Origin of the sequence: Vandammella animalimorsus, from assembly GCF_002285265.1 — a bacterium.
In the GTDB taxonomy this organism is placed as follows: Bacteria; Pseudomonadota; Gammaproteobacteria; order Burkholderiales; family Burkholderiaceae_C; genus Lampropedia.
This window is the reverse complement of the sequence record NZ_NSJB01000007.1, coordinates 56,066-110,586: the sequence shown is the minus strand read 5'-3', so window position 1 is coordinate 110,586 and position 54,521 is coordinate 56,066. Positions and strand designations below refer to the sequence as shown.

General features: G+C 68.5%; 53 protein-coding genes (2 of these 53 running past the window's edge). 23 read left to right on the top strand and 30 right to left on the bottom strand.

Annotated elements, in window-relative coordinates; translation table 11 throughout:
* Positions 1 to 613: the end of a ribonuclease R gene (rnr, locus tag CK625_RS09890; RefSeq protein WP_238945617.1), read on the top strand. 1,703 nt of this gene lie to the left of the window's left edge; 613 of the gene's 2,316 nt are visible here — the last part of the coding sequence; the start codon falls outside the window, past its left edge; its stop codon occupies positions 611 to 613.
* Between the two features lie 228 nt (positions 614 to 841).
* On the opposite strand, the gene CK625_RS09885 is transcribed toward rnr, so the two are convergent.
* The 3 genes from CK625_RS09885 to CK625_RS09875 all read right to left on the bottom strand — a co-directional run bounded on the left by CK625_RS09885 (position 842) and on the right by CK625_RS09875 (position 3,554).
* Complete coding sequence (locus CK625_RS09885) at positions 842 to 2,146, bottom strand: multifunctional CCA tRNA nucleotidyl transferase/2'3'-cyclic phosphodiesterase/2'nucleotidase/phosphatase (protein WP_095540152.1); 1,305 nt, start codon at positions 2,144 to 2,146, stop codon at positions 842 to 844.
* A gap of 23 nt (positions 2,147 to 2,169) precedes the next feature.
* The gene (locus CK625_RS09880; protein WP_095540151.1) at positions 2,170 to 2,892 is read right to left on the bottom strand and encodes a glutathione S-transferase family protein; all 723 of its coding nucleotides are present in this window, start codon (positions 2,890 to 2,892) and stop codon (positions 2,170 to 2,172) included.
* Between the two features lie 89 nt (positions 2,893 to 2,981).
* The gene (locus CK625_RS09875; protein WP_095540150.1) at positions 2,982 to 3,554 is read right to left on the bottom strand and encodes a 5-formyltetrahydrofolate cyclo-ligase; all 573 of its coding nucleotides are present in this window, start codon (positions 3,552 to 3,554) and stop codon (positions 2,982 to 2,984) included.
* A 15-nt stretch (positions 3,555 to 3,569) separates the two neighbouring features.
* On the opposite strand from CK625_RS09875, the gene CK625_RS09870 reads away from it, so the two are divergent.
* Positions 3,570 to 5,621, top strand: a complete 2,052-nt coding sequence (locus CK625_RS09870) for a lytic transglycosylase domain-containing protein (RefSeq protein WP_095540149.1) — start codon at positions 3,570 to 3,572, stop codon at positions 5,619 to 5,621.
* Positions 5,622 to 5,772: 151 nt separating this feature from the next.
* Here CK625_RS09870 and CK625_RS09865 read toward each other — a convergent pair whose 3' ends face one another.
* The 4 genes from CK625_RS09865 to CK625_RS09850 all read right to left on the bottom strand — a co-directional run bounded on the left by CK625_RS09865 (position 5,773) and on the right by CK625_RS09850 (position 8,851).
* On the bottom strand, positions 5,773 to 6,144 hold the full coding sequence (locus CK625_RS09865; protein WP_095540148.1) for a DsrE family protein: 372 nt from the start codon (positions 6,142 to 6,144) through the stop codon (positions 5,773 to 5,775).
* A 194-nt stretch (positions 6,145 to 6,338) separates the two neighbouring features.
* Entirely contained in the window at positions 6,339 to 6,692 is a 354-nt protein-coding gene (locus CK625_RS09860) for a DUF5368 family protein (RefSeq protein WP_095540147.1), read from the bottom strand.
* 29 nt (positions 6,693 to 6,721) lie between these two features.
* The gene (locus CK625_RS09855) at positions 6,722 to 8,050 is read right to left on the bottom strand and encodes an NAD(P)/FAD-dependent oxidoreductase (RefSeq protein WP_095540146.1); all 1,329 of its coding nucleotides are present in this window, start codon (positions 8,048 to 8,050) and stop codon (positions 6,722 to 6,724) included.
* Positions 8,051 to 8,422: 372 nt separating this feature from the next.
* Positions 8,423 to 8,851, bottom strand: a complete 429-nt coding sequence (locus CK625_RS09850; protein WP_172424650.1) for a DUF4395 family protein — start codon at positions 8,849 to 8,851, stop codon at positions 8,423 to 8,425.
* A 252-nt stretch (positions 8,852 to 9,103) separates the two neighbouring features.
* On the opposite strand from CK625_RS09850, the gene CK625_RS09845 reads away from it, so the two are divergent.
* The 4 genes from CK625_RS09845 to rfbD all read left to right on the top strand — a co-directional run bounded on the left by CK625_RS09845 (position 9,104) and on the right by rfbD (position 13,783).
* Entirely contained in the window at positions 9,104 to 10,108 is a 1,005-nt protein-coding gene (locus CK625_RS09845; RefSeq protein WP_095540144.1) for a Bug family tripartite tricarboxylate transporter substrate binding protein, read from the top strand.
* 305 nt (positions 10,109 to 10,413) lie between these two features.
* Positions 10,414 to 11,703 (top strand): glutamate--cysteine ligase, encoded by a 1,290-nt coding sequence (gshA, locus tag CK625_RS09840; RefSeq protein ID WP_095540143.1) that lies wholly within the window; start codon positions 10,414 to 10,416, stop codon positions 11,701 to 11,703.
* 1 nt (position 11,704) lies between these two features.
* The gene (rfbB, locus tag CK625_RS09835; RefSeq protein ID WP_095540142.1) at positions 11,705 to 12,766 is read left to right on the top strand and encodes a dTDP-glucose 4,6-dehydratase; all 1,062 of its coding nucleotides are present in this window, start codon (positions 11,705 to 11,707) and stop codon (positions 12,764 to 12,766) included.
* A gap of 108 nt (positions 12,767 to 12,874) precedes the next feature.
* On the top strand, positions 12,875 to 13,783 hold the full coding sequence (gene rfbD, locus CK625_RS09830; protein ID WP_095540141.1) for a dTDP-4-dehydrorhamnose reductase: 909 nt from the start codon (positions 12,875 to 12,877) through the stop codon (positions 13,781 to 13,783).
* A gap of 138 nt (positions 13,784 to 13,921) precedes the next feature.
* Here the strand turns inward: rfbD and yidC are convergent, their stop codons facing one another.
* From yidC to rpmH, 4 genes are all read right to left on the bottom strand, one after another.
* Entirely contained in the window at positions 13,922 to 15,625 is a 1,704-nt protein-coding gene (gene yidC / locus CK625_RS09825; RefSeq protein ID WP_095540140.1) for a membrane protein insertase YidC, read from the bottom strand.
* Positions 15,622 to 15,900, bottom strand: coding sequence for a membrane protein insertion efficiency factor YidD (gene yidD / locus CK625_RS09820; protein ID WP_095540139.1), 279 nt, complete (start codon positions 15,898 to 15,900; stop codon positions 15,622 to 15,624). The genes yidC and yidD overlap by 4 nt, the downstream gene beginning before the upstream one ends.
* Positions 15,897 to 16,469, bottom strand: coding sequence for a ribonuclease P protein component (locus tag CK625_RS09815; RefSeq protein WP_238945613.1), 573 nt, complete (start codon positions 16,467 to 16,469; stop codon positions 15,897 to 15,899). The genes yidD and CK625_RS09815 overlap by 4 nt, the downstream gene beginning before the upstream one ends.
* A 316-nt stretch (positions 16,470 to 16,785) precedes the next feature.
* Positions 16,786 to 16,923, bottom strand: a complete 138-nt coding sequence (gene rpmH, locus CK625_RS09810) for a 50S ribosomal protein L34 (protein ID WP_046740565.1) — start codon at positions 16,921 to 16,923, stop codon at positions 16,786 to 16,788.
* 452 nt (positions 16,924 to 17,375) lie between these two features.
* Here rpmH and dnaA point away from each other — a divergent pair, with 452 nt between their 5' ends.
* Positions 17,376 to 19,034: a chromosomal replication initiator protein DnaA gene (gene dnaA / locus CK625_RS09805; protein ID WP_095540164.1), complete on the top strand. Its 1,659-nt coding sequence runs from the start codon at positions 17,376 to 17,378 to the stop codon at positions 19,032 to 19,034.
* Positions 19,035 to 19,058: 24 nt separating this feature from the next.
* Complete coding sequence (mnmE, locus tag CK625_RS09800; RefSeq protein WP_095540138.1) at positions 19,059 to 20,531, top strand: tRNA uridine-5-carboxymethylaminomethyl(34) synthesis GTPase MnmE; 1,473 nt, start codon at positions 19,059 to 19,061, stop codon at positions 20,529 to 20,531.
* Between the two features lie 135 nt (positions 20,532 to 20,666).
* Here the strand turns inward: mnmE and CK625_RS09795 are convergent, their stop codons facing one another.
* From CK625_RS09795 to CK625_RS09780, 4 genes are all read right to left on the bottom strand, one after another.
* A complete protein-coding gene (locus CK625_RS09795; RefSeq protein WP_095540137.1) occupies positions 20,667 to 21,446 on the bottom strand; it encodes an enoyl-CoA hydratase in 780 nt (259 codons plus the stop codon).
* Positions 21,447 to 21,450: 4 nt separating this feature from the next.
* The gene (locus tag CK625_RS09790) at positions 21,451 to 22,275 is read right to left on the bottom strand and encodes an acyl-CoA thioesterase (protein ID WP_095540136.1); all 825 of its coding nucleotides are present in this window, start codon (positions 22,273 to 22,275) and stop codon (positions 21,451 to 21,453) included.
* Between the two features lie 84 nt (positions 22,276 to 22,359).
* Complete coding sequence (locus CK625_RS09785) at positions 22,360 to 24,159, bottom strand: acyl-CoA dehydrogenase C-terminal domain-containing protein (protein ID WP_095540135.1); 1,800 nt, start codon at positions 24,157 to 24,159, stop codon at positions 22,360 to 22,362.
* Positions 24,160 to 24,246: 87 nt separating this feature from the next.
* Positions 24,247 to 24,888 carry a TetR/AcrR family transcriptional regulator gene (locus CK625_RS09780; RefSeq protein WP_095540134.1) on the bottom strand — a complete coding sequence of 214 codons (642 nt, stop codon included), beginning with the start codon at positions 24,886 to 24,888 and terminating at the stop codon, positions 24,247 to 24,249.
* Between the two features lie 202 nt (positions 24,889 to 25,090).
* On the opposite strand from CK625_RS09780, the gene CK625_RS09775 reads away from it, so the two are divergent.
* A complete protein-coding gene (locus tag CK625_RS09775; RefSeq protein WP_095540133.1) occupies positions 25,091 to 25,399 on the top strand; it encodes a hypothetical protein in 309 nt (102 codons plus the stop codon).
* Positions 25,400 to 25,514: 115 nt separating this feature from the next.
* Here the strand turns inward: CK625_RS09775 and CK625_RS09770 are convergent, their stop codons facing one another.
* From CK625_RS09770 to CK625_RS09755, 4 genes are all read right to left on the bottom strand, one after another.
* A complete protein-coding gene (locus CK625_RS09770) occupies positions 25,515 to 26,522 on the bottom strand; it encodes a Bug family tripartite tricarboxylate transporter substrate binding protein (protein WP_095540132.1) in 1,008 nt (335 codons plus the stop codon).
* Positions 26,523 to 26,672: 150 nt separating this feature from the next.
* A complete protein-coding gene (locus tag CK625_RS09765) occupies positions 26,673 to 28,400 on the bottom strand; it encodes a sensor histidine kinase (protein WP_095540131.1) in 1,728 nt (575 codons plus the stop codon).
* 2 nt (positions 28,401 to 28,402) lie between these two features.
* Complete coding sequence (locus tag CK625_RS09760; protein ID WP_095540130.1) at positions 28,403 to 28,651, bottom strand: hypothetical protein; 249 nt, start codon at positions 28,649 to 28,651, stop codon at positions 28,403 to 28,405.
* A gap of 48 nt (positions 28,652 to 28,699) precedes the next feature.
* Positions 28,700 to 29,512, bottom strand: a complete 813-nt coding sequence (locus tag CK625_RS09755) for a cytochrome C assembly family protein (protein ID WP_095540129.1) — start codon at positions 29,510 to 29,512, stop codon at positions 28,700 to 28,702.
* Positions 29,513 to 29,667: 155 nt separating this feature from the next.
* Between CK625_RS09755 and ffh the strand changes: the two genes are divergently transcribed.
* Both ffh and galU read left to right on the top strand, forming a co-directional pair.
* Complete coding sequence (ffh, locus tag CK625_RS09750) at positions 29,668 to 31,050, top strand: signal recognition particle protein (protein ID WP_095540128.1); 1,383 nt, start codon at positions 29,668 to 29,670, stop codon at positions 31,048 to 31,050.
* 144 nt (positions 31,051 to 31,194) lie between these two features.
* Complete coding sequence (gene galU / locus CK625_RS09745; RefSeq protein ID WP_095540127.1) at positions 31,195 to 32,100, top strand: UTP--glucose-1-phosphate uridylyltransferase GalU; 906 nt, start codon at positions 31,195 to 31,197, stop codon at positions 32,098 to 32,100.
* A gap of 93 nt (positions 32,101 to 32,193) precedes the next feature.
* Here the strand turns inward: galU and CK625_RS09740 are convergent, their stop codons facing one another.
* Positions 32,194 to 32,943 carry a DUF4198 domain-containing protein gene (locus CK625_RS09740; RefSeq protein WP_095540126.1) on the bottom strand — a complete coding sequence of 250 codons (750 nt, stop codon included), beginning with the start codon at positions 32,941 to 32,943 and terminating at the stop codon, positions 32,194 to 32,196.
* A gap of 118 nt (positions 32,944 to 33,061) precedes the next feature.
* Between CK625_RS09740 and CK625_RS09735 the strand changes: the two genes are divergently transcribed.
* The 8 genes from CK625_RS09735 (at position 33,062) to CK625_RS09700 (ending at position 40,443) form a co-directional block, all read left to right on the top strand.
* Positions 33,062 to 33,403, top strand: coding sequence for a hypothetical protein (locus CK625_RS09735; protein ID WP_095540125.1), 342 nt, complete (start codon positions 33,062 to 33,064; stop codon positions 33,401 to 33,403).
* Positions 33,390 to 34,076, top strand: a complete 687-nt coding sequence (locus CK625_RS09730) for a DUF6162 family protein (protein ID WP_095540124.1) — start codon at positions 33,390 to 33,392, stop codon at positions 34,074 to 34,076. The genes CK625_RS09735 and CK625_RS09730 overlap by 14 nt, the downstream gene beginning before the upstream one ends.
* A gap of 64 nt (positions 34,077 to 34,140) precedes the next feature.
* A complete protein-coding gene (locus CK625_RS09725) occupies positions 34,141 to 35,118 on the top strand; it encodes a metal ABC transporter solute-binding protein, Zn/Mn family (RefSeq protein WP_095540123.1) in 978 nt (325 codons plus the stop codon).
* 8 nt (positions 35,119 to 35,126) lie between these two features.
* Positions 35,127 to 35,990 carry a metal ABC transporter ATP-binding protein gene (locus CK625_RS09720; protein WP_095540122.1) on the top strand — a complete coding sequence of 288 codons (864 nt, stop codon included), beginning with the start codon at positions 35,127 to 35,129 and terminating at the stop codon, positions 35,988 to 35,990.
* Entirely contained in the window at positions 35,987 to 36,889 is a 903-nt protein-coding gene (locus tag CK625_RS09715) for a metal ABC transporter permease (RefSeq protein WP_095540121.1), read from the top strand. Before CK625_RS09720 ends, CK625_RS09715 begins: the two co-directional genes overlap by 4 nt.
* Positions 36,890 to 36,950: 61 nt before the next feature.
* The gene (locus CK625_RS09710; RefSeq protein ID WP_143326255.1) at positions 36,951 to 37,967 is read left to right on the top strand and encodes a metal ABC transporter solute-binding protein, Zn/Mn family; all 1,017 of its coding nucleotides are present in this window, start codon (positions 36,951 to 36,953) and stop codon (positions 37,965 to 37,967) included.
* 165 nt (positions 37,968 to 38,132) lie between these two features.
* Positions 38,133 to 39,584 (top strand): FAD-binding oxidoreductase, encoded by a 1,452-nt coding sequence (locus CK625_RS09705; RefSeq protein WP_095540119.1) that lies wholly within the window; start codon positions 38,133 to 38,135, stop codon positions 39,582 to 39,584.
* A gap of 43 nt (positions 39,585 to 39,627) precedes the next feature.
* Positions 39,628 to 40,443: a thymidylate synthase gene (locus CK625_RS09700; protein ID WP_095540118.1), complete on the top strand. Its 816-nt coding sequence runs from the start codon at positions 39,628 to 39,630 to the stop codon at positions 40,441 to 40,443.
* Between the two features lie 342 nt (positions 40,444 to 40,785).
* Here the strand turns inward: CK625_RS09700 and holA are convergent, their stop codons facing one another.
* Positions 40,786 to 41,865, bottom strand: a complete 1,080-nt coding sequence (gene holA, locus CK625_RS09695) for a DNA polymerase III subunit delta (protein WP_095540117.1) — start codon at positions 41,863 to 41,865, stop codon at positions 40,786 to 40,788.
* Positions 41,866 to 42,142: 277 nt separating this feature from the next.
* On the opposite strand from holA, the gene CK625_RS09690 reads away from it, so the two are divergent.
* On the top strand, positions 42,143 to 43,249 hold the full coding sequence (locus tag CK625_RS09690; RefSeq protein ID WP_095540116.1) for an NAD(P)H-dependent flavin oxidoreductase: 1,107 nt from the start codon (positions 42,143 to 42,145) through the stop codon (positions 43,247 to 43,249).
* Positions 43,250 to 43,302: 53 nt separating this feature from the next.
* On the opposite strand, the gene CK625_RS09685 is transcribed toward CK625_RS09690, so the two are convergent.
* From CK625_RS09685 to CK625_RS09645, 9 genes are all read right to left on the bottom strand, one after another.
* Positions 43,303 to 43,758 carry a DUF2214 family protein gene (locus CK625_RS09685; protein WP_095540115.1) on the bottom strand — a complete coding sequence of 152 codons (456 nt, stop codon included), beginning with the start codon at positions 43,756 to 43,758 and terminating at the stop codon, positions 43,303 to 43,305.
* Positions 43,759 to 43,836: 78 nt separating this feature from the next.
* On the bottom strand, positions 43,837 to 45,258 hold the full coding sequence (gene mpl / locus CK625_RS09680; protein WP_095540114.1) for a UDP-N-acetylmuramate:L-alanyl-gamma-D-glutamyl-meso-diaminopimelate ligase: 1,422 nt from the start codon (positions 45,256 to 45,258) through the stop codon (positions 43,837 to 43,839).
* An 8-nt stretch (positions 45,259 to 45,266) separates the two neighbouring features.
* A complete protein-coding gene (locus CK625_RS09675; protein ID WP_095540113.1) occupies positions 45,267 to 46,187 on the bottom strand; it encodes a carbohydrate kinase family protein in 921 nt (306 codons plus the stop codon).
* A 69-nt stretch (positions 46,188 to 46,256) separates the two neighbouring features.
* Positions 46,257 to 48,203, bottom strand: coding sequence for a DUF3426 domain-containing protein (locus tag CK625_RS09670; protein ID WP_095540112.1), 1,947 nt, complete (start codon positions 48,201 to 48,203; stop codon positions 46,257 to 46,259).
* Between the two features lie 153 nt (positions 48,204 to 48,356).
* Positions 48,357 to 49,262: a 50S ribosomal protein L11 methyltransferase gene (prmA, locus tag CK625_RS09665; protein ID WP_095540111.1), complete on the bottom strand. Its 906-nt coding sequence runs from the start codon at positions 49,260 to 49,262 to the stop codon at positions 48,357 to 48,359.
* Positions 49,263 to 49,318: 56 nt separating this feature from the next.
* Positions 49,319 to 50,674, bottom strand: a complete 1,356-nt coding sequence (accC, locus tag CK625_RS09660; RefSeq protein ID WP_095540110.1) for an acetyl-CoA carboxylase biotin carboxylase subunit — start codon at positions 50,672 to 50,674, stop codon at positions 49,319 to 49,321.
* A gap of 218 nt (positions 50,675 to 50,892) precedes the next feature.
* Positions 50,893 to 51,360, bottom strand: a complete 468-nt coding sequence (gene accB / locus CK625_RS09655; protein WP_095540109.1) for an acetyl-CoA carboxylase biotin carboxyl carrier protein — start codon at positions 51,358 to 51,360, stop codon at positions 50,893 to 50,895.
* 274 nt (positions 51,361 to 51,634) lie between these two features.
* A complete protein-coding gene (locus tag CK625_RS09650) occupies positions 51,635 to 52,237 on the bottom strand; it encodes a TlpA family protein disulfide reductase (RefSeq protein ID WP_095540108.1) in 603 nt (200 codons plus the stop codon).
* Positions 52,234 to 52,857 carry a hypothetical protein gene (locus tag CK625_RS09645; protein WP_095540107.1) on the bottom strand — a complete coding sequence of 208 codons (624 nt, stop codon included), beginning with the start codon at positions 52,855 to 52,857 and terminating at the stop codon, positions 52,234 to 52,236. Before CK625_RS09645 ends, CK625_RS09650 begins: the two co-directional genes overlap by 4 nt.
* A gap of 335 nt (positions 52,858 to 53,192) precedes the next feature.
* Here CK625_RS09645 and CK625_RS09640 point away from each other — a divergent pair, with 335 nt between their 5' ends.
* The 3 genes in view from CK625_RS09640 to gshB are tightly spaced (at most 29 nt apart) and all read left to right on the top strand, a layout consistent with a single transcriptional unit that may run on beyond the window.
* Positions 53,193 to 53,606 (top strand): hypothetical protein, encoded by a 414-nt coding sequence (locus CK625_RS09640; RefSeq protein WP_143326254.1) that lies wholly within the window; start codon positions 53,193 to 53,195, stop codon positions 53,604 to 53,606.
* 29 nt (positions 53,607 to 53,635) lie between these two features.
* Positions 53,636 to 53,995: a hypothetical protein gene (locus CK625_RS09635; RefSeq protein ID WP_095540105.1), complete on the top strand. Its 360-nt coding sequence runs from the start codon at positions 53,636 to 53,638 to the stop codon at positions 53,993 to 53,995.
* Between the two features lie 8 nt (positions 53,996 to 54,003).
* A protein-coding gene (gshB, locus tag CK625_RS09630; RefSeq protein ID WP_095540104.1) for a glutathione synthase crosses the window boundary here: on the top strand, positions 54,004 to 54,521 show its 5' portion. It continues 442 nt past the right edge of the window; 518 of the gene's 960 nt are visible here — the first part of the coding sequence; the start codon lies at positions 54,004 to 54,006; its stop codon lies beyond the right edge, outside the window.

The following is a 54,521-nucleotide window of genomic DNA, read 5'->3' as shown; positions in this document are numbered from 1 at the left end:
GGCTCAGCCCGATGCCCAGCGCATGCAGACCTGGGAGGAGGCCGGCCTGCACTGCAGCGCCTGCGAGCGCCGTGCCGACGAGGCCAGCCGCGACGTGCAGGCCTGGCTCAAGTGCCAGTACATGCGCGAGCACCTGGGCCAGGTCTTTGCCGGCACGGTCTCGGCCGTCACCAGCTTCGGCCTGTTCGTCACGCTGGACGCCATGTATGTCGATGGCCTGGTGCACATCACCGAGCTGGGCAGCGACTACTTCCGCTACGACGAGGCGCGCCAGGAGCTGCGCGGCGAGCGCACCGGCCAGCGCTACGGCATCGGTGCGCGGCTGCAGGTGCAGGTCAGCCGCGTCGATCTGGATGCGCGCAAGATCGACTTCGTGCCGGTCATCGACGACCCGAGCGGCAAGGGCGATGCCGGCCCGGGCAACACCGCGGCCCTGCTGCGCCCGCGCCGCGCATCGCGCCGCAATGCGCAGGGCCAAGGCGCCGGCCAGGCCGATGACTGGCGGGCCAGCGCTGGGGGGCAGCGCCGCGCCAGCGGCCATCAGGCGGGCGATGCCGGCGGCCGCAAGAGCAGCCGCCGCAAAGACGCTGCGCGCAAAAGCCGCAAGCGTTGAGCAGCAGGGTGCGCGGCCTTCTGGGAAGGTTTGTACGAATTCCAGCGCCTCGGTGTGCGCTGCGATTCGTTAGCAGAGGATGAGCGCGGCGCGGCGATTTCGGCCAAAACTGCGCACAGCTGCTGCGTTGAAAACGCTTGCAAGGTGTTCAAGCTTGCAAGCGTTTTCGCTGTGCATCTGCGGCTTTTGCCTCGAAAAACCGCTTCGCAAACCAAATCTCAACAACCCCTAGAACAGCGCGGCGACGGCGGCGATGCGGGCGGCTTGGATTTGGGCGCCGATTTGCGGGCCCTGCAGGCCCTGGCGCGCTGCCTGGGCGGCGATGGGGGCGGTGTCGACCGACTGCGCAGCCTGCAGCGCTGCCAGCAGGCGCGGGCGTTGCGGATAGGCTGGGGTGGCGGCTTTTGCAGCCGCGCTTTGTGCAGGCAGGGGCGGGGCCAGGGCGGCATCGGCCTGGGCCATGCACTCGCAGGCCCACAGTGCCTGGGCGAAGCGCTCCGGTCGGCGCAGCGCGTCGCAGTGCTCCAGCAGGGCGAGGGTGTGCGCTGCGTCGGTATGCAGGCTGGCATCGATGGCCTGGCGTTGCCGGGCCAGCAGCAGTGCCAGCTCGCGCAGTTCGGTGGGCACTTTCAGGCGGGCGGCCATGGCCTGGGCTTGGGCGCTGGTGGCGGTGCCATGCGGGGCGGGGCCGTGCAGCAGGCAGGCGTAGCGCACGGCCAGCGGGGCCTGGGCGCGCACGGCGGCGGCCAGTGCCTGCAACGCTGCGGGCGTGGGGCTGGGTGCTGGCTGCGACTGCGACTGCGACTGCGACTGCGACTGCGACTGCGGGGCCGGCTGGCTCCAGCGCTGCGCCAGTTCGGGCAGGACCACGGCCAGTGCGCCGCAGTCGTGCAGCACGGTGAACATGCGCAGCGGCGCGTGCTCCATCAGGCCACGGGCCAGCTCCTGCCAGACGCGCTCGGGCACCAGGTGGGCGGCCTCGCCGGCCTGCACCATGCCGCGCATCAGCGCCATGGTGTCCTCGGCGACGCTGAAGTCGGCAAAGCGCGCGGCAAAGCGCGCCAGGCGCAGGATGCGCAGCGGGTCTTCGGCGAAGGCGGCGCTGACGTGACGCAGCCGCTTGCGCTGCAGGTCGGCGCGGCCGCCGTAGGGGTCGATCCATTCCTGCCGGCCATCGGCCAGCTGGCGCATGGCGATGGCGTTGATGGTCAGGTCGCGCCGGGCCAGGTCTTGCTCCAGCGTGACGCTGGGCTCGGCGTAGACGGTAAAGCCTTTGTAGCCGCGGCCGCTTTTGCGCTCGGTGCGCGCCAGGGCGTATTCCTCATGGGTTTGCGGGTGCAAAAAGACCGGGAAGTCCTTGCCCACCGGGGTGAAGCCCTGCGCGCTCATCCACTGTGGCGTGGCGCCGACCACGACCCAGTCGCGGTCCTGCACGGGGCGCCCCAGCAGCTGGTCGCGCACGGCGCCGCCGACCATGTAGATGCGCGGGGCCGGCGCATCGCTGGCGGCCTGGGGGGGCAGGGCGCTGCTCATCGGTGTTGGCGCGCAGCAGGCGCTCAGTCGCCGTGCGCGCTGCCGGCCTGCAGGCGGTAGGGCTCTTCGGAGACGACGAAGTCGTGCTCGGCCAGGGCGCCTTCGATCCAGGCAGCCACGCCTTGGCTGGCGCAGATGGCCTGCACGTAGCCGCGCACGGTCTCGCTCACCGGCAGGGCGTAGGTCTGCACGCGCATGACCAGCGGGGCGTAGAAGGCGTCGGCGATGGTGAAGTGCTCGCCAAACAGGAAGGGGCCGTGGTGGTTGCGCAGCAGCTCGCCGCACAGCGCCTCGATGCGCTGCATGTCGCGGCGCAGGGCGGGCTTGTCGCGCCAGGCAATGGCGCCGGCTTCGGGCAGGCGGGCCTCGATGTTCATCGGCAGGGCGCTGCGCAGCGCGGTAAAGCCGGTGTGCATTTCGGCGCAGATGCTGCGCGCCCGCGCGCGCTGGGCGACGGGCTGCGGCCACAGGTTTCGCTGGGCAAAGCGCTCGGCCAGGTATTCGACGATGGCCAGCGAATCCCAGATCACCAAGTTGCCATCGACCAGCACCGGCACCTTGCCGGCCGGGCTGATGTGCGAGATGGTTTTCTTGAACTCCGAATCGGGCGCGAAGCTGTCAAAGCGCAGCTTCACTTCGCGAAAGGCGATGCCGTGCTCGCGCATCAGCACCCAGGGGCGCATGGACCAGGACGAGTAGTTCTTGTTGCCGATGTAGAGCGTCAGCGCGGTGGCGGGTGCGGTCATGGGCGTGCCTCTCTTTCTCTCTGGCCTGCCGGCCTGCTGGGTGGATGGTTGCGCGAATGGCGGCGGGGCTGGCGCAAGGCCTTGGGCGCTCACACGGGCCAGACCACGCCGTTGTCGTTGAGGATGGCGTCGAGCGGAATGTCGTGCGGCTCGGGCTCGAAGTCTTCGACGAAGCCCTCGGTATAGCCCAGGCCGACGGTGAACGGGCGCGGCTTGAGCGCCGCCAGCGTGCGGTCGTAAAAGCCGCCGCCATAGCCCAGCCGGTAGCCGCCCGCGCCATAGCCCACGCAGGGGATGAACAGCAGGTCGGGCTCCAGAATGTCCGTGTCCTTGGGCTTGGGGATGCCGTAGGCATCCTCCTCCATCGGGCAGCCCGGGTACCAGGCGTGAAAGCGCAGCGTCTTGTGGGTCTTGTCCACCACGGGCAGGGCGATGCGGCGCATCATCGGGGCGTCCAGCAGCTCGCCATCCTCCTTCCAGCGGTGCAGCGCCGGCAGCGGATCGAACTCGCCCTTGATGGGCCAGTACGCGCCGATGATCAGCTCGGGGCGATCCACCAGCCAGATGCGCATGACCTGTTGCAGCTGCGCATTCTTCTCGATCCGACTGGCCATATTGACCCGCCGCTGCACCAGAGTTCTCCTCAGCGTGGCTTTGTCCATTTCATAATTCCCGGCATGCGATCGACCACCATTCTGACACCACTTTGCGCCGCTCTGGCGCTGCTGGCAGCCACTGCCGCAGGCCCCGCGCAGGCCCAGTTGCAAAGCCAGTCGCAGCACCAGTTGCAGCCCTCGGCCAGCGCTGCCCGGCAGGCGCCCTCGCGCGCCGGTGACCAGGCCATCCTGGAGATGCGCCAGGCCTACACCGCAAAGAATGGCGCGCGCCTGGCCCAGCTCTTGCCCAGCGTGCAAGGCCATGCGCTGGAAGGCTGGGGCGCCTACTGGGAGCTCAGCCACCGTCTGCGCGATGCCGACCGGCGCGAGGTGGACGCCTTCCTGGCGCGCTACCGCGGCAGCTACGTCGAAGACCGCTTGCGCAACGACTGGCTGCTGCTGCTGGGCCAGCGCCGCCAATGGGCCGAGTTCATGCACTACGCCCAGGGCTTTCGCATGCAGGACGACCCGCAGGTCAAGTGCTATGAGCTGCTGATCAGCGACATCCAGGGCCGCGCCGCGCCTGCCGCGCCCCAGCAGGTGCTGTCGCTGTGGTGGGGGCAAAACCGCGCCGACGACGGTTGCACGCACGCCGTGCAGGAGTTCTTCGCCGATGGCCGCATCAAGCCCCAGCAAGTCTGGCAGCGCGCGCGCATTGGCGCGCACCACAACCGCCCGGGCGTTGTGCGCGCGGCCGTGGGCATCGTCGCGCCGGCCTCCCTGGCGCATGTGGACAGCGCCATGGGCAAGGCCGCAGCCTTCCTGGGCCATCGCAGCACCGCCAGCGATCCGGCGCGGCGCGCGCTGGTGCCGCTGGCCCTGGCGCGCCTGGCCAGCAGCGATGCCGCCGCCGCCGCCGCGCAGATGAAAAGCCAATGGGCCGCGCACATGAGCCCGGCCGAGCGCGACTTCGTCTGGGGCGCCATCGGCCGCTGGGCCGGCATCCGTCTGGCGCCGCAGGCGCAGGAGTACTTCGCGCAGGTGAAAGACCCGCGCAACCTGCTCGACGAACAACTGCACTGGAAAGCCCGCGTGGCGCTGCGCTTTGGCCAATGGCCGCAAGTGGCGCGCGCCATCGACGCCATGAGCGTCGATGACCAGCAATCGCCCACCTGGGCCTACTGGCGCGCGCGCGCGCTGCAGGCCACAGGCCGGGCCGAGGACCAGGCCAGCGCGCAGCGCCTGCTGCAAAGCATCGCCGGCACCACCAGCTTCTACGCCCAGCTGGCCTACCAGGCGCTGGGCGGCAAGGTCGGCATCGCGCCCGAGCCCGCCGCCCTCACCGAAGCGGAGAAAGCCCGCGCGCGCACCAACCCCGGCCTGCTGCGCGGCATCTACGCCATCAGCATCGGCCTGCGCAGCGAAGGCGTGCGCGAATGGAACTACACCACCAACCTGCACGAGCGCGGCGGCATGAGCGACCGCGACCTGCTGGCCGCCGCCGACCTGGCCTGCCGCTACGAAGTCTGGGACCGCTGCATCAACACCAGCGAGCGCACGCGCGACTTCATGAGCTTTCGCCAGCGCTACCCCATGCCCTTCAAGGACGACGTGGTGCGCCGCACGCGCGAAATCCAGCTCGACCCGGCCTACGTCTACGGCCTGATCCGCCAGGAAAGCCGCTTCATCATGGACGCGCGCTCCAGCGTCGGCGCCTCGGGGCTGATGCAAGTCATGCCCGCCACCGCCCGCTGGACGGCCAAGCGCATCGGGCTGGATGACTTCAAACCCGGTGACCTCAACCACAAAGACACCAACATCGCCATCGGCACGGCCTACCTGAAACTGGCGCTGGACGAATTCGCCGGCTCCATGCCGCTGGCCGCCGCCGCCTACAACGCCGGCCCGGGGCGGCCGCGCAGCTGGCGCAACGGCCCGGTGCTGGAGACAGCCATCTGGGCCGAGAACATCCCCTTCAACGAAACGCGCGACTACGTGCAAAAAGTACTGGCCAACGCCACCGTCTACGGCGCCATCCTCAGCGGCCAGCCGCAATCGCCCAGCCTGCGCCTGGGCCCCCACATCGGCCCGCGCCAGGAGAGCGACCCGGCGGCGATTGCCGATCTGCCGTGATGTGAGATGCCCGGTTGGCCCCGGGCGCAGCCCGTTTGCCTGGCCGGCGCCTTGGCCAAGCCGGGCGTGACAAAAGAGCAACGGCCCAGCGGTGCATCACCTGCTGGGCCGTTGGCGTTGTGAGCTGGGGATCTAGGGCCTGTTGGCTCGCTCAAGTCACCTGCAGGCTGCCCTTGGCGGCCATCAGCAGGTCGATGACGTCCGGGGCGGTGATGATGTCGTAGCCGGGGGCCATGTCGCTTTCCTGCAGGCCGTTGTGCAGCATGCAGGATTTGCAGATGGCCACGCGGCCGCCCAGTTCGAGAAAGCTGGCCAGCAGAGTGGGCACGGGCTCGAACGGGGCGCCGATGTCCATGCCTTCGGTGGCTTTGGGCTTGCCCAGCGTGACGCCTTCGGCCATCAGGATCAAGGTGGCGCTGTGGCCTTTCTTGAGCGCGTTCACGGCCATGGTGAAGGCCACGGTGACTTTGTCCGGGTTGCCGTGGCCGTCGAACAGGGTGGCGACGAAGTCGGTGGTTTGCATGAGTTTCTCTCCTAGGGAAGGTCGGCACGAATCACCGCGCCGTGTGTATTTGCGGATGCGGGCAGTCTGCTGTGTTGCTCGCGCTTGCAATGGTTGGGGCCATTGCGGTGGCTTGCGCCTGGCATTGCATTGCGATCCGCAGCGCGCACTTTACCGCTGGATTTGGCAGGCCTTCCCTTCGGGGCTGCCTGGGATCAGACCGCGCGCAGTTGCCTGAACCAGCCGGCGATGCTGTAGCAGACGATGGTCGTGCCGATCATGCCCAGCAGGTAGACCAGGCCGATGACCAGCCAGTCGATGGCGCCGCCGGGGCTGGTGGTGCCCGAGGATGCGACCTGGAACATGAGCGCCACGGCCAGCACGCCGCCGAGCAGGCCCAGGAATTGGCAGGCCACCAGGCGTGCGGGCGCCAGGCGGCGCTCGCGCAGCAACAGCAGCAAGAAGGCCAGTGTGCCCAGGATGCTGATGAGGGGCAGGGCAATCAGCAGGGGCGCGCCCAGCATTTCCTGCAGCACGGCCCACACGGAGGAAAAATCCAGTTCTTTCATGTGTTGTTCTCCTTGTCGTTGGCGCGCGCTCAGACTTGGCCGCGCAGCATGCTGATGTAGGTGGGTTTGAGGGCGGTGGTCTTGAGCACCCAGCTGGCCCAGAGCTCTTCCAGCGGGGCGATGACGCCGGGGAAGGAGGGCAGCAGGTTGTTCTGGTAGTCGAACTCCACCAGCATGGCGCGGCCCAGGCGCGTCACCAGCGGGCAGGAGGTGTAGCCGGTGTAGAGGGATTTGCTGGTGGTGCCGGCCATTTCGGCCACGGCGTGGTCAACGGCCACGGGCACTTGCCATTTGACGCTGGCGGCCGTCTTGCCCTTGGGCACGCCGGCGATGTCGCCCACACCAAAGACGTTGGGGTAGCGCACGTGACGCAGCGTGCCCTTGTCCACTTCCATCCAGCCATCCTTGGCCCACTTGCCTTCCTGCCAGGGCAGGGGGCTGTTGCGCACGGCGTCGGGCGCCTTCATCGGCGGGATGACGTTGATGAAGTCGTATTGCAGCTCAGTTGTGCCCTCAGTGGTGTTGAAGGTGGCGATGCGGCGGCCTGGGTCGATGGACTTGAGCGAGCGCTCGTAGTTGACCTGCACGCCGCGCTCCTGGAACAGCATGCGCACTTTTTCGGCCACCACGGGCACGCTGAACAAGGCCTTGCTGTGGGCGTTGTAGATCAGCTGCGAGCGCCCGCGCACGCCGCGGCGGCTGAGGTAGTCCTCCACCAGAAAGGTGTATTTCAGCGGCGCGCCCGCGCATTTCATCTCCGAGGCCGGGCGCAGGAACACGCCCACGCCGCCTTTTTGCGTGAAGCGGTCCATCTCGCGCCAGGTGGCAAATGCGCCTTGCGGGCTGTGGTAGATGCTGCCGATGCCCTCGCGGCCGATCAGGCCCTCGTCCATGCCCTCGATGGCGGCGTAGTCCAGCACCAGGCCGGTGGTGACGAACAGGAAGTCATAGGCAAAGCTCTTGCCCGAGTCGGTCACCACGCGATTGCCCTCGGGGTCGATCTCGGCCACGCGCTCGGCCACCCATTGCACGCCCTTGGGGATGTATTCGGCCGTGGTCGAGACAGGGTAGTTCTCCGGCTTGATGCCGGCGGCCACCAGCGTGTAGCCGGGTTGGTACAGGTGCTGCTTGCGCGGATCGATGATGGTGATCTTGGCGCCATCGAGCGCTGCGGCCAGGCGCGAGGCGCTGGCCAGGCCGGCCGCGCCCGCGCCGGCGATGACGATGCGCGCGCTGGTCTTGACCTTGGCCGGCGCGGCCTGCGCGCCGCTGGCGGGCAGCAAACTCAGGCCCGCACCTGCCAGGCCCAGCGAAATCAGCTCGCGGCGGTTCAATGCGGATTGTTTTTCTTCGGTCATTGACAGAGTTCCTTGTGTTGAACGGAAGGGGTGGCAGGCTAAGGGCCTGTTCAAGGTCTTGGCCGCCCCAGCGGGCAAAAAAGTACGGCCTTGGCCGGTCTGCGGCGTTGTGCGCCTTGCAGTCCGTCCAAAAACCGTACCGGCAGCCTTGGCGGCGAAATCCTGAGCAGGCCCAAGGGCATGGCATGAGGGCCTGTTCATATTCACACCGGGATGTGCAACAGGCCCCAAGGCCAGCCCTTTGGCAGCCAGAGGGGAAAAATTGGCGGGCGCTATTGTGTCTGCTGCCTGGGCAGCCAAACCCCAGTCGCGCCGCTTTCTAGGGTTAGCCCCAGGTATCGAAGCGGGGCAGCGCCCATGCCATTGCCCAGATCACATGGTCTTGGGCGGGAACTTGCTGTACCACAGGCCATAGACCGTGCAGGCGGCGCAAAAGCCCACGGCCCAATCCAGCGTGGTCAGCACCATCACGGCAATGCAGGGCACTTGCCACATCGGGCTGCCCAGGTAGGCCAGCAGCAGCGAAACGGCACTGGCAATGAACAGCAGCTTGTTGGCAAACATCTTGGCGCCGGCGTTCTCCTTCTTGCCGCCCCAGCCGCGCGCCTCGAACAGCTTGGCCCACACGCGGTGCGAGGGGCACTTGTAATGGCCGATGAAGCCGCGCACCAGGCCCTGCACCATCGGCACGGCCATCAGCCAGGGCGACCACAGCAGCGCCGCGCCGCAAAACAGGAAGTTGATGAAGGATTCCCAGCGTGTGACGTGGGACCAGACCGGGGGCAGATCAAAGCGAAGCATGGCAAAACCTTTGCAAAATGGGACACACGAACGCATCGCCCCGCAGCAGGCCAGACGAGCGCGCCGCCGTGGGGCGGCGGGATATTACATGTTTTTTGAATATTTGCGCCCTTGGCGCAGACAAAAAATCAACTCCGCCGCGCCATCACGCACTGCCAGGTGCGCAAGAAGTGCAAGAAAATCGCAGCGCCGCACGCCCTGTGGCCTGCAGCACCGGGCGGATGCCGCCCACTTTTTTTGAGGAAACACACCATGACTTTTCATCCTTTTCCCCAGGCGGCCAGCCGCCGTCAGGCCTTGGCCTTGCTGGCCGCTGGGCTGGCTTCTTCCTGGCTTGCGGGCGCTGCGCTGGCGCAGGAGAAGTACCCGGCCCGCCCGGTGACGCTGGTGGTGCCGCAGGCCGCCGGCGGCGCCAATGATGTGTTGGCGCGCGTGCTGGCGCAGCGCCTGGCCGAGCAATTGGGCCAGAGCGTGATAGTGGACAACCGCCCTGGCGCGGGCGGCACGCGCGCCACCGCCGCCCTGAGCCGCACGCGCGGCGATGGCTACACCCTGCTGGTGACGACCGACAGCGCCCAGGTTATCGCCCCGGCGCTGTACAAGAACCCGGGCTTTGATCCCGAGAAGGACTTCATCCCGGTGGCGCCCATCGCCCGCGCTGGTTACGTGCTGGTGGCCCACCCGGACTTTGGCGCCAACGACGTGGCCGGCCTGATCGCGCTGGCCAAGGCCCAGCCAGGGCATTACGCCATCGCCTCGGCGGGCAATGGCACGCTGAACCATTTGATGGCCGCGCTGTTGCAAAAGGCCGCAGGCATTGAGTTGCTGCACGTGCCGTACAAGGGCTCGGCGGCCGCTGCCACCGATGTGGTGAGCGGGCAGGTGCCGCTGTCGGTGCAAAGCCTGCCTTCGGTGATGGGCTTCGTGCAGTCGGGCAAGCTCAAGGTGCTGGGCGTGGTCAACCCCGAGCGCACGCCGGCGCTGCCCGATGTGCCCACCATCAGCGAAACCCTGCCAGGCTTTGGCGCCGCGCCCTGGTATGCGCTGTTTGCGCCGGCGGGCACGCCCGAGGCCATCGTCGCGCAGCTGCAGGGCGAGGTGCAGCGCGCGCTGGCGCACCCGCAGATGCTGGAGAAGCTGCGTGCCCTGGGCTGTGAGCCGTTTGTGGGCACGGCCGCAGACTTGGGGCAGTTGGTGCGCAGCGACCGCGAGCGCTGGGCCAAGGCCGTGAAAGAGACGGGCGTGACCATCGATTGAGTGGCGCAGGCCTGCGGCCTGGCTGTTTTTTGCGCAGGCGCGGGCAGTTGTTTGTGCGCCCACTTCTTGCAGAAATGACCTCCCATGGCTGCCGCCTGCGCAGGCGTTGAGCGACGGGGCCGGGATGTGCGTGCCCAGCACAGGCAGAAAAAAGGGAGAACCAGCCAGTGGCTGCGCTGGGCCCTTGGCTCGGCGAGGCGTTGCCAGGCATCCGCTGCTCCGTGCGCCAGGGCGTGCGCGGCCCATGGCGCATGGCATGGGCTGACTACAATGGCCGGGTTTTGATGCATGAAGGACATAGACCCATGGTTCCCCACCTCGTCACCGCGTTGACCGGCCCGATCAGCGAGCTGGAGCAGCGCATTCTTGAGTCCATGCCCGCCATTGAGCGTTGGTTCCGCCTGGAGTGGATGGAGCACACGCCGCCGTTTTACTGCTCGGTGGATGTGCGCAATGCGCAGTTCAAGGTCGCGCCGGTGGACACCAACCTGTTCCCTGGCGGCTGGAACAACCTCACGGCAGAGATGCTGCCGCTGGCGGTGCAGGCCACGATGGCGGCGATCGAGAAGATCTGCCCGGAGGCGCGCAATCTGCTGCTGATCCCCGAGAACCACACGCGCAACCCCTACTACCTGGCCAACGTGGCGCAGTTGCAGCGCATCTTCCGCGCTGCGGGCCTGAACGTGCGCATCGGCTCGATCAGCCCGGAGATCACCGAGGACACGACGGTGACGCTGGCCAACGGCGAAGAGCTGCTGCTCGAGCCAGTCAACCGCACCAAGCACCGCCTGCAGGTCAAGCAGTTCGACCCCTGCACGATCTTGCTCAACAACGACTTGTCGGCGGGCACGCCGGGCATTCTGGAAGACCTGCACGAGCAGTTCCTGCTGCCGCCGCTGCATGCCGGCTGGAGCGTGCGCCGCAAGAGCCAGCACTTCAAGGCCTACGACGACGTGGCCAAGAGCTTCGGCAAAATGCTGGGCATCGACCCCTGGCTGATCAACCCGGTGTTTGCCCAGGCCACGGGGGTGGATTTTGCGCAGGGCCAGGGCATCGAGGCCCTGCAAGAAAGCGTCAATGCCGTGCTGGCCAAGATCCGGCGCAAATACAAGGAATACGGCATCACCGAGAAGCCCTACGTGGCCATCAAGGCCGACAACGGCACTTACGGCATGGGCGTGATGATGGTGCAGGACGCAGCGGAGCTCGACAGCATCAACCGCCGCACCAAGAACAAGATGTCGGTCATCAAGGACGGCCAGCAGGTCAGCGACCTGCTGATCCAGGAAGGCGTGGCCACCATCGAGAGCATCGACGGCGCCACGGCCGAGCCGGTGGTGTACATGCTTGACCGCTACGTGGTGGGCGGTTTTTACCGCACCCACGCCAGCAAGGGCGCGGAGGAAAACCTGAACGCGCCGGGCGCGACCTTCCTGCCGCTGAGCTTCGAGCCGGGCCACGTGCTCGATGCCAAGGGCAAGCCCGGCGAGGCCTTGCCCAACCGCTTCTACATGTATGGCGTCATCGGGCGCCTGGCCATGCTGGCGGCCAGTTACGAGTTGGAGCGTACCAACCCCGAGGCGGAGGTGTACTGACATGATCCTCGTCACCGGCGGCGCTGGCTTCATCGGCGCCAATTTTGTGCTCGACTGGATCGAGCACATCGGCGAGCCCGTGGTCACACTGGACAAGCTCACCTACGCAGGCAATCTGCAGAACCTGGCGCCGCTGCAAGGCGATGCGCGGCATCAGTTCGTGCGCGGCGACATCGCCGATGCCGCGCTGGTGGCCAGCCTGCTGGCCGAGCACCGGCCGCGCGCCATCGTGCACTTTGCCGCCGAAAGCCATGTGGATCGCTCCATCCACGGCCCGGAGGACTTTTTGCACACCAATGTGCTGGGCACCTTCCGCCTGCTGGAGGCCGCCCGCGCGCACTGGAACGCGCTGGACGGGGCCGAGAAGGCGGCGTTTCGCTTCCTGCACGTCTCCACCGACGAGGTCTACGGCACGCTCGCGCCCGATGCGCCGGCCTTCACCGAGCAACACCCCTACGAGCCCAACAGCCCCTACAGCGCCACCAAGGCCGCCAGCGACCATCTGGTGCGCGCCTGGTTCCACACCTACGGCCTGCCGGTGCTGACCACCAACTGCAGCAACAACTATGGGCCGCTGCACTTTCCGGAAAAGCTCATCCCGCTGGTCATCACCAACGCCCTGGCCGGCAAGCCGCTGCCCATCTATGGCGATGGCCAGCAAATCCGCGACTGGCTCTACGTCAAGGACCACTGCAGCGGCATCCGCCGCGTGCTCGAAGCGGGCACGCCCGGCCAGACCTACAACATCGGCGGGCACAACGAAATGGCCAACATCGACATCGTGCGCCGCATCTGCGCGCTGCTCGACCGGCTGCGCCCGCGCGCCGATGGCCTGAGCTACGCCGAGCAAATCCGTTTTGTCGCCGACCGCCCCGGCCACGACCGCCGCTACGCCATCGACGCGCGCAAAATGCAACAGGAACTGGGCTGGGCCCCGGCCGAAACCTTCGACAGCGGCATCGAAAAAACCGTCCAGTGGTATCTGGACAATGCCGACTGGGTGCGCAACGTGCAAACCGGCGCTTACCGCGACTGGCTGGCCAAGCAATACGCCGCAGCCTGAACGCGAGCGCCTGTTCAAAATTTCTGCACGGCAGCCAATCCAGCGGATTTGGGCAGTCTGCGGCGCTGGCAAGGCCTCGCCGGGCCACGCACAGGAGGGCATCCAACCATGAAAATCTTGTTATTGGGAAAAAACGGCCAGGTCGGCTGGGAGCTGCAGCGCAGCCTGGCCGTGCTCGGCGAAGTCATCGCGCCCGAGCGCAGCGATGCCCAGCACGGTGGTGACCTGGCTCAGCCCGAGGCGCTGCGCGCGGCCATTCGCCGCATCGCGCCGCAGGCCATCGTCAACGCCGCAGCCTACACCGCCGTCGATCGGGCGCAAAGCGAGGCCGAGCAGGCCCACGCCATCAACACCGTGGCGCCGCAGGTGCTCGCCCAAGAGGCCAGCGCCCTTGACGCCTGGCTGGTGCACTACAGCACGGACTACGTCTTCGACGGCAGCGGCCAGACCCCCTGGCGCGAAAACGACGCCACAGCCCCGCTGTCCGTCTACGGCCAGAGCAAGCTGGCCGGTGAACAGGCCATTGCCCAAAGCGGCGCCAAGCACCTCATCCTGCGCACCAGCTGGGTCTATGGCGCGCACGGCAACAACTTCCTCAAAACCATGCTGCGCCTGGGCGCCCAGCGCCCGGAGCTGCGCATCGTGGCCGACCAGATCGGCGCGCCCACCGGCGCCGAGCTGCTGGCCGACGCCACCGCGCAGGCCCTGCTGCAAGCCATGCAGGGCAGCCCGGCCTTCAGTGGCATCTACCACCTCACGGCCAGCGGCGCCACCAGCTGGTTCGACTACGCGCAATACATCTTCGAGCAGGCGCGCCGCATCGACCCGGCCACTGCCCGCGCCCAGCTCGTGCCCATCCCCAGCAGCGAATACCCCACACCCGCTGCCAGGCCGCTGAACTCGCGCCTGGACACCACGCACTTCGAGCACACCTTCGGCCTGATCATGCCGCCCTGGCAACAGGGCGTGGCACGCGTCGTGGCCGAACTGCTGCAACCTGGCTGGACGCCGCAATAAACGCGCACAACCCAGTGCCACAGCCAGCGAGGCCGCGCCGCCCAGCGCCGCCTCGCTTTTTTGCGTGTGATCGGCCGCCCGCGCGTGGCGCACATGAAAAAGCCGCCCTGTGGTGAGCAGGGCGGCTGATGGGGGCGCTTACTTGAACTTGGGCAGATTGAACTGCGGTGGCACGCCCATGCGGGTGTTGATGATCCACTGCTGGGCGATGGACAGGATGTTGTTGGTCAACCAGTACAGCACCAGGCCGGCGGGGAAGAAGAAGAACATCACGCTGAACACCAGCGGCATGATCCACATCATCTTGGCCTGCATGGCATCGGGCGGCTGCGGGTTGAGGGCCACTTGCAGCAGCGAGGAAAGCATCATCAGCAGCGGCAGGATGAAGTAGGGATCGGGCGCGGAGAGGTCGTGGATCCAGCCAATCCATGGGGCGTGGCGCATTTCCACGCTGGACAGCAGCACCCAGTACAGCGCGATGAAGAAAGGCATCTGGATCAGGATCGGCAGGCAGCCGCCCAGCGGGTTGACTTTTTCCTCGCGGTAGATGCGGATCATCTCCTGCTGCATTTGCTGGGGGTTGTCCTTGTAGCGCTCGCGCATTTGCATGATGCGCGGGTTGATGGCCTTCATCTTGGCCATGCTGGCGTAGGCGCGGGCGTTGAGCCAGTAGAAGGCGATCTTGAGCAGGAACACCAGCGCGACGATGGCCCAGCCCCAGTTGCCCAGCAGGTCGTGCAGCCGATCGAGCAGCCAGTACAGTGGCTTGGCCAGGGCCTTGACCATGCCGTAGTCCTTGACCAGCTCCAGGCCGGGGCTGATCTCCTGCAGCTCGCGCTCGATCTGCGGGCCGGCGTAGAAGGTGCTGTCCAGCGTTTGCGAGGCCCCGGGGGCGATGCTGGGGAAAGGGGCGATGGCGCCCACGGCGTACAGGCCGTTGCCCGGCTTGCGCACGAAGTATTCGCGCTGCAGGCCCGCCGGCGGGATCCAGGCGGCGGCAAAGTAGTGCTGCACCATGGCGGCGTAGCCGCTGGCGCTGGTTTTCTGGAATTTGGCGTTGCCTTTGTCGATGTCCTTGAACTCGACTTTCTGGAATTTTTCCTCGTCGGTGTAGATGGCCGGCCCGGTGTAGGTGCCGGTGAACATCACGCCGCCGTCGATAGTGCCGCCATCGCGCACCAGCTGCTCATACAGCTGCGGCGCCACGGCGGCCTGGCCGTGGTTGAGCACTTCGTGGCGCACGGCAATGGCGTACTGGCCGCGCTGCAGCGTCCAGGTCTTGACCAGCTGCACGCCGCCTTGCACGGGCGACTCGAAGCGCAGCTGCAGGCTGTCCTGGCCGTCGATCAGGCTGCGCGGGCCATCGGCCAGGCGCATGATGGTCTTGTGGTTCGGGAAGTCGCCGCCGATCAGGCCGGTCTGAGCCACGTAGGCGCGGGTGCTGCTTTCATCGAGCAGCACGACCTGGCCGTCGCGGGCGTCGTTCTCGTAGTCCAGCAGCTCGACGCGGTTGAGCGAGCCGCCCTCGGTGCTGAAGCTCAGGCGCAAGACGTCGGTGGTGACCTCGATGCGCTCGGCCGCCGCCGCAGGTGCGGCAGACGGTGCTTCCATGGGCGGCTGCCCCGCCTGGCCCAGCGCCGTGCTGGCCTGCGGGGTTTGCTGCGTGCCAGCGGTGCTGCCGGGCACGCCATCGCTGGCCGAGCCTGGCGCCGTTGCCGTGGTGGCCGCCGGCTGCGGGAAGAAGAAGGCGGAGCGGCCATTGTGCAGCTGCCAGCGATCCCACAGCAGGATCAGCGAGAACGCAAAGATCACCCACAGAATGGAGCGGCGAATATCGTTCATGGGGACTTCTTGGACGAAGAGGAGGAAGAAATCAGGCGGCTGAACAGCCCCTCTCCAGGGGCTTCAGGCACCGGGTCATGGCCGCCTGCGCACCAGGGGTGGCAACGCGCCAGGCGGCAGGCCGTCAGCCAGCTGCCACGCGCAGCGCCATGGCGCTGCAAGGCGGTGATGGCGTATTGCGAGCAGGTGGGCTCGAAACGGCAGGCGCTGCCCAGCCAGGGGCTAAGCAGCAGGCGGTACAGCTTGACCAGCCCGACCAGTGCAGCGCGGATCATGGCTGGGCCTTTGGCTTGGGCCCGACCGGGCCTGCGGCAGCGCCCGGCGCTGCAGCGCGGGCGAACAGCAATTGCAATTGCCCGCGCACCTGCTGGCGCAACTGGGGGGAGGCGGCGCTGCGCAGCATGACCGCTGCCGCATCCGGCTGGGCCGTGGCCGGCTGCCTGGGCGTTGCCCTCTTGCCTTTGCCGCGCCCAGGCGCGGCAGGGGCATGAAAGCCAGCCCGCAGCCGCACCAGCCAGGCAAACCCTGCGAGGCCAGGCGATGCGGGCAGGGCCGCATCCGTGGCGGCGGCTTCGCCGGTGGTGGCGCGCAAATGCTCCAGCGCCACGGCATACACCTGGCGGCGGATCAGATTGCGCGTGACCGCCCGCTTGGCCCAGCGCTTGGGAATCAGCGCGCCCACCCAGGCGCCACCCCCCGCAGGCACGGCCTCAGCCGCCACTGGCGCAGCGCCATCCAGCGGGCCGGGCAGGGCGGCCACCGGCAGGCGGTGCAGGCAAAAATGCGCCGTTCGGGCAATGGGCGCTTGCGCCAGCATGGCCTGAAACTGTTGGCGGGTTTTCAAATGTCGGATACGCATGCGCGGCAGCCACCACGGCCAACAGGCCGCTATACAGCGGCCTTTCGGACGGTGGGCCCTAGGCGTGGAGGCACAGGCGTCGATGCGCAAGGCATGGGCGCGTGTTGGCAAGTCATGCGCAGGCAAGGAGTTGCACGGGCCCAGGCTCTTGCCGCCCTGCGGCCACGTCAGTGGCATGGCGATCCAGGGCCCAAGCCCTTTGCCTTGGGCGCAAGCCGTGAGTTGCCGGGCGCGCCGCTGGGCTGAGTGGCCCCAGCGGCAGCGGCCTCTGGCATGGCTGTGCTGCCCAGCCGGCGGCCGATCAGGACAGGCCCAGGCGCTTGCGGCCCTTGGCGCGGCGTGCGTTGATCACGGCGCGGCCGCCGCGGGTTTTCATGCGCACCAGAAAGCCATGGGTGCGGGCGCGACGGATTTTGGAGGGTTGGTATGTACGTTTCATGAGACTCACCTATAGGGGGAAATCGATGTCCAAAAGGCCATGCGGCAATGCCTGCCGGGCAGGCCAGGGGGCCAGGCGGTGCGTGCCCAAAGCGCGCAGCCCTGGCCACTGCCCGGGCTGGCCGAAAGCCAGTGGCCCCAGCGGGGCTGTCTGTCAGGCGGGCAGCCAAAGAAAGCAAACCGCAGATTATCTCATGGCTTTGCTTTTTGTTCCAAACAGGCGATTGCAAAGCCCTGGGCGGTGCGGTGCGGCGCAATGGATGCGGGCTGCAGGCCTGCACCGCCCCGGCGGTCGGTGTCCGTCATGGCGATGAACACATCCCGGCCTGTGGATAACTGCTTTGGCGCGGGGGCACGCTGCTTATAATCTGGCCCTTTTTCGCCCGGTTGCCGACGGCATCGCGGGCAATGGGATCCATCGGGCAGGGCAGGCAGACGGGCATGGTGCAAGCAATGAAAAAAATCTCTCAGTTCCAGGTGCCGCCCAGCACGCAGCTTGGCGCCCAAGAAGAGGGCGTCCCCGCGCAGCCATCCCAGGCCGATCTGTGGCAACGCTGCCTGGAGCGGCTGGCGCTGGAGATCCCGCCGCAGCAGTTCTCCAGCTGGATCAAGGGCCTGCAGGCCAATTACCAGCCTGAACAGGCGCGCATGCGCCTGCAGGTCTCCAACCGCGTGGCGCTGGAGCACATCCGCAAGAACTATCTCGGCACCATCGGCGCGGTGGCCCAGGAGATCAGCGGCGCGCCGCTGAGCATCCAGATCGGCCTGGCGACGCGGGCCGGGCATGGCGGTGCGGCCAGCGCGGGCACGGCCCTGCCCCACCGCGCGCGCAGCGCGCCAGCGGCGGCGGGCATTGCCGGCCTGGCCCAGCATGTGCAGGCGCAGGCCAGCCAGCAACGGCCGGCCCAGCCGGCGCAGGCCGAGCCGCTGCAGCAGGCCATGCCACAGGCCCAGGCCCTGCCGGAGATGGAACTGCCCCTGATGGAGGAGGAACTGCTGCCGCTGGCCGAGCAGGCGCCGCCGGCAGCCGACGAAGGCGCTGCGCCCCCCGCGGCGGGTGCGGCAAGCGGCCCAGGCGGTGTGGGCGGCGCGCGCGCGGCGCACCTCAAGCCGCAGCTGACCTTTGACAACCTGATCGAAGGCTCGGCCAACCGCATGGCGCGCGCGGCGGCGCTGCACGTGGCCCATGCGCCGGGGCAGATGTACAACCCGCTGTTCATCTACGGCGGCGTGGGCCTGGGCAAGACCCACCTGATCCACGCCGTGGGCAACCAGATGCTGGCCGCGCGGCCCGATGCCAAGGTGCTCTACATCCATGCCGAGCAGTTCGTCACCGACGTGGTGCGCTCGTATCAGCGCAAGACCTTTGACGCCCTCAAGCAGCGCTACCACTCACTCGATCTGCTGCTGATCGACGACGTGCAGTTCATCGCCGGCAAGGAGCGTACCCAGGAGGAGTTCTTCAACGCCTTCGAGGCCCTGCTGTCGAAAAAGTCGCACATCGTCATGACCAGCGATACCTACCCCAAGGGCCTGATGGACATCCACGAGCGCCTGGTCTCGCGCTTCGACCAGGGCCTGACCGTGGCCATCGAGCCGCCCGAGCTGGAAATGCGCGTGGCCATCCTCATCAACAAGGCCCGCGCCGAGGGCATTGCCCTGTCCGAGGACGTGGCCTTCTTCATCGCCAAGAGCGTGCGCTCCAACGTGCGCGAGCTCGAAGGCGCGCTGCACAAGGTGCTGGCCTATGCGCGCTTCAGCGGCAAGGAAATCTCCATCGCCGTGGTGCGCGAGGCGCTGCGCGACCTGCTCTCGATCCAGAACCGGCAGATCAGCGTCGAGAACATCCAGAAAACCGTGGCCGACTTCTACAAGATCAAGGTCACCGACATGCTCAGCAAAAAGCGCCCGGCCAGCATCGCCAAGCCGCGCCAGATCGCCATGTACCTGGCCAAGGAGCTGACGCAGAAAAGCCTGCCGGAAATCGGCGAGATGTTCGGCCGCGACCACACCACCGTGCTGCACGCCGTCAACAAAGTGCGCCTGGAGCGCCAGCAGCAAACCGAGCTCAACCAGCAGCTGCACGTGCTGGAGCAAACCCTCAAGCGCTGAGCGCCAAGCGCCGCGCCCTTTGCCATGCAAGCCAGCGACACTCAGCCCATCGCCGCCATCGCCACCGCCGCCGGGCGCGGCGCCGTGGGCATCGTGCGCCTCTCCGGCCGCGGCCTGCGGCCCTGGGCCGAGCACTGGCTGGGCCGGCCGCTGCAGCCGCGCCACGCCCACTACCTGCCCTTTCCCGCCGAGGACGGCCAGGCCATCGACCACGGCCTGGCGCTGTTCTTCCCCGCGCCGCACTCCTACACCGGCGAGGACGTGCTGGAGCTGCAGGCCCACGGCGGCCCCATCGTGCTGCAACTGCTGCTGGCGCGCTGCCTGCAAAGCGCCGCCGCGCCCAACCCCGCCACCGGCCAGCCCTGGCTGGCGCAGCTGCGCCTGGCTGAGCCGGGCGAATTCACGCGCCGCGCCTTCCTCAACGACAAGATGGACCTGGCCCAGGCCGAGGCCGTGGCCGACCTCATCGACGCCAGCACCGAAAGCGCCGCGCGCAGCGCCAGCCGCTCGCTCAGCGGCGCCTTCTCGCAGGCCATTGCCCAGCTGCGCGAGCGCCTGATCCACCTGCGCATGCTGGTCGAAGCCACGCTGGACTTCCCCGAAGAAGACGTGGACTTCCTCGAAGCCGCCGACGCACGCGGCCAGCTCGCCGGCCTGCAGGCGCAGCTGCGCGCCATCGGCCAGCGCGCGCGCCAGGGCGCGCTGCTGCGCGAGGGCCTGCACGTGGTCATCGCCGGCCAGCCCAATGCCGGCAAAAGCTCGCTGCTCAACACCCTGGCCGGCGCCGAGCTGGCCATCGTCACCCCCATTGCCGGCACCACGCGCGACAAGGTCGAGCAAACCATCCAGATCGATGGCGTGCCCTTGCACATCATCGATACCGCCGGCCTGCGCCAGACCGACGACCTGGTCGAACAAATCGGCGTGCAACGCGCCTGGCAGGCCCTGGAGCAGGCCCAGGTCGTGCTGTTCCTGCACGACGCGCTGCAGGCCCACGACCCGGCCAGCCAAGAGCGCGACGCGGCCATCCTCGCGCAATTGCACGCCAGGCTGCGCAGCGCCGGAGCAGCAGCAGCCAGCGATGCCCCCACGCCCGTGACCGCACCCGATGGCATGGCCGCCGTGCCCATCGTCCACGTCTGGAACAAATGCGACGCCGCCAGCGACTTTCGCGCCGCCCAGCCCGATGCGCTGGTGCTCTCGGCCAAGACCGGCCAGGGCCTGGACGCACTGCGCCAGCGCCTGCTGCAGCTGGCCGGCCATGAAACCGTGGCCGAAGACGTCTTCATGGCCCGCGCCCGCCACGTGCAGGCCCTGGCCGAAGTCGGCGAGCACCTCGCCCAGGCCCAGGCCCAGCTCGACAGCCCAGCCCCGGCGCTGGACCTGCTGGCCGAAGAATTACGCTTGGCCCAACTGGCGCTGAATCGCATCACCGGCGAATTCGGCGCCGACGACCTGCTGGGCGTGATCTTCTCGCGCTTTTGCATCGGCAAGTGATGCCTCAGCATGGGGGCAAGCCTGTGTGGCCCTGCCCGATGCTGCAGCGCAATACTGTTGGCCCACAGCATGCTGACAACACAAAGGCCCGCAGGGCACATGCGCCTGCGGGCCTTGGGGGCGTGAACGGGCTTTTCAGAGCTTGGAAAAATCCGGCTTGCGTTTTTCCATGAAGGCGGCGAAGGCTTCGCGGGCGGCGGGGGCTTGCAGGAGCTGGCCGAAGATGCGCGCTTCTTCGTCGATGCGCGCCAGCACCCGCTCTTGCTGGGCGGCCTTGAGCAGGCGCTTGGTTTCGCGCAGTGAGCGCGAGGGTTTGGCGGCGAGCTTGGCGGCCTGGGCCTGGGCGCAGGCGTTGGCCTCGCCGGGGGGCACGATGCGGTTGACCAGACCGACTTCGAGCGCGGCTTCGGCAAAGAAGGGCTCGCCCAGCAGCAGGGCTTCGCTGGCGCGCTGGTGGCCCATCAGGCGCGGCAGCAGCAGCGAGGAGCCGGCCTCGGGACACAGGCCGAGGTTGACGAAGGGCATGGAGAAGGCGGCGTTGTCGCCGGCGTAGACCAGGTCGCAGTGCAGCAGCAAGGTAGTGCCGATGCCCACGGCAGGGCCGCAGACGGCTGCCAGCAGCGGTTTGGGGAAGGTGGCCAGGGCGCGCAGGAAGCGGAACACGGGGCGCTCGGCGTCGTCGCCGGCTGGCTGCATGGCCGCGCGCTGGAAGTCTTCGATGTCGTTGCCGGCGCTGAAGACGCTCTCATGCCCCTGGATGACGGCCACGCGCACGGCCTCGTCCTGCGCGGCGGCGTGCAGCGCGTCGGCCAGTTCGGCGTACATGGCCTGGGTGAAGGCGTTTTTCTTCTCCAGGCGCGCCAGCGTCAGGGTCAGCACGCCGTTTTCGCTGTGGCGCAGGATGGCTTCGGACATGGGCTTACTCCTTGTAGTAGGCGATTTGGTGGGTGCTGGCCAGCAGCTGGCCGGCGCTGTTCCAGATGTGGCCGCTCTGGTCGGCGAAGTTGTTGCGGAACTCCTGGCCGGTGGCCTGGGCCAGCACGTAGCCCTCGCCGCTGTGCGCCAGGGTCTGGGCATCGGCGTGGAAGTACACGGTCATGGAGACGGTGCCGGCGGGCACCTGCCTGGCGCGGCGGCGCCAGATGCGCGGGTAGAACACGTCGCAGACGGCCACCAGGGCGCAGAAGTCCAGCGCGCGCGGCGTGCTTTTGCGCACCCAGAAGCTGGTCAGACTGTCGCTGTTTTCGCTGCCGTCCCACTCAGTGGGCAGCGGGCCTTGCAGCGGCACCAGGGCGTATTGGCTCAGCCAGGGGGTGAAGCTGGTGACGACGATGGGCTCTTGCGCCGGGTCGGGGCCGCCTTGCACGGGGGCGGGCACATCGGTGGCCGACCAGGTGGGGCGGCGCACGGCGGTGACCAGGCTGGCGGTGGTGGCGATGATGGGCTGGCCCGATTCGGGGTCATCGACCCATTGCTCGATCTGCCAATGCTGGGTGGAGCGGTTGGTGCGCACGGGCCGGGCCTGGATGCGGAATGGGCCGTCGGGCACGGGGCCAGCGAAGTTGATGGTCATGGCCGTGGGCTCGCCCAGGCATTTGGGGTGCTGCAGCGCGGCGTTGAGCAGCACGGCGGCGGTGATGCCGCCGAAAGGGCCGATCATGTTGCGGTAGGCCTCGCTGGTGTGGCCGGTGAAGCTGTCATCGGCGCCGGCTTGCAGCGCGATGGCCTGGTCGAATGGGTGCATGGGCATGTTGTGGTGCGATGGCGGCGCTTGCCGCGGTGGCCGCAGCCAGCGCCATGGTGGCCACTGGCTGCGGGGGCTGGCGCATCAGGCCAGGGCGTGCGTGGTCTGCATCAGGCTTTGCGCGTTGTTTTGCGCGCGGCGCAGTGCGGTTTCGACTTCGGGCATCAGGCGCGCGAAGTAAAAGCGCGCGGTCTCCAGCTTGGCGGCGTAGATGGGGTCGGTCTCGCCGCGCGCCTGGGCGGCCAGCGCGACCTGGGCGGCGCGCGCCCACAGCCAGCCGAAGGCCATGTGGCCGACGATGCGCAGGTAGTCCACGGCCACGGCGCCGATTTCGTCCGGGTTGCGCTGCGCGCGCGCGCCGATGGCCTGGGTCAGCTCGGTCAGGCGCTCGCCCAGCTCATGCAGCGGCAGCAGGAACTGGGCCAGCTTGGCCTCGCTGCGGTGCTCGGCGGCCCAGGCGGCGATTTGCTTGCCCAGCGCGGTCAGCGCGCGGCCCTGGTCGCCCATGACTTTGCGCCCCAGCAGGTCCAGCGCCTGCACGGCGTTGGTGCCTTCGTAGATCAGGTTGATGCGCGCATCGCGCACCAGCTGCTCCATGCCGGTCTCGCGGATGTAGCCGTGGCCGCCGAAGACTTGCTGGCAGCCGATGGTGGCGGCCATGCCGTTGTCGGTGATGAAGGCCTTGACGACCGGGGTCAGCAGCGCCAGCTGGGCGTTGGCCGAGGCGCGCTGCTGCTCGTCCGGGTGGTGGTGGGCCTGGTCGAGCAGCAGGCCGCAGTAGCTGCCCAGCATGCGCGCGCCTTCGGCATAGGCCTTGGCGGTGAGCAGCTGGTGGCGCACGTCCGGGTGCACGATGATGGGGTCGGCGGGCTGCTCGGGCGCCTTGGGGCCGCTGAGGCTGCGCATCTGCAGGCGCTCCTTGGCGTAGGCCAGGGCGTTCTGGTAGGCGATCTCGGTCAGGCCCAGCGACTGGTTGCCCACGCCCAGGCGGGCGGCGTTCATCATCACGAACATGGCGGCCAGGCCCTTGTGGGGCTCGCCCACCAGGTGGCCGACGGCGCCGTCGAGCTGCAGCTGCGCGGTGGCGTTGCCGTGGATGCCCATCTTGTGCTCGATGCCGGTGCAGAAGATGCGGTTGCGCTGGCCGAGCTGGCCATCCTCGCCGACCAGGTATTTGGAGACCACGAACAGGCTGATGCCCTTGCTGCCCTGTGGCGCATCGGGCAGGCGCGCCAGCACCAGGTGCACGATGTTCTCGGCCAGGTCGTGCTCGCCGGCGCTGATGAAGATTTTGTTGCCGGTCAGCAGGTAGCTGCCATCGGCCTGGGGCTCGGCCTTGGTGCGCAGCAGGCCCAGGTCGGTGCCGCAGTGCGGCTCGGTCAGGCACATGGTGCCGGTCCACTGGCCGCTGGTCAGCGGCGGCAGAAAGCGCTGTTTGAGCGTGTCGCTGCCGTGCGCCAGCAGGGCCTCATACGCGCCGTGCGACAGGCCTGGGTACATGGTCCAGGCCTGGTTGGCGCTGTTGAGCATCTCATACACGCACTGGTTGAGCACAAAGGGCAGGCCCTGGCCGCCGTATTCGGGCTCGCAGGCCAGCGAGGGCCAGCCGGCCTCGACGTACTGGCGGTAGGCGCTCTGGAAGCCCTCGGGCGTTTTGACGCTGTGGTTGGCGGCGTCGAACTGGCAGCCCTGCGCATCGCCCGGGGCATTGGTGGGCAGCACGACCTCGGCGGCGAACTTGCCCGCTTCCTCCAGCACGGCGTTGAAGGTGTCCTTGTCCAGCGAGGCATAGCGCGGCAAGGCGTTCAAGGTGTCGATGGCGCCGAACATTTCGTGCAGCACGAAGTGCATGTCACGCAGGGGCGGGGTGTAGCGCAGGCTCATGGGGGGCTCCTTCAGTCAGGGGGGAGATGGGTGAAACGAAAACGAAAGCGAAAACGAAGGTGAGGCGGGCGGCGGCCGGGCGCGCGCTCACGGGGGTTGGTGCAGCGCCGGCGCGTGCGCCGCGATCAGGCGTTCAAAGCCGCGCTGGGCGTACTCCAGCGCAGCTCGGTTGCGCAGAAAGCGCACTTCGTAGTGCAGCGCCAGCACCAGCGCGTGGATCTCGAACACCAGCTGGGCCGGCGGCGTCTGGGGGTGCAGATGCCCGGCGGCCTGGCTTTGCGCCACGGCGCGTTGCAGCGCGTCCATCCAGCGGCGCACCGAGTGCTGCAGGGCCTGGCAGACGGGGCCGGGGCGATCGTCGAAATCGACCGCGCCGCTGATGAACACCCCCGAATCCACGCCGGAGACGGTGTGCTGCATCCACAGCTGCACCATGCGCCGCAGCCGCGGCAGGCCGTGCGGCTGTTCCAGCGCGGGCTGGAACACGGCCTGCGCAAAACACTGGTGGTATTGCTCGATGACGGCAATCTGCAGCTCCTCGCGCGAGCCGAAGTGGGCGAACACGCCGGACTTGCTCATGCCCGCCAGCTCGGCCAGCGCGCCGATCGACAGCCCCTCCAGCCCGACCTGGGCCACCAGGCGCAAGGCCGCGTCCAGAATGCTCTGGCGGGTTTGCTGCCCTTTGTGGGAGATGGCGGCAGAAGCACTGCGGGGGCGCACACTGGTCATGGCAAGGGTGGAAAAAGCACGGTCGTGCTATTTTAGGGATAAAGCACGGCCTGTACAGCCCGGCTGCGCCAAGATCAGTGAAAACCTGGATGCCCAGCGCCTGGCGGGGGCGCAGACAATCGGGCGGCCTGCGCCAGGTTGGCGCCGGCCTGTGGCCTGTAGCGGCGGGCCCGGCAGCCTTTTATAGAGAGAGAGCACCCATATGACTTCTTCCATCGAGCCAGCGCTGCAATGCCTGGGCCAGATGCAGCAGCGCCTGCAGCAATTGCGCCAGCAGCCGCAGCAGGCGGGGGATTTCAGCCAATGGGCGCTGGCGCAGTCCGATTTGCTGGGCGCATTGCCGGCGCAGTTCGGCGCCGTGCTGCGCGATTTGCTCAACCGGCTGGAGGCCAGCGCGATGTTTGCCGAGGACAGCTGCTCCTTCAGCCAGGGCGAGCTGTACCAAAGCCTGCAGCTGTGGCTGGACAAGGCTGGCGAGCGCCTGCAGGCCCACCACAGGGCAGGCCTCTGACTGGCGCGGGCTGACACGCTGACCGTGTTTTGCGCCCAAAGAAGCCCAAAGAAGCCCAAAGAAAAAGGAGCGCCCGTGGCGCTCCTGTTGATGTCGGCCATTGAATGGCAGGCGCTCAATCGAGCTTGACGCCCGAATCCTCGACGATGCCCTTCCAGGTCTCGTAGTCCTGCTTGAGGAAGGCGCCGAACTCGGCGCGGCCCATGATCTTGGGCTCGGCGCCTTGTTTCTGGATGGCCTGGCGCACCTCGTCGCTGCCCAGCAGGGCATTGACGGCCTCGTGCATGGCCTCGGCCACCGGCGCGGGCACGGCCGCAGGGGCCATCACGCCGTACCAGGTGCTGACGTCAAACTGCGCCACGCCTTCGATGCCCGATTCGGCCACGGTGGGCACGTCCGGCAGCGAGGAGCTGCGCGCGGCCGAGGTCACGGCCAGCGGGCGCAGCTTGCCGGCCTTGATCTGCGCCATGGCCGAGGGCACGGAGGACACCAGCAACTGCACATTGCCGGCGATCACGTCTACCAGCGCGGGGTTGGAGCCCTTGTAGGGCACGTGCACCAGATCGATGCCCGCGGCGCCCTCGAACAAGTGGCCGGCCAGGTGGATGGAGGTGCCGTTGCCGGGCGAGCCGTAGGTGACGGTGCCGGGCTTGGCCTTGGCGGCGGCCACCACGTCGGCCAGGCTCTTGAAGGGCGAGTCCACGCTGGTGGAAATCAGCACCGGCGAATAGGCCACGTGGGCCACGGGCGTGAGGTCCTTGACCGGGCTCCAGCCCAGGTTCTTGTACAGCCAGGGGCCGATGACCAGGTTGTCCTTCTGGCCGAGCACGAAGTCATAGCCTTCGGCCGGGGCCTTGACGGCCTCGCCAATGCCCAGCGTGCCGCCCACGCCGGGCTTATTGTCGGCCACGACGCTCCAGCCCTTGGCTTCGGTGAGCTTGCTCGACACCAGGCGCGCCAGGATGTCGGTGCCGCCGCCGGGCGGGAAGGGCACGATCATGCGGATGGGCTTGGTGGGCCAGTCTTGTGCGCCGCTGGCCTTGGCATCCTGCGCGGCGGCAGGGCTCAGGCCGACCAGGCAGGCCAGGCCGATGGCAGAGCCGAGCATCAGTTTCTTGAACATGGCAAATCTCGCTGTGTGTGTGGGTAGTGGCGTGAGGGAAAAGGGCGCACGCCCGCAGAGGGTGGCGTGCCAAGCGCGCTAGCTTACACAAGAAAAGCGCCGACTTTCCCCAAGCGCCGGGCTGCTGGCGCATGGCCTGCTGCCAGATGTTCAAACAACCAGTTCGTTGAGCGCCGGGGCGCTGCCGCTGCGGGCCTTGAGCGGGCGCTTGAACAGCACGACGAAGGCATTGCCGGCCACCTCGCCGCGCCCGGCCGTGGGGCGCTCGATGCGCTGGTAGCCGATGCTGGCGCCATGGCGCTCGCACAGCTCCTGGCACAGGAACAGCCCCAAGCCCGAGGAGCGGCTCTCGGAGGAGAAGAAAGGTTCGAACAAATGCTGCTGCACGGATTTTTCCAGCGGCGCGCCGTCGCTCCAGACCGTGAGCATGGCCTGGCCGTTGGCGCCCAGCTGCGTGAAGACCTGCAATGAGTCGGCGTGCGGCCCCATGTAGCGCAGCGCGTTGTCCAGCAGGTTGACGAGGATGCGGCGCAAATGGTCGCGGCCAAAGGCCACGTGGGCCGTGCCGGCGGCCAGCTGCAGCTGCAACTGGCGGCGCTGCGGCTCGTGGCGCTGCCAGTCCTGCACGCATTCGCGTACCCATTCGTCCAGCGCCAGCACCTCGGCGTGGTCGGCGGCGCTGGCCTGGCGCTGCACGCGCGCCACGTCCAGGATGTCCTCGGCAATGCGGCGCAGGCGCTCGGCGTTCTGGCGAATCATCCCGGTCAGGCGCTGCGCGCCGGGGTCTTGCAGATCCTCGGCCAGCAAGGTGTTGGCCTGGATGATGGCGCTGAGCGGGTTGCGGATCTCATGGGCCACGGCGGCCGACATGCGCCCCATGGAGGCGAGCTTTTCCGTGCGCACCTGGGCCTCGACCTTGCGCAGGTCGCGCAGGAACATCACGCAATGCGCGCTGGGCGCAGCGTGCGCGCCGCGCCTGGCAGGGGGGCTTTGCGTGATCCAGGAGCGGGCGTGGATGCCCACCGGGCTGGCGCCTGGCGGCAGCAGGCTCAAATCGGCCACCTGCGGCGCCTGGCGCCGCATCGTGACCTTGGCCATGGCCACCAGCGGGCGCCAGACGGGCTGCTGGTTCAGATCCAACGGCATGCGGCTGTCGGGCGGCAGGCCCAGGATGTCCAGCGCGGCCGGGTTGCTCGAATGCACCACCATGGCCTGGTCGATGACCAGCACGCCATCCTCCAGATTGCTGATGACCAGCGCGTTGACCTGGCTTTGGCGCAGCGCGGCCTCGCGGCTTTTGCGCCCCTCCTGCTCCTCGCCCAGCAGGCGCGAGGCCATTTGATAGACCAGCAGGCCCAGCATGAAAAAGCCCAGCCCGGAGAGCACGGCCTGCAAGATGAGCTGGGGGTTCATGGCCGCATCGCCAGGCCACAGCAGCGGCCAGGCCAGCACCGCAAACACCCCCAGCACGGTGGCGATCAGCACGACGAAATTGCCCAGGGCCGCGGCCATCAGCACGGGCAGGCCCAGCAGCGGCAGAAAGCTCAAATCGTTGCCGCTGTGCCAGTACAGCAGCAGGCCGCAGAACACCACGTCCACGGCCAGTGTGAACAGCCAGTGCAGGGCCGGCGCGCGGCGCGGCTGGCAGGCGCCGAGCAGCCAGCGCGTCAGCGCCGTGAGGATCAGGTAGCCGCCGCACAGCCACAGCGTGGCATTGTCGATCTGGCTGGTGATCAGCCGCTCGGTGCCCAGCAGAAACAGCAGGGCCAGCGCCAGCATCAGCCGGGCGGTCAGAAAGCCGCGCCACAGGCGCTGGAAGGGGCCAGGGGCGGCCTCGGCAGAGCGGGACAGCCCCAGGGCTGCGCGCCAGAAACCCATGCTCAGCCCCCCCGCTGCAACTGCCGCGCCAGATGGCGGTGCTCGCGGCACAAATAATGGCCCGGCCCGTCGGGCGTGGCCAGGCGCTGGTCTACCTGCGCGCCGCAGACCTGGCAGGGCACCATGGCGACGGGCTTGGGCGGCAAGCCAGGCCGGGCCTGAGCGCCTGCCATGCGGCTGCGCCGCAGCCGCGCCCAGGCCAGCACGGCCACCACCAGCACCAGGCTTGTGAGAAAGAGTTTTTGCAGCATGAGAAAAACCGTCCAGTGTTGCCCGTGGGCCGTGATGGCGCTCAGCGCTCAGCGCTGCAGCAGCACCTCCAGCACGAAGCGCGAGCCCACGTAGGCCAGCAGCAGCAGCAGCGCCCCGGCGTTGAGCAGGCGCACGGCCTTTTTGCCCCGCAGGCCCTGGCGCCAGCGCGCCCACAGCAGCGCGGCAAACGTCAGCCAGGCCAGCGCAGCGAAGACCTCCTTGTGGCGCCAGGCCCAGGCGCGGCCATGGACTTGCTCACCAAAGAAAAAGCCGGCCACGAAGGTGGCCGTCAGCAGGGCAAACCCCGCCTGGGCGAAGCGAAAGGTCAGGCGCTCCAGCGCCAGCAGCGGTAGCTCGGCGTCGTGCTGGCCGTCCAGGGCGCTGCGCGCGGTGCGCATGCGCTTTTCGGCGCGGCGCATCAGCCAGCCATGCGCCACGGCCGCGGCAAACAGGCCGTAGGAGGCAATGCCCAGCGCCAGGTGCACGGCCATCCAGGCGCCGGTCTGCTCATTGAGCGCCTGGCCGGGAAACAGCGCCCCCACCAGCACCGACAGCGCGCCCAGCACCATCAGCCAGCGCTGCGCCGGCAGGCGCGGCAGGACTTGGAATTCGACCGCATACACCGTCAGCACCAGCCAGCCTGTGACGGACAGCGCCGGGCCAAAGCCAAAATGCAGGCCGTGCTGCAAAAAGCCCAGCGCGATGACCAGCAAATGCAGCAGCCAGGCCGCCAGCAGGGCCAAGCGCGGCGGGTGGCCCTGGCCGCCGCGCAAGGCCAGCGCAGCCGTCAACAAATACGCCGTGGCCGCGGCAATGGCCAAGGCCATGGGAGGGCCTGCAGGTGCGCTGGGTACAATCATGCGCAAAGTGTACTGCGCTGCTTGCGCGGCCCGTGGCGATGCCATTCGGACATGGCATCGCCACGGGCGTTTTGGCCCTGCGGCATGCTGGCCGCCCAGCCCGCGCGCCGCCCCCGGCCGGCGCTGCCGGGCTTTTCCTTTGGAGAATCTCGACCATGGCATCTGCCCTGAGTGACAAGCTCTCGCGCCTCGTCAAGGAGATGCGCGGCCAGGCCCGCATCACCGAGGCCAATGTGCAGGACATGCTGCGCGAAGTGCGCATGGCGCTGCTGGAGGCGGACGTGGCCCTGCCCGTGGTGCGCGACTTCATCGCCCGCGTCAAGGAAAAGGCCCTGGGCCAGGAGGTCGTGGGCTCGCTCAAGCCCGGCCAGGCGCTGGTGGGCATCGTCAACCAGGAGCTGGCCGCCACCATGGGCGAGGGCCAGGCCGAGCTGCGCCTGAACGTGCAGCCGCCGGCGGTCATCCTGATGGCCGGCCTGCAAGGCGCGGGCAAGACCACCACCACGGCCAAGATCGCGCGGCTGCTGCGCGAGCGCATGAAGAAAAAGGTGCTGACCGTCTCGGGCGACGTGTACCGCCCGGCGGCCATCGAGCAGCTCAAGACCGTCACCGCCCAGGCCGGGGCCGAGTGGTTCCCCAGCTCGCCCGAGCAAAAGCCGCTGGACATCGCCTGCGCCGCGCTGGACTACGCCAAGAAGCATTACTTCGATGTGCTGATCGTCGATACCGCCGGGCGCCTGGCCATCGACGAGGTGCTGATGGAGGAAATCAAAGGCCTGCACGCGGCGCTGCAGCCGGCCGAGACGCTGTTCGTCGTCGATGCCATGCAGGGCCAGGACGCGGTGAACACCGCCAAGGCCTTCAGCGAGGCGCTGCCGCTGACGGGCATTGTGCTGACCAAGCTCGATGGCGACTCGCGCGGCGGCGCGGCGCTGTCGGTCAAGCACATCACCGGCGCGCCCATCAAGTTCGCCGGCGTGAGCGAGAAGATCGACGGCATCGAGCTGTTTGACGCCCAGCGCCACGCCGGGCGCATCCTGGGCATGGGCGACATCGTGGCTCTGGTCGAGCAGGTCTCGGCTGGCGTGGACATGCAGGCTGCGCAAAAGCTGGCCGAGAAGGTCAAGAGCGGCGACGGCTTTGACCTGAACGACTTTCTGATGCAGCTGCGGCAGATGAAGCAAATGGGCGGCCTGTCCTCGCTGATCGAAAAGCTGCCCGGCGAGCTGGCCGACAAGGCCGGGCAGGTGGACATGGCGCGCGTGGAAAAGGACGTGCGCCGCAAGGAAGGCATCATCTGCAGCATGACGCCGCAGGAGCGCCGCCGCCCCGAGCTCATCAAGGCCCAGCGCAAAAAGCGCATCGCCGCAGGCGCCGGCGTGCAGGTGCAGGAGGTCAACCGCCTGCTCAAGGAGTTCGAGCAGATGCAAGGTATGATGAAAAAAATGAAGGGCAGCGGCATGCTCAAGATGATGAAAAAGCTCGGCGGCGTCAAAGGCTTGCTGGGCGGTGCTGGCATGCCCAAGCTGCCGTTTTGAGCGTTTGAGCTCAAAGCCCCAGCCGAATCTCCGTGCACAAGCCCCTGCGGGGGCTTTGTCTTTGTTCTTTGTGTCTCTTCGTGCTTTTGCGGCGGCTGCGCGCTGCCGCTGGCCTGAGCAGCCTGCCCGTTTTCTGTGATTGCCATGAACCAGTTTGCACCCATCCGCAAGGCCGTCTTCCCCGTTGCCGGGCTGGGCACGCGCTTTCTGCCCGCCACCAAGGCCGCCCCGAAGGAAATGCTCAACGTGGTGGACAAGCCCATCATCCAGTATGCCGTCGAAGAGGCCTACGCCGCGGGCATCCGCCACATGGTGTTCGTCACCGGCCGCAGCAAGCGCGCCATCGAAGACCATTTCGACACCGCCTATGAGCTGGAAAGCGAGCTGGAGGCCGCTGGCAAGACCGCCTTGCTGGAGCTGGTGCGCAGCGTGCAGCCCAGCGACATGGTGTGCACCTACGTGCGCCAGCCCCGCGCGCTGGGCCTGGGCCATGCCGTGCTGTGCGCCGAGCCGCTGGTGGGCCAGGAGCCCTTTGCCGTGCTGCTGGCCGACGATTTGATGACCGGCAGCAACGGCGGGCCCAATGTGCTGACGCAAATGGTGCAGGCCTACCAGCGCAGCGGCGCCTCGATCCTGGCGGTGCAGCAGGTGCCAGAGGACCAGGTCTCGCGCTATGGCATCGTGGCCGGCACGGCGCTCGATGAGCAGACCACCCGCGTCGAGCGCATCGTCGAAAAACCCCAGCCCGAGCAGGCCCCCTCGCGCCTGGCCGTGGCCGGGCGCTACATCCTCTCGGGCGCGATCTTCGATGAAATCCGCCGGCTGCCCAAGGGCGTGGGCGGCGAGATTCAGCTCACCGACGCCATCGCGCAGCTGCTGCACAGCCAGCCCGTGCATGCGCTGGCCTACGACGGCAAGCGCTACGATTGCGGCAGCAAGGAGGGCTTTTTGCAGGCCACGGTGGAAATGGCCTTGCAGCACCCGCAGGTTGGCGCGTTCTTCCGCGATTACCTGCGCCAGCTGCCGCTGGCTGAACAGCCCGGGCGCTGAGCGCCCTCACCCAAACAAGAGGCCCGCCTGCAATGCTGCAGGCGGGCCTCTTGTTTGGGGCGGGCGTTTTGGGCGTTTTGCAGCCCGGCCCGATCAGTGGTCGTGATCGTGCTTGGACTCAAACGTCAGCGAGGACATCATGCTCACTGTATCGGCCTCGCTCTTGTTGGTGTGGGCGACGCTGTGCTCCACAGCCAGCACGTTGAAGCCCTCGCGCGCCACCTTCAGCTCGGCGCGGCCTTCGGCATCGGTGGTGACTTCGTCGGCATCGTGATCGAAGAAATCGGCGCTGACCTTGGCGCCCGCCAGCGGCTTGCCTTCATAGAGCACCTGCACGCTCAGCTTGTCGCCCTCCTCCAGCTTGGCGGGGTTGACGGCGGGCACGATCTCCAGCGCATAGCCCAGGGCTTTGGCGGGCTCGCGCGCGTTCTGGTAGCTGACCGAGTGCATCACCCCCAGCATGGCTTTTTCCACCTTGGCCGGATCGGCGGCGGCGCTGCGCGGCTGGTTGTGCCATTTGCCGTCCGCCCCCTTGTGCCAGAAGCCGCTGCGCAGCGTGTAACCCAGCACGCCGGGCTTGTCGGCCTCCAGCGTGGCATAGCGCTGCTCGTGCGGCACGACCTTGGCCTGCACGGCATTGCCGCCTTTGTGGGCGCGGGCGTCGATCACTTTGGCTGGATCGTAGGCATCGGTGTCCGATGGCGCATGGCCGTACATCACGGTGCTCTGCCCGTGGATATGGGCCAGCCAGGTGCCGTGCGCCTGTGCTGTGCCGGCAAGCAGGTTGGCCCCAGCCAGCGCCAGTGTGGCCAGGGGCAAACGATGCCAAGTGGTGCGAATCATGCTGAATCCTTTCTTTCAAAGTCGCAGATGAGAATTGATTTCATTCATAATGATGCCTGAAAAATTCCATCGGTTTGCGCTGGCGCGGGCCATTTGCTTTCTTCAAGGATTCCCCACCATGTTCACCACCGCTTTTCGCTCAGGCCCACTGCGTCCACTGGCCTGGGGCCTTTCGCTGGCCTTGCTGCTGGGCGCTGCATCGGCGCTGGCCCATGCACCGCGCCTGAAGTGCCAGCCCGATGGCAGCACGCACGTGCAGTGCGAGGGCGGCTTTTCCGACGGCAGCGATGCCAAGGGTGTGGAAATCTCCGTGCTTTCCTACGAGGACAAGCCGCTGTGGAAGGGCGCGCTGGATGTCCAATCGCGCGTGCGCTTTGAGCGCCCCAAGCAGGACTTCTATGTGCGCTTTGAAGGCGGTGAAGGCCATACGCTGGAAGTCGATCAGGATGACATCCGCTGAGGCCTGCGCGGTGCTGCCCGGCGGCTGCGTGCAGCAGGTGCCGCCAGCCAATGCGCGCCAGGAGGCGCGCTGGGTGCTGGCCACCGCCGCCTTGGTGGTGGCGTGCAGCGCCCTGGTGGTGCTGTGGCACCACCAGCACGGCCCCGGCCACACGGCCTTGCAGGCCCACCGGGTGGATCTGGCGCTGGATCTCTCCGCCGCCGAACAGGGCGCTTACACCGATTTGCAGGCCGTGCTGGATGAATGGCTGGCCGCAGGCGCTGCGCTGCCCCCGCCCGAGCCTGGGCATTGGGCCAGTGAGGGCTGGGCGCCCTTTGCCAATGATTTGGCGGCCCAGCAGCGCGGCCCGCGCCAGTGGGCGCTGCTGCACAGCCAAGGCCGCTATGCCTATCTGGGCATGCCTGTTACTGCCCACAACGCCAGTGCGGCCAGCCACGCGGCGGCGCGTGCCTGGCTTTGGCGCCTGCCCTCAGCCGGGGCCGAAGCTGACGCCAACGTGGTCGATGTGTGGCTGCACGCCCTGCCTGCCCATCCAGCGCCTGCTGCGCTCACCCCCGCCGGGCTGGACGATGCCAGCCTGATCGAGCAAGGCTGGCAACAGGTGGCCGCGCACCTGCACGCGCATTTGCATGGGCAGCCGCAATCGGCGCAGTCCAGCGCACGCGACCATTGAGTCGCCGCCCCAGAGGCAATCCAGCGTCGATCTTCCCTTTCCCCCCTCTTGTTCTGACACAGGCATGAACGCTTTGCCCCCCCACCTCCTTCCTCGTGCGCCACGGGCTGGTGCGCCTGCCATCACCCGCCGCCGTGCCGCCGCCAGCCTGGCCGCGCTGGCCGCCAGCGCCTGTCTGCCTGGCCGCGCCGCCCGTGCGGATCAGCCCATGCGCGTGGGCATCACGCTGCACCCGTATTTCAGCTTCGTCAGCCACATCGTGGGCGATCGCGCCCAGGTGCTGCCGCTGATCGACGCCGGCTTCAACCCGCATGCCTACGAGCCGCGCGCCGAGGACATCAAGCGCATTGGCCAGATGGACGTGGTGGTGCTCAACGCCATCGGCCACGACGACTTCGCCCAGCGCATGATCGCCGCCAGCGACAAGCCGCGCATTCCCACCATCAACGCCAATGCCGACGTGCCGCTGCTGTCCACCATGGCGCTGGGCACGCCGCAGGGCCGGGCGGTGAACCCGCACACCTTCATCTCCATCAGCGCGTCGATGATCCAGGTCAGCACCATCGCGCGCGAGCTGGGCAAGCTCGCGCCCGCGCACGCCGCCTTCTTTGCCGACAACGCCCGCGCCTACAACCGCCGCCTGCGCAAGCTGCGCGCCGATGCGCTGGCCAAGGTCACGCAGGCGCCCGATGCCAGCTTTCGCGTGGCCACCGTGCACGGCGCCTACGACTATCTGCTGCGCGAGTTCGGCCTGGAGGTCAGCGCCGTGGTCGAGCCCGCGCACGGCATGGAGCCCAGCGCCGCCCAGCTCAAGAGCATGGTCGAGCGCATGCGCGCGCAAAACATCCGCGTGCTGTTCGCCGAGCAGGACAACCCCGGCGGCTTCGTGCAGACCCTGGTGCGCGAGACCGGCGTGCGCGTCTACCCGCTCACGCACATCTCGCACGGCCCGTACACGGCCGGCAAGTTCGAGCAGGACATGGCCCACAACCTGAACACCGTGGTGCGCGCCATCCAGGAATCGCGGGGGCCGCGCGCATGAAAGCGCCGATGAAGGCGCCCACGGAGGCCCTGCTGGCCCCGCCCGCCGGCCCGGCCGTGCGGCTGCAAGGCGTGGGCCTGCAACTGGGCGCCACGCGCATCCTGCACGGCATCGACTGGCAGGTGCAGCCCGGCCAGGTGCATGCGCTGGTGGGCCCCAACGGCTGCGGCAAGAGCAGCCTCGTCAAGACCGTGCTGGGCCTGATGCCGCACGCGGGCAGCGTCACCCTGCACTGGCCCGGCGCCACGCCCGGCGTGCTGGCCTACGTGCCGCAGGCCATCGAGTGCGACCGCACCCTGCCCATGACGGTGCAGGACTTCATGGCCTGCATGCTGCAAACACGCCCGCTGTACTGGGGCATCCGCCGCAGCGTGCGCGAGCGCATCGCCGCCGCGCTGGCGCAGGTGGGCATGGCGCACAAGGCTGGCCGACGCATGGGCGATCTCTCCGGCGGCGAGCGCCAGCGCGTGCTGCTGGCGCAGAGCCTGGTGCCGCCGGCGCAACTGGTGCTGCTGGACGAGCCCATGGCCGCGCTCGACCAGGCCGGCATCGCCGTGTTCGAGCGCCTGCTGGCCGCCTGGCGGCAGGCGCGCGCCACCGTGCTGTGGGTGGAGCACGACCTGGGCGCCGTGCGCCGCCTGGCCGACCAGGTCACCGCGCTGCGCCAGGGCCGCCTGCTGTGGAGCCGCCCGCCCGCCGCGCTGCACGACGCCGAGGTGGTGCTGCAATTGTTCGCGCGCCGCGGCCCGGCCAGCGATCGGGCCGACACCGACACCGACACCGACACCGACACCGACACCGAAACGGTTGCGGCTGGGGGCAGCACAGCCCGCACCCCATCCCACACCCCCGCCGAGGAGCTGGCCGCATGATCACGCCCGACCTGCTCGACACCCTGCACCAGGCCCTGCAATCGGGCGTGGCCGCCGGCTGGCTGCCGGCCATGCTGCAATACGGCTTCGTCGTCAACGCGCTGCTGGCCGGCCTGCTGCTGGGGCCGCTGCTGGGCGGCCTGGGCACGCTGGTGGTCGTCAAGCGCTTTGCCTTCTTCTCCGAGGCCGTGGGCCACGCCGCGCTGACCGGCATCGCCATCGGCATCATGCTGGGCGAGCCGCCGGCCAACCCCTACGGCAGCCTGTTCGGCTTTTGCATCCTGTTCGGCCTGCTGCTGAACTACCTGCGCGGGCGCACCGGCCTCTCGCCCGACACGCTGATCGGCGTGTTCCTGGCCGTCTCGCTGGCGCTGGGCTCCAGCCTGCTGCTGCTGCTGGCCGCGCGCATCAACATCCACATCCTGGAGAACGTGCTGTTCGGCTCCGTGCTCACCGTCGATGGGCGCGATCTGAGCGTGCTGCTGGTCATCACCGCGCTCACCCTGGCCGCGCTGCACCGCAGCTACAACCAGGCCATGCTGGCGAGCTTTCACGCCCCGCTGGCGCAGGCGCGCAAGCTGCCCGTGCAGTGGCTGGACTACCTGTTCGTGATGCTGGTCACGCTGGTTACCGTGGCCGCCGTCAAGGTCATCGGCGCCATCCTCGTGGGCGCGCTGCTGGTCATCCCCGCCGCCGCCGCCCGGCTGCTGGCGCACTCCATGCGCAGCTTCTTCTGGCTGACCGTGGCCTTTGCCAGCGCCTGCACCCTGGTGGGCATCGCCGTGCCCGTGGCGCTGGACATCCCCGTGCCCTCCGGCGCCGCCATCATCCTCTGCGCCGGCGCGCTGTTCACCCTGGCCGTGCTGCTGCGCCTGCGCGTGGCGCAACCGGCGCTGTAGCGCGCCGCCCCACCCGCTGCCCTTCATGCCACGCCCACGCCGCCTGCCTGAAAGACCCGCCATGCCCCTGCCACGCCCCCGCTTGCTCGCCCTGACCACTCTGGCCGCCCTGGCCTCGGCCCTACTCGCAGCGCCTGCCCAGGCCGCCAACGCGGCAGCCAGTCCGGCAGCCAGCGCCCCCGCCAACGCATCCGCCGCAGCCCCAAGCGCCAGCCCCGCCGCAGCGCCTGCCGCCGCCCCGCTGCGCGTGCTGGCTGCCCACCCCGTCGTGCACGGCCTGGCCCAGCAACTGCTGCAAGGCAGCGGCATCGAGCTGCTGCGCATGGCCCCCGCGCGCCTGCCCGCCAACCGCCTGCCCGCCTACCTGGCCGGGCGCGGGCAGGACGAACTGCTGGCTGCCGCCGCGCAGGCGCAGGCCGCGCTCACGCTGCGCTCCATCTGGCCCGATGACCAGCTCTACCCGCTGGCGCGGCGCGCCAACATCCGCATCGTGGAAATCGACGTGGCCCACCCCATCGAAGGCGACCTGCCCGGCGTAACCCTGCCCGCCCGCCAGGGCGATCAGGGCGATGCCACTGGCCACACCGCCGCCAGCGTGCTGAACAACCCGCCCTGGCAAGACAGCGCCAACCTGGCCCGCATGGCCACGCTCATGGCCGATGCACTGGCGCGCCTGGCGCCCCAGGCCGCGCCGCGCCTGCAAGCCAACCTCGCCGCCATCCAGCAACGCCTGCAACAGGCCGAAGCCCAGGCCAGCCGCGCCCTGGCCCAGGCCAGCGATGTCTCCGTGCTGCTGCTATCGCCCCGCATGCAGGCCCTGGCCACCGCCTTGCAACTGGAGGCCGTGCCCTGGCAAGCCCCGGAAAAAGACGACGAACTGCCCAAAGCCTTGGCCCAAGCCCTGGCACGCGAGAAACCACGCGCCGTGCTGGCCCACGCCGCCCCTGACGAGGCCGTGGCCCAGGCCATTGCCGCCAGCGGCGCGCAGCTGGTGGTGCTCAGCGAAAGCGCCCCCGACCCCGTGGCCGCGCTGGCCGAGGCCATGCAGGCCGTGGCCCAGGCTTTGAGCGCGCCTTGAACGCACCCTGGCACCCTGAACCCCTGCCCAAATCCAGGGCGCGCAGCGCAGGTTTGAAGCGGCTGCAGCGCCAGCCACAGGCACGCACGGCAGCGCCGGCCAACATCGGCGCGCCGCACAAGGGGCGCGGATAATAGCGGGCTTTGTGTTTTGCCTTCTGATGCCATGACCACTACTGCCGACACCCTGCTTTCGCAACTTCAGGCCATCGTCGGGGCCGAGCACGCCCGGCAGGGCGGCGACCTCAGCGCCTGGGAGCAGGACTGGCGCCAACTGGCCAAGGGCCGCGCGCTGGCGGTGGTCTCGCCGGCCAATACCGAGCAAGTTGCCGCCATCGTGCAAGCCTGCGCGGCGGCCAAAAAGGCGGGCCTGGGCGTGTCCATCGTGCCCCAGGGCGGCAACACCGGGCTGGTGCTGGGCAGCACGCCCGACGACTCCGGCATGCAAGTGGTGCTCAGCCTGCGGCGCATGAACAGCGTGCGCGCCATCGACCGGCACAACCTCTCCATCACGGTGGACGCCGGCTGCATCCTGCAAAACGTGCAAGAGGCCGCCGCCGCCCAGGGCCTGCTGTTCCCCCTGAGCCTGGCGGCCGAAGGCAGCTGCGTCATCGGCGGCAACCTGGCGGCCAACGCCGGCGGCACGCAGGTGGTGCGCTACGGCAACACGCGCGAGCTGTGCCTGGGGCTGGAGGTGGTGACCGCCGATGGCCAGATTTGGCACGGCCTCTCGGGCCTGCGCAAGAACAACACCGGCTACGACCTGCGCCATTTGATGATCGGCAGCGAGGGCACGCTGGGCATCATCACCGCCGCCACCATGAAGCTCTACCCCCAGCCCGCCGCCGTGTGCTGTGCCTGGCTGGCCGTCGATTCGCTGCAAAGCGCCGTTGCCCTGCTGGCGCTGGCGCAGCAGCACCTGCACTCGGGCCTGACCGGCTTTGAAACCATGGAGAGCGACGCCCTGCGCCTGGTGGAAAAACACATGCCGCACATGCGCATGCCCATCGACGTGGCCGCAGGCCAGGCCTTCGTGCTGCTGGAATACTCCGACGACGAAAGCGAAGACCGCGCCCGCGCGCGCCTGGAGGGCCTGCTCGAAGCGGCCTTCGAAGCCGAGCTGCTGACCGACGGGGCCGTGGCGCAAAACCTGGATCAGGCCCAGCGCATGTGGGACATCCGCGAGCACATCACCCTGGCCCAGGCCGCCGAGGGCCTGCACCTCAAGCACGACATCTCCGTGCCCACCTCCAGCATCCCCGCCTTCGTGCAGCGCGCCAAAGAGGCTTTGCAGCAGGCGCTGCCCGGCGCGCGCGTCATCAACTTCGGCCACCTGGGCGACGGCAACCTGCACTTCAACGTGCAAGCGCCCGAAGGGGCCGATCCGCGCCAGTTTGTCGATACCTGCCAGCACCAGGCCGAAGCCGCCATTTACGACTGCGTGGCCGCGTTTGACGGCTCCTTCTCCGCCGAGCACGGCGTAGGCCGCCTCAAGCGCCACGACCTGGCGCGCTACAAAGACCCCGTGGCCCTGGGCATGATGCGCGCCATCAAAACCGCGCTGGATCCGCTCAACCTGCTCAACCCCCACGCCTTGCTGCCCGATGCGGCGGCCTGAGGCCAAGGCCCAGCCCAACCGCCTTGCACACAGCCCTCTTGCCATGCCAACGCCCCCGCCCTCCGACCAATACGAAACCCTGCTGCGCCATGTGTTCGAGCACGGCACGCCCAAGGCCGACCGCACCGACACGGGCACGCGCAGCGTGTTCGGCTACCAGATGCGCTTTGATCTGGCGCAGGGCTTTCCGCTGGTGACGACCAAGAAAGTCCACCTCAAATCCATCATCTACGAGCTGCTGTGGTTTCTGCGCGGCGATGGCAATGCGCGCTGGCTGCAAGAGCGCGGCGTGACGATTTGGGACGAATGGGCCGATCCGCAAACGGGCGATCTCGGCCCGGTCTATGGCGTGCAGTGGCGCAGCTGGCCCACGCCCGATGGCCGCCACATCGACCAGATCGCCCAGGTCATCGAGACGCTGAAACACAACCCCGATTCGCGCCGCATCATCGTCAGCGCCTGGAACGTGGCCGAGCTGGAGCGGATGGCGCTGATGCCCTGCCATGCCTTCTTCCAGTTCTATGTGGCCGACGGGCGCCTGTCCTGCCAGCTCTACCAGCGCAGCGCCGATTTGTTTCTGGGCGTGCCCTTCAACATCGCCAGCTATGCGCTGCTCACGCACATGGTGGCGCAGCAAACGGGCTTGCAGGCGGGCGATTTCATCTGGACGGGCGGCGACTGCCACATCTACGACAACCACACCGAGCAGGTGCAACTGCAGCTGAGCCGCACGCCCTACCCATATCCGCAACTGCACATCGCACGCCGGCCTGCGTCGATCTTCGATTACGCCTATGAGGATTTCGAAGTGCGCGGCTACCAGCACCACCCGGCCATCAAGGCCCCGGTGGCGGTGTGAGCAGGGCGGTGTGAGCAGAGCGCGCAAATCCGCTCTTGCTGAGAGCAGTTTCGATTCTTATGAAGACATTTCCTGCAAGCGCCGCTGGTTTTCGTCACACCCGCGAAGGCGGGTGTCCAGTTGCGACGCTGACAGGGGCGACGCTGACGGGGCGGCGCTGCCATTGGCCAATCCCCGCTCGTGCGCAAGGCTGGCGCTGGATGCCCGCCTTCGCGGGCATGACGAGAGTTGCTTGCGAGATGGCGATGCCAGTCGGCGGCCAGGCTTGGATGTGTCAACGTTCGAGAAGAATTCACGCTAAGCGCCGCGCGCAGAGATTTTGAACAGGCGCTGCGGGCTTGCTCAGCGCGCTGCGCTGGCGCTGTGCGCCAGGCGGCACATTTGCATGCCCAGGCGTTGCAGGGCGGCGGGCGCGTCTTGCGGCCAGGCCGGGTGCTTCAGGCCCTTGCAGATGCCATCGACCACGTGCGCCGATTGCAGCAGCCGCGCCAGCGCGGGCAGGCGCAGCCTGGGCAGCAGGCGTTCGAGCAGTTTTTCCTTCGGGCCCCAGGCGCGCGCCAGGCGCAGCGCTTGCGGCATGGGCGCGCCCTCGTCCAGCGCCTGGCGGGCGCGGTACAGGCTGAGGATGTCGCCGGCCAGCACGCTGTGCAGGCGCACGGCGGCTTCGCCCTCGGCCAGCAAGGCGGCCAGCACGCGCTGGCTGCGCAGGGCCTGGCCGGACAGAATCGCCTCGGACAAATCCTGCAGGCTGTAGCGCGCCACGTTGAGCACGCTGGCCTCGATCTGCTCGCGCGAGAGCACGCCCGGCGGGTAGAGCAGGCCCAGCTTTTGCACCTCCTGGTGCGCCGCCATCAGATTGCCCTCGACGCATTCGGTGAAGAAGGCCAGGGTTTGCAGCCCATCCTCGCCGCTGGCCACGCTCTGGCCCTGGGCCTTGAGGCGCTGCGCCAGCCAGGCGGGCATGTCGCGCCGCGCCACGGGGTCGATGCGCAGCACCACGCCCGCTTGCTCCATGGCGGCAAACCAGGGCGTTTGCTGCATGCTGCGATCGGCGCGCGGCAGCAGCACGATCAGCAAGGTGGCATCGGCGCTGGGGCCGCTGGCGGCGGCCTGCTCGGCCAACTGCTGCAGCACCTGCGCGCCTTCCTTGCCGGGCTTGCCGGTGGGCAGGCGGATTTCGACGATCTGCCGCTGGGCAAACAGGCTTTGGCTGGCGCTGGCGGCCAGCACCTGCGACCAGTCGAACTGGGTGGCCGAGCCGACGAAGGCGCTGCGCTCGGTAAAGCCCTGGGCGCGCGCCGCTGCGCGCAGCGCGTCCAGCGCCTCCTGTTCCAGCAGCGGCTCGTCACCGTGCAGAACGTACAGCGGCGCCAGCCGCTGCGTGAGGTGCTGGGGCAGTTGCGATAGGGTCAGGGCGGGCATAGGTCAGGCGTGGTCGGGCCGGGTGTGCAGGGCCGGGCAAAGGCAGGCGCACTATACCTGCGGCATGGGGGGCGGCTGTGCAAAGCATGTTTGCAGCGGGCGCGCATGGGGCGGCGTGGTTGCTGTGCCGGGCGCACGGATTTTGGGCCACTGGCCTGACAGCGCTTGGCTTTGCGCCATGGGGTTTGTCGTATAACCGCGCCTGTTTTGCGCCTTGCGGCAGGCCAGTCAAGCCCCACGGAGCAGGCATTTCACACATTTCAAGGAGCACATCGTCATGCAGGCTTCAGCACAGTTTCTCGCCCAACTGGGCATGGCCTGGCCCATCATCCAGGCGCCCATGGCCGGGGTGGCCACGCCGCAGCTGGCGGCGGCGGTGTCCAATGCCGGCGGGCTGGGCTCGCTGGGCCTGGGCGCCAGCACTGCGGCGCAGGCCCAGCAGATGATCGAGCACACGCGCGCCCTGACGGCGCGGCCTTTCAGCGTCAACGTGTTTTGCCACCGCCCGGCGCGGCGCGATGCGGCGCGCGAGGCGCGTTGGCTGGCCCATCTGGCACCGCTGTTCGCGCAGGCAGGCGCGGCCGCGCCGCAGGGCTTGAGCGAGATCTACCGCAGCTTTATGGAAGATCAGGACATGCTGCAAATGCTGCTGGTGCAGCGCCCGGCGGTGGTCAGCTTTCACTTTGGGCTGCCGCCGGATGCTTGCATCCAGGCCTTGCACCAGGCCGGCATCCGACTGCTGGCCACGGCCACCAGCGTGCAGGAGGCTCAGGCCATTGAGCAGGCCGGGCTCGATGGCATCGTCGCCCAGGGCATCGAGGCTGGCGGGCACCGGGGCGTGTTCGACCCGCAGGCGCCCGATGAGTGCCTGAGCACGGCCGTGCTGCTGCGGCAACTGGTGCGGCGCAGCCGGCTGCCGGTGGTGGCCGCCGGCGGCATCATGGATGCGGCCGGGGTACAGGCGGCGCTGGCGCTGGGCGCCGCCGCCGTGCAGCTGGGCACGGCCTTCATTCTGTGTCCGGAGTCGGCCGCGAATGCGCGTTACCGCGCCGATCTGCAATCGCCGCGCGCTGCGCAGACGCGGCTGACGGCGGTGCTCTCGGGCCGCCCGGCGCGCGGCATCGCCAGTGCCTTCATGGCCTATGGCCAGGCCCCCGATGCCCCGCTGCCGCCCGATTACCCGCTGGCCTACGATGCGACCAAGCAATTGCTCGCTGTCATGGCCCGCCTGCCCGAGCACTGGCAGGGCAGCTCGGCCGCGTTGCAAGAGGCGGCCCAGCAGGCCGCGCCCCACTGGGCCGGGCAGGGCGCGCCGCTGGCCCAGGCCCTGCCGGCGGCCGAGCTGGTGGCGCAATTGACGCAGGGCCTGCGCCCGCTGGCCTGAGGGCCGAGGGGGCCAGTCCTCTAAGCCCTTGCGCCGAGACTTTGAGCAGGCTCTTACAGCGTCAGCACGCCCCGCGCCAGCAGCACGGCCGCCAGCGGGATGGGGGCCATGAGATGGGCTTGCAGCATCAGCCAGCGGCGTGTGCGGCGCAGCTCTTCGGCACTGGGCAGGGCGCCTGTGTGCTGCAGGCTGGCGTGCCAGGCGGCGATGCGCCGGTGTGCCTGCCAGCCGCACCAGCCCATCAGCGCGAACAGGGCCAGCTTGGCGTGCAGCAGTGGCTGGCTCCAGAGCCAGGCGGCGTCCTTGATGCCCAGGTGGATGCGCGCCAGGCCAGTGAGCAACACGGCCAGGGTGCAGGCCAGCACCCAGCGATCGAGGATGCGCAGGCGCTGCAGGGCGGCGGCGTTGGCCCATTGCGGGCGGCACAGCACGGCCATGGCGGTGATGAAGGCGGTCAGGCCGAGGATGACCGAGAGGTGTGCGAAGGCCAGCAGGGATTCGAGCATCATGGCGGTGTGGGCAAAGGCATGGCGCGCTGCCGAGCGGCGGCGACTCGGTAGCGGGCGAGAGGGCCTGTGCAACGGCGCTCAGCCGGCGCTGCGCAGCGCCTGCAGCAGCAAATCGTGGATGCCGCCGAAGCTGCCGTTGCTCATGCAGACGATGTGGTCGCCCGGCTGTGCGGCGCTGGCGATGGCTTGCACCAGGGTCTGGAGCTGTTCGTGGGCCTGGGCCTTGGGGCCCAGCGGCGCGAGCGCGGCGGCCACGTCCCAGCCCAGTTGCGGGTTGTAGGCGAAGACCAGGTCGGCCACTTGCAGCGCTGCGGGCAGTTGCGCGGCCATGGTGCCCAGTTTCATGGTGTTGCTGCGCGGCTCGAACACGGCCAGCACGCGCTGGCCGGCGGGCAGGCTGCGGCGCAGGCCGTCGAGCGTGGTGGCGATGGCGGTGGGGTGGTGGGCGAAGTCGTCATAGACCTGCACGCCGCGCGCGCTGCCGCGCAGCTCCATGCGGCGGCGCACGCTTTCGAAGCGCGCCAGCGCGTGCGCGGCATCGGCCACGGGCACGCCCACGTGTTCGGCGGCGGCGATGGCCGCCAGGGCGTTGAGCTGGTTGTGGCGGCCGCTGAGCGCCCATTGCACCTGGCCGAGCGCCTGCCCATCGCGGCAGACGCTGAAGTGCTGGTCGCTGCCCTGGGCGGTGAGGCTGTGCTGCGCCAGCGCGGCCGGGGCGTGCGCGCCGGGCTGGCCGAAGCCGCGCAGCTCGCTCCACAGGCCTTGCTGCAGCACGCGGGCGAGGTTGGCGTCCTCGGCATTGCAGAGGATGCGGCCCTGGCCGGGCACGGTGCGGATCAGGTGGTGGAACTGGCGCTCGATGGCGGCCAGGTCGTCGAAGATGTCGGCGTGGTCGAACTCCAGGTTGCCCAGCACCAGGGTGCGCGGGCGGTAGTGCAGGAACTTGCTGCGCTTGTCGAAGAAGGCGGTGTCGTATTCGTCGGCCTCGATGACGAAGCAATTGCGCTGGCCGGGCGGCGCGGCGCGCCCAGGCCGGGCGGAGATGCCGAAGTTCTGCGCGATGCCGCCGATCAGAAAGCCCGGCTCCAGGCCGTTGGCCTGCAGGATCCAGGCGAGCATGGAGGCGGTGCTGGTCTTGCCGTGCGTGCCGGCCACGGCCAGCACGTGGCGCCCGGGCAGGATGTGCTCGGCCAGCCACTGCGGGCCGCTGGTGTAGGGCAGGCCCTGGTCGAGGATGGCTTCCATCAGCGGGTAGCGCGGCCTGCCATCGGCCAGGCGCGCGCGGCCGACGACGTTGCCGATGACGTAGCAATCGGGCGCCAGGGCGGTTTGTGCGGGGTCGTAGCCTTCGATGAGTTCAATGTCCAGCGCGCGCAGCTGCTCGCTCATCGGTGGGTAGACCTGGGCATCGCAGCCGGTGACGGTGTGGCCGCAGGCCTTGGCCAGCGCGGCCACGCCGGCCATGAAGGTGCCGCAGATGCCGAGGATGTGGATGTGCATGGTGCTGCTCAGGCGCCGGTGGCGAAGCTGTCGATGTCCAGGCCGTCGAGCTGGTAGTTCTGCGGCCCGCGCGTGGCGATCTTGCGCGCGGCCACTTCATTGCCCAGGCGGGCGCACTGCGTCAGCGACCAGCCGCGCTCCAGCCCGTACAGCAGCGCCGCGCGCCAGGCATCGCCGCAGCCGGTCGGGTCCAGCGGGTGCTGTACTTCCAGCGCGGGGATGCGGGTTTTCTCGCCCTGCACCCAGATGTCGCAGCCCTGCGCGCCCAGGGTGACGATCAGGCCTTGAACCTGGTGCGAGATGTCCTTGAACGACAGGCCGGTGCGCTCGACCAGCAACTGGCCTTCGTAGTCGTTGACGGTCACCCAGCTGGCCTGGCTGGCGAGCTGGCGCAGCTCGGCGCCGCTGAACATGGGCAGGCCCTGGCCGGGGTCGAACACCCAGGGCAGGCCCAGGGCGCTGAGCTGCTGGGCGTGGCTGAGCGTGGCCTCGCGCCCGTCGGGCGAGAGGATGGCCAGCTTGACCTGCTCGGGCAGTTGCCCGATCTCGTTCTTGTGGGCCTGGGCCATGGCGCCGGGGTGGAAGGCGGTGATCTGGTTGTTGTCCAGGTCGGTCATGATCATGGCCTGGGCGGTGTAGGTCTCGGGCAGTTGCATCAGGTAGCGGCAGTCGATGCCCAGCTCGCGCAGGCGCTGCAGGTAGTCGTTGCCGTCCTGGCCGATGGTGGCCATGGGCAGGGGCTGGCCGCCCAGCAGCTGCAGGCCATAGGCGATGTTGCCGGCGCAGCCGCCGTAGTCGCGGCGCAGGGTGTTGACCAGGAAGGACAGGTTCAGGATGTGCAGCTGATCGGGCATGATCTGCTGCGCGAAGCTGCCTTCGAAATTCATGATGGTGTCGAATGCCATCGAACCACATACCAGGATGGCCATCGTCGATTCCTTTCTAGCGAAGAGGTGGTGGGGTGGGCCGGCACGGGGGCGGCCTGCGGCGTCGCCGGGTCAGGGCGAGGCCGGATAGAAGATCTGCAGCTGGTAGTCGGTCACGGCCTGTGCGTACTGGCTCAGGCGTAGGGTTTGGCGGCCTTGCCAGCTTTGGCCAGGGGCGATTTCCATGGGGGCGTCGGCCAGATCGGCGGGCGAGAGCGGGCGGCGAATCAGTGTGTTGCCGCCATGGTCGCGCAGGCTCAGCCACAGGTGTGGCGTTCGCAGCCAGAGCTCGCTGGGGTTGCGCACCGTCCACGACAGGGTGAAGACGTCGTCGCCTTCGGCCTGGAAGGTGGAGCCATCGAGCACCAGGCGCTCGATGGCGCGCAGCGGCGCCACGGTGCAGCCCAGCAGCTCGCACAGCGACTGCATGCGCGCTTTCATGGCCGGGCTGGTGGCGGCGATGCGGTCGCGCTGGTGCAGCACGACCTGCAGCGCCAGCGCCAGCGCCAGCGCAGCGGCGAGCAGGCCCAGCGCGGCCTTGACGCCGGGGTGCGACCAGAAGGCCTGGCGCGCGGCCTGGCGCACGAAGTTCAGCTCCTGGGTTTCGCTGAAGGCGGTGCGGTAGACCTCGCGCAGCGATTCATCGGCGTCTGCGCGCAGCGCGTCGTCCAGATCGGTCAGGCGCTTTTCCCGCCGGGCGGAGCCCTTCTTGGTGGCCGGGCCTGCGCTGCCTGTCAGGCCGCTGGGCTGGCCGGAGGCAGGCAGGCTGCTGGGCGCGGCGCTGTCGGCAGGCTCCTGGCTTTTCTTGCGCAGCGTGGCGGAGGCCGGGCTGCTGGCGCTGCCGGCCTTGGCGCCGCTGCGCGGCTTGCGCGATGCGCTCTTGCCGGGCGCGGCTGGCTGCTGGGGGCCGGTGGGCGTGGCAGCTGGTGTGGTGGCCGGTGTGGTGGTCGGCTCGGGGGCGGGTGTTTTGTCCACCAGCACGGCTGGGGCCAGCACGATGGCGCCGGCGGGCACGTCGGCCGCAGGGCTGCTGGGCGCGTGGCCGTCGGGCTCGGGCGTGGCGGGGCCGCCGTCTGCACCGTCTGTACCGTCTGCATGCTGGGCCTGGGCGGCCGACTGCATGGCCTGCCAGCGCTCGAGCTCTTTCTGGAAAGCGTCGATGTGGCTGTCGTCGCCGTCGGCAGCGGGCGCTGGCGCGCTGGCGTTTTGCGCAGCCGGGTTTTCTGCAGGCGGCGGGCTGCTGTCGAATGCGGCGTCCGGCAGATCGGCCAGGGCCACGGCCTCGATCAGCTCGACATCGGCGGCGTCCAGTTGCTGCTCGGCAAATGGCGGCTCGGCAAAGGGCTGTTCGGCGGGCGCCTGGGCAAGCGGCTCGGCAAGCGATTCGACCAATGGGGCGGGCGTGGCCGCTGCGCTGTCCGGCGCCTGGGAGGCGGGCTTTTCGGCATCCGCATCGGCATCGGCCTCTACATCGGCATCGGCCCCCGCATCGGATGCGGCAGCGGGCGGCGTGTCGGCCGGGCTGGATGGGGAGAAGGTTTCCGACAGCTCCTTGAGCCAGCGCTCGGTGGGGCGCTCGGTAGGGCGCTCGATGATGGGCTCGGCCTCGTCGGCCAAGGGCGATTCGCCATGCTGGCCCGCAGCGGGCGGGGGGGCGCTTGTCCTGGCCCCGTCGCCCTCTCCCTCTGGTGCTGTGCTGGGGGCTTGTGCTGCTTCTGTTGCTTGCGGCGTGGCTGCTGCTGCGGCTGGCGATGGGCCCTGGCCGCTGGGCAGGGCCTCTTCGGTGGCGCGCTCCGGCTGGGCAGGGTTGGCGAGTGCAGCGTCAGGCTGGCTGGGGTCGGCCTGGCCCTGGTCTTGGGCGGCGACCTGCTCGCCATCCTGCTCGGCCACCAGATGCTGGGTGGCATCAAAAATGTGGTGACAACGCCCGCAGCGCACCCAGCCTTGCGAGGCGTGCAACTGGTCTGCAGAGACCTTGAAGCGGGTCGCGCAGGTTGGGCAGCGGGTGACGGATGACATGCGGGCGGGGCAGGGATGGCAAAGGCCCGTATTGTGCCCGAGAGTGGCGCGTGCAAAGGGCTCTGGCGCCGCCGCGCGCCAAGGTGGGGAAGGGGCGCGCGCCCCAGGCAATGAATTGCTCGGCCGGCCCTGTGCCGGCGCGTGAGTGGGAGGTCAGGCTGGCCGTTGTGCGGTCATCAGAATCCAGCCGTCCTGCGTGTCGGCCACTTGCAGCGCCAGCCAGGGGGCGTAGGCCTGTTGCAGCAGCTCGGCCTGGCGCTCGAGGATGCCGGCCAGCACCAGGTGGCCGCCGGGGGCGACGTGGCCGCACAGCAGCGGCGCCAGCACCTGCAGCGGGTTGGCCAGGATGTTGGCAAGCACGACGTGGTAGCGCTGGCTGCTGATGATGTCGGGCAGGCCGCAGCGCAGGGCGACCTGGTTTTTCTCGGCATTGCTGGCCGTGGCGGCAATGGCGGCTTCGTCGATGTCCACGGCATCGACGGGGTTGGCGCCGAACTTGGCCGCGGCAATGGCCAGGATGCCCGAGCCGCAGCCGTAGTCCAGCACGCTGCGCTGGGTCAGGGCCTGGCCGGTTTCGTGCTGGGCGGCCAGCCAGCGCAGGCACATGCGGGTGGTGGGGTGCGTGCCGGTGCCAAAGGCCATGCCCGGGTCGAGCGCGATGCTGGTGCGCGCCTGGCTGGGCACTTCATGCCAACTGGGCACGATCCAGAAATCGGGCGTGATGTCCACGGCGCTGAACTGCGCCTGGGTGAGGCTGACCCAGTCCAGATCGGGCACTTCCTCCAGGCCTTGCAGTTGGCAGCCGGCGTAGAAGTCCTGCAGCGCCAGCAACTGCTGCGCCTCGTGGGCCTGTTGCCGCTGGCTGAACAGGGCGCTGACGGTGCTGCGCAGCCAGGCCTGGCGCTCGGGCTCCATGCCCGGTTCGCCAAACAGCGCCTGCTCGGCCTCGGTCTGGGCGTCGGCGTCTTCGACGGAGACGCTCAGTGCGCCCAGGGCGTCAAGCGCTTCACTGATGGTTTCGACCCGCTCTTGCGGGCACAGCAGGGTCAGGGCGTACATACAGAGGTACGGGCAAGTGGAGGGCAGTGTGGCGCGGCCAAGGCCGAGCCCGGCGTTCAGGGGCGTGTGGCGTGTTGCTCGAGCCACTTTTCCAGGTAGTGGATGTTGGTGCCGCCAGCGATGAAGTTGGCGTCCAGCAGCAGCTCGCGGTGCAGCGCGATGTTGGTCTTGATGCCTTCGACGATGGTCTCCATCAGGGCGCTGCGCATGCGCGCCAGGGCCTGGTCGCGGCTGTCGCCATAGACGATGAGCTTGCCGATCATCGAGTCGTAGTTGGCCGGCACGGTGTAGCCGGAGTACATGTGCGAGTCCACGCGCACGCCCGGCCCGCCCGGGGCATGCCAGGTGCTGACCTTGCCCGGCGAGGGGGTGAATTTGTATGGGTCCTCGGCATTGATGCGGCATTCGATGGCGTGGCCGCGCAGCTGGATGTCCTTTTGCGCAAAGGGCAGTTTTTCGCCTGCGGCCACGAGGATTTGCGTCTTGACGATGTCGATGCCGGTGATCATCTCGGTGACCGGGTGCTCGACCTGCACGCGCGTGTTCATCTCGATGAAATAGAACTCGCCGTTTTCGTACAGGAACTCGAAGGTGCCCGCGCCCCGGTAGCCCAGGCGCTTGCAGGCGGCGGCGCAGCGCTCGCCGATCTTCTCGATCAGGCGGCGCGGGATGCCAAAGGCCGGGGCCTCCTCGATGACTTTCTGGTGGCGGCGCTGCATGGAGCAATCGCGCTCGCCCAGGTGCACGGCGTTCTTGTGGGTATCGGCCAGCACCTGGATCTCGATGTGGCGCGGGTTCTCCAGGAATTTCTCCATGTACACGGCCGGGTTGCCGAAGGCCGCCTGCGCCTCGCTCTTGGTCATCTGCACCGCGCCCAGCAGGGCGGCCTCGGTGTGCACCACGCGCATGCCGCGCCCGCCGCCGCCGCCAGCGGCCTTGATGATCACCGGGTAGCCGATCTGGCGCGCGATGGCGCGGATCTCGGCCGGGTCGCTGGGCAGCTCGCCCTCGGAGCCGGGCACGCAGGGCACGCCCGCCTTGATCATGGCCTGCTTGGCCGAGACCTTGTCGCCCATGATGCGGATGGATTCGGCCGTCGGTCCGATGAAGGCAAAGCCGCTTTTTTCCACGCGCTCGGCAAAGTCGGCGTTCTCGCTGAGAAAGCCGTAGCCGGGGTGGATGGCCTGGGCGTCGCTGACCTCGGCGGCCGAGATGATGGCGGGCATTTGCAGGTAGCTCTGGCTGGCTGGCGCAGGGCCGATGCAAATGGCCTCGTCGGCCAGGCGCACGTACTTGGCGTCGCGGTCGGCCTCGGAATACACCATGACCGATTTGATGCCCAGCTCACGGCAGGCGCGCTGGATGCGCAGGGCAATTTCGCCGCGGTTGGCGATCAGGATTTTCTTGAACATGCGGGAAGTCTCGTGTGCATGGGGCCGGCCCGGCTGCGCCGCATTGCGTCAGTTGGCACAGCCTCGGACGGCGGCGTGGCTGCGGCCTGGTTCAAGCGTGCCCTGGCGCAGTCTTGGGCGGATGGGCAAATCCACAGTGGCCGATGGCCATGCCCGAGCGAAGGCGGTGCGGCCAGCGCAAGCGCCATGCAGCGCGGCCTTCACTGGGCAATGGCCGGTCATTCGATGATGAACAGCGGCTGGCCGTATTCGACGGCCTGGCCGTTCTCCACCAGGATTTGCTTGATCGTGCCGGAGCGATCGGCCTCGATCTCGTTGAGGATTTTCATCGCCTCGATGATGCAGACGATCTGGCCTTCCTTGACCTGGGTGCCGACCTCGACGAAGGCATCGGCCGTGGGGTTGGGCGCGCGGTAGAAGGTGCCGACCATCGGCGCGGTGATGCTGGCGCCTGCGGCGGCGGCCGGGGCGGCTGCGGCGGGGGCAGCGGCCTCTTGTTGCGCGGCGCTGGCTGCGGGGGCGATGGCCGTCAGCGCCGGCGCGGCCGCTGCCACGGGCGCGGGCACGAACACGGGGGCGCCGCCCTTGACGATGCGCACCTTGCCCTCGGCTTCGGTGATTTCCAGCTCCGTCACATTCGATTCGGACACCAGGTCGATCAGAGTCTTCAGTTTCCTCAGATCCATAGGGTTTCGGGCTCCAGATAAAAGCAGGCCGCCTTGGAAATCTTGATTTCGATTTCTTGCGGCAAATAGCAGAAATTTGCTGCTATTTTACGCTAACTTTCAGTAAAAGTTAAAAATTGTTGGGTGATATGCAGGTGTCGGTGTTCGCCTGCGCATGGCCGGCGGCGCGCGCCATGCGCGCGGCAGAACCCGGCATTCTACGGCCAATGTCCGTGCACCGCCTGGCCGGCAGATGCGCTGCCATGGGGCCTGCGCCGATGGCAGGCGGGCCTGCTCACGCCAGCAGGCTTTGCCATTGCTGCAGGTCGGCCGGCTCGATCTGGCCCAGTTTGCGCGCCCGGATCTGGCCCTGGGCGTTGGCCAGCACCGTCAGCGGCAGGCCGCCTGTGCCGCCCAGGGCGCGCGCCAGCGCCATGCCCTGGCCGCCGCCGGCGATGCCGATGGGGAAATCCAGCGCCATGCGCTGGGCAAAGCGCTGCACGTTGGGCAAGGTATCGACGGCAATGCCGACGACGGCCCAATCGGGCCGCTGGCGCTGCCATTGGTTCAGCAGCGGCAGCTCCTGCACGCAGGGGGCGCACCAGGTGGCCCAGAAATTGAGCAGCAGCGGGCGGCCCAGGTAGTCGCGCAGCGCCAGTAGGTGGCCGTCGAGCCGGGGCAGGGCGATGGACCACAGCGCGGCCTCGGCGGCGCTGTGGCGCTGCCGCAGCCAGCCCCAGTAGCCGCCAGCGCCGGCGGCGGCCAGTGCCAGGCCGCCACCCCAGAGCAGCCATTGGCGGCGCCCCGGCCCCTGAGCTGCGCCATGCCCATCATGGGCGGGCGAAGATGTGGGTGAAGAGGCAGGCACAGGGCTGGGGGCGGGGGCAGGAGTCTTCATGGCGCGGGCGATTGTGGCATGGCGCTGGCCCCAGTCATGCGGGCCTGCAAGGCCTGCAGCGTGCCGCGCGGCGCCTGGCCGTCGGCATCGGCCTGCAGCGCGCCGCGCAGAGCCTGGCTGGGGTTGTTCCACAGGCACAGCAGCACCTGCGGTTGCAGTGCGGGGTGTTGCGCTGCCACGTGCAGGCCCAGCACCTCGGTGGGCTGGCCGCCCAGGCCTTTGGCTTCCTGGGTGTCGAAGTCCAGCCCGTGGTTGAGCAGCCAGATGGGCAGGGCCTTGCTGTCGTCGCAGAACAGCTGCAGGTGAATCGGGCTCCAGTGCGTGGCCGTGCCGCTCCAGACGGCGCCGCCCAGCAGCGGCTTGAACTCGGCCAGTTGCTGCATCCAGTGCGCGGCGATCTCGCGCAGGGCCTGAAGCACCTGGGGCTGGGTGTCGGCGTGAAACAGCGCGATGTGCTCGCGCACCGCGTCCTCGACGCTGCGGTTGTCGGGCAGGGCGGTGTTGGCGGGCAGGCCCAGCTGCTTGAGCGCGCGCTGCTTGGCCGGCCCGAGCTCCAGGCCTTCGTCGACGATCAGGGCGGCGGCGGCCTGGGCGATTTCCTGCTGCAAGGGGGTGTGCATGGGGATGGGGCGTGAATGTATGGGGGTGGTTCGGCGTCTTGGCGGGCATTGCCGGTGTGGGCAAGAGCCGACGGGCAGGGCTGTGAAATTCGCGTATCCTCTTGGCCCGCGTGAATTGGCCCGCATCAGGCATAGGCCCGGCGCGCTGGCACGGATTGTGCGTCAGGATGAATGCCATGGCTGGGCCTGGGCATTGCGCCGTGCCCCCCGGATGCACACGGCGCCGAGATCTGTCGCTGCCGACTGTCGCTGCCGACATGGCACTGCGATTCGCGCAGGGCATCCCTTTTGCGGCCATGCGGCGCGCCACGACCAACAGAATTTGATGTTCAGGAATGACTTCCACCCCAGTTGTTGCACCATTCAAGCCCGTTTGGAAATCGCGCTTTGTGGCGCTCAAGGCCGCCATCGATGATTTGCCCCAGGCTTTCGAGGCCCTGCAGGCCTGCGCTCTGGTGGAAGTCACCACCGGCATGGTGCTGCACAGCACGGGCGCGCTGATGGAAAACGGCGCGCTGGCCGAGGCGGCGAGCAATTACTGGCGCATCTACCAGCGCCACGGCAGCTTTTTCGAAACCCTCGGGCCGCTGCGCTATTGCGTGTTGATGCACCAGCAAATGCGCATGACCATCGTGCCCTGCACCGCAGACATGGTGCTGGTGCTGCTCAGCCAGGACGGCGTGGCGCTGAACTGGCAGGCCGTGCTGGCCCAGGCGGCGCAGATTGGCCGGCTGGCGCGCCAGCTGTGACGAACCAAGAGGCGCTTTTCTTTCTTTTTATGGCAACGATCAAACAAACCCTGGACGAGCTGATGACGCTTGAAGGCGCGCTGTGCTGCGCCGTGGTCGACAGCAGCAGCGGCATGATGCTGGCCTCGGCCGGCGCGGGCATCGACATGGAGGTGGCGGCCGCAGGCAATACCGAGGTGATGCGCGCCAAGACCAACACCATGCGCGCGCTGGGCCTGCACGATGTGATCGAGGACATCCTCATCACGCTGGGCAAGCAATACCACATCGTGCGTCCGGCCTCGCGCAAGGACGGCGTGTTTCTCTACCTGGTGCTCGACCGCCAGCGCTCCAACCTGGCGCTGGCGCGCCGCAAGGTGTTCGATGCCGATCAGGCGCTGATGTTTTGAGCCTTCCTATGAACCTGCTGTTCGTGGCCGATGCACTGGCCAGCTTCAAAATCCACAAGGACACCACCTACGCCATGATGCGCGAGGCGCAGCGGCGCGGCCACGGCATTGCCGTGTGCGAACCGCGCGCGCTGTACTGGCAGCGCGGCGCGCGCGTGTGCGCCCAGGTGCAGCACATCGAGCTGCTGGCCCAGCCCCCGGCCGATGGCCCCTGGTGGCATCTGCTGCGCCAGGCCGAGCAGGCCCTGGCCGATTTCGACGCCGTGCTGATGCGCAAGGATCCGCCGTTTGACAGCGAGTTCTTCTACTGCACGCACCTGCTGAGCCAGGCCGAGCGCGAAGGCGCCAAGGTTTTCAACCGCCCGGCGGCGCTGCGCGAGCACCCGGAGAAGCTCGACATCCTGGAGTTCCCCGAGCTGATCGGCCCGACCCTGGTCACGCGCGAGCCCGAGCGCATCCGCGCCTTCCACGCCGAGCATGGCGACATCATCCTCAAGCCGCTCGACGGCATGGGCGGCATGGGCAT

Coding starts and splice junctions, on each gene's coding strand:
- CK625_RS09885 (WP_095540152.1), bottom strand. CDS start 2,146: ATGAGCAGCGCCCTGCCCCCCCAGGCCGCCAGCGATGCGCCGGCCCCG.
- CK625_RS09880 (WP_095540151.1), bottom strand. CDS start 2,892: ATGACCGCACCCGCCACCGCGCTGACGCTCTACATCGGCAACAAGAAC.
- CK625_RS09875 (WP_095540150.1), bottom strand. CDS start 3,554: ATGGACAAAGCCACGCTGAGGAGAACTCTGGTGCAGCGGCGGGTCAAT.
- CK625_RS09870 (WP_095540149.1), top strand. CDS start 3,570: ATGCGATCGACCACCATTCTGACACCACTTTGCGCCGCTCTGGCGCTG.
- CK625_RS09865 (WP_095540148.1), bottom strand. CDS start 6,144: ATGCAAACCACCGACTTCGTCGCCACCCTGTTCGACGGCCACGGCAAC.
- CK625_RS09860 (WP_095540147.1), bottom strand. CDS start 6,692: ATGAAAGAACTGGATTTTTCCTCCGTGTGGGCCGTGCTGCAGGAAATG.
- CK625_RS09855 (WP_095540146.1), bottom strand. CDS start 8,050: ATGACCGAAGAAAAACAATCCGCATTGAACCGCCGCGAGCTGATTTCG.
- CK625_RS09850 (WP_172424650.1), bottom strand. CDS start 8,851: ATGCTTCGCTTTGATCTGCCCCCGGTCTGGTCCCACGTCACACGCTGG.
- CK625_RS09845 (WP_095540144.1), top strand. CDS start 9,104: ATGACTTTTCATCCTTTTCCCCAGGCGGCCAGCCGCCGTCAGGCCTTG.
- gshA (WP_095540143.1), top strand. CDS start 10,414: ATGGTTCCCCACCTCGTCACCGCGTTGACCGGCCCGATCAGCGAGCTG.
- rfbB (WP_095540142.1), top strand. CDS start 11,705: ATGATCCTCGTCACCGGCGGCGCTGGCTTCATCGGCGCCAATTTTGTG.
- rfbD (WP_095540141.1), top strand. CDS start 12,875: ATGAAAATCTTGTTATTGGGAAAAAACGGCCAGGTCGGCTGGGAGCTG.
- yidC (WP_095540140.1), bottom strand. CDS start 15,625: ATGAACGATATTCGCCGCTCCATTCTGTGGGTGATCTTTGCGTTCTCG.
- yidD (WP_095540139.1), bottom strand. CDS start 15,900: ATGATCCGCGCTGCACTGGTCGGGCTGGTCAAGCTGTACCGCCTGCTG.
- rpmH (WP_046740565.1), bottom strand. CDS start 16,923: ATGAAACGTACATACCAACCCTCCAAAATCCGTCGCGCCCGCACCCAT.
- dnaA (WP_095540164.1), top strand. CDS start 17,376: ATGAAAAAAATCTCTCAGTTCCAGGTGCCGCCCAGCACGCAGCTTGGC.
- mnmE (WP_095540138.1), top strand. CDS start 19,059: ATGCAAGCCAGCGACACTCAGCCCATCGCCGCCATCGCCACCGCCGCC.
- CK625_RS09795 (WP_095540137.1), bottom strand. CDS start 21,446: ATGTCCGAAGCCATCCTGCGCCACAGCGAAAACGGCGTGCTGACCCTG.
- CK625_RS09790 (WP_095540136.1), bottom strand. CDS start 22,275: ATGCACCCATTCGACCAGGCCATCGCGCTGCAAGCCGGCGCCGATGAC.
- CK625_RS09785 (WP_095540135.1), bottom strand. CDS start 24,159: ATGAGCCTGCGCTACACCCCGCCCCTGCGTGACATGCACTTCGTGCTG.
- CK625_RS09780 (WP_095540134.1), bottom strand. CDS start 24,888: ATGACCAGTGTGCGCCCCCGCAGTGCTTCTGCCGCCATCTCCCACAAA.
- CK625_RS09775 (WP_095540133.1), top strand. CDS start 25,091: ATGACTTCTTCCATCGAGCCAGCGCTGCAATGCCTGGGCCAGATGCAG.
- CK625_RS09770 (WP_095540132.1), bottom strand. CDS start 26,522: ATGTTCAAGAAACTGATGCTCGGCTCTGCCATCGGCCTGGCCTGCCTG.
- CK625_RS09765 (WP_095540131.1), bottom strand. CDS start 28,400: ATGGGTTTCTGGCGCGCAGCCCTGGGGCTGTCCCGCTCTGCCGAGGCC.
- CK625_RS09760 (WP_095540130.1), bottom strand. CDS start 28,651: ATGCTGCAAAAACTCTTTCTCACAAGCCTGGTGCTGGTGGTGGCCGTG.
- CK625_RS09755 (WP_095540129.1), bottom strand. CDS start 29,512: ATGATTGTACCCAGCGCACCTGCAGGCCCTCCCATGGCCTTGGCCATT.
- ffh (WP_095540128.1), top strand. CDS start 29,668: ATGGCATCTGCCCTGAGTGACAAGCTCTCGCGCCTCGTCAAGGAGATG.
- galU (WP_095540127.1), top strand. CDS start 31,195: ATGAACCAGTTTGCACCCATCCGCAAGGCCGTCTTCCCCGTTGCCGGG.
- CK625_RS09740 (WP_095540126.1), bottom strand. CDS start 32,943: ATGATTCGCACCACTTGGCATCGTTTGCCCCTGGCCACACTGGCGCTG.
- CK625_RS09735 (WP_095540125.1), top strand. CDS start 33,062: ATGTTCACCACCGCTTTTCGCTCAGGCCCACTGCGTCCACTGGCCTGG.
- CK625_RS09730 (WP_095540124.1), top strand. CDS start 33,390: ATGACATCCGCTGAGGCCTGCGCGGTGCTGCCCGGCGGCTGCGTGCAG.
- CK625_RS09725 (WP_095540123.1), top strand. CDS start 34,141: ATGAACGCTTTGCCCCCCCACCTCCTTCCTCGTGCGCCACGGGCTGGT.
- CK625_RS09720 (WP_095540122.1), top strand. CDS start 35,127: ATGAAGGCGCCCACGGAGGCCCTGCTGGCCCCGCCCGCCGGCCCGGCC.
- CK625_RS09715 (WP_095540121.1), top strand. CDS start 35,987: ATGATCACGCCCGACCTGCTCGACACCCTGCACCAGGCCCTGCAATCG.
- CK625_RS09710 (WP_143326255.1), top strand. CDS start 36,951: ATGCCCCTGCCACGCCCCCGCTTGCTCGCCCTGACCACTCTGGCCGCC.
- CK625_RS09705 (WP_095540119.1), top strand. CDS start 38,133: ATGACCACTACTGCCGACACCCTGCTTTCGCAACTTCAGGCCATCGTC.
- CK625_RS09700 (WP_095540118.1), top strand. CDS start 39,628: ATGCCAACGCCCCCGCCCTCCGACCAATACGAAACCCTGCTGCGCCAT.
- holA (WP_095540117.1), bottom strand. CDS start 41,865: ATGCCCGCCCTGACCCTATCGCAACTGCCCCAGCACCTCACGCAGCGG.
- CK625_RS09690 (WP_095540116.1), top strand. CDS start 42,143: ATGCAGGCTTCAGCACAGTTTCTCGCCCAACTGGGCATGGCCTGGCCC.
- CK625_RS09685 (WP_095540115.1), bottom strand. CDS start 43,758: ATGATGCTCGAATCCCTGCTGGCCTTCGCACACCTCTCGGTCATCCTC.
- mpl (WP_095540114.1), bottom strand. CDS start 45,258: ATGCACATCCACATCCTCGGCATCTGCGGCACCTTCATGGCCGGCGTG.
- CK625_RS09675 (WP_095540113.1), bottom strand. CDS start 46,187: ATGGCCATCCTGGTATGTGGTTCGATGGCATTCGACACCATCATGAAT.
- CK625_RS09670 (WP_095540112.1), bottom strand. CDS start 48,203: ATGTCATCCGTCACCCGCTGCCCAACCTGCGCGACCCGCTTCAAGGTC.
- prmA (WP_095540111.1), bottom strand. CDS start 49,262: ATGTACGCCCTGACCCTGCTGTGCCCGCAAGAGCGGGTCGAAACCATC.
- accC (WP_095540110.1), bottom strand. CDS start 50,674: ATGTTCAAGAAAATCCTGATCGCCAACCGCGGCGAAATTGCCCTGCGC.
- accB (WP_095540109.1), bottom strand. CDS start 51,360: ATGGATCTGAGGAAACTGAAGACTCTGATCGACCTGGTGTCCGAATCG.
- CK625_RS09650 (WP_095540108.1), bottom strand. CDS start 52,237: ATGAAGACTCCTGCCCCCGCCCCCAGCCCTGTGCCTGCCTCTTCACCC.
- CK625_RS09645 (WP_095540107.1), bottom strand. CDS start 52,857: ATGCACACCCCCTTGCAGCAGGAAATCGCCCAGGCCGCCGCCGCCCTG.
- CK625_RS09640 (WP_143326254.1), top strand. CDS start 53,193: ATGACTTCCACCCCAGTTGTTGCACCATTCAAGCCCGTTTGGAAATCG.
- CK625_RS09635 (WP_095540105.1), top strand. CDS start 53,636: ATGGCAACGATCAAACAAACCCTGGACGAGCTGATGACGCTTGAAGGC.